A 57,671-nucleotide genomic window follows, 5' to 3' on the forward strand; every position below is an offset into this window, starting at 1 on the left:
TGCTTGGAGTGGTGCAGCTCCATGATCCGCCCGGAGATGTGCGGCTCGAGCGCACCGTAGTCGTAGGACAGCTCGGGCAGGGTGTAGACGGGCATCCGGAGTACCTCCTGGGTCGGGCGCTGGAGTGCGTCCAGCAGCCCCTGTGCGGTGATCTGGCGGTGTCTCGGGTCTCCGTCAGGCGGACGCGACGGCCCGCGCCCGGGAGCCGAGACGACGATGACCCGCGACCCGTCCGCCTCGATGAGGGGACTGGTCGCGGGTCATCGTCCTACTGTGCAGGAACCTCAGGGTCGACGCTCGTCGGCGCCCTTCTCCGGCTCGACGAGGTCACGCCCACCACCGACGGTGGCGGCACCGGCCTCGATCTGCTCGTGGCTCTCGCCCTCGAGCGCGTCGTGCTCGCCGTGGGAGTGCGCGGCCGCGAGCTCGGCGGGCGACACGGGCTCGATCCGGTCCTCGTAGAAGAACCGTGACAGGCGCTGGAGGCGCTTGTCCTTCTTGTAGCCCTTGCGCCGGACACCGCGGGAGTCCGTCGCCGGCTCGATCTCGAGCGGCTCGTGAGCCTGGTAGTTGACCCGGAGCCAGCGCTCCTGCTCGTCGAGCGGGCGGTGGACCTCGATGTACTCGCCGTGCGCGAACCGCACGATCCGGCCCGTCTCGTGGCCGTGGAGCACGAGCTCGCGATCCTTGCGCTGCAGGCCGAGGCAGATGCGCTTGGTGATCCAGAACGCGAACCAGGGCCCGACGAAGAAGAGGACGCGGAACGCCCACGTGATCGTGTTGATCGACATGTGGAAGTGCGTCGCGATGAGGTCGTTCGACCCGGCGAGCGCCAGGATGATGAACGCCGTGAGGAACGCGACGCCCAGGCCGGTGCGGACCGGCACGTTGCGCGGGCGGTCGAGGACGTGGTGCTCGCGCTTGTCCTTCGTCACCGCGGCCTCGAGGAACGGGTAGACGAAGAGGAACGTGAACAGCAGACCGGGTACCACCACTGCCGGGATCAGGACGTTGAGGGGCACGGTGTAGTCGCCCCACGTCACGAACTCCGCCTGGCCGGGCATCAGTCGTAGCGAGCCCTCGAGGAACAGCATGTACCAGTCGGGCTGGGCTCCCGCGGACACCGGTGACGGGTCGAACGGGCCGTAGTTCCACACGTTGTTGATCGCCATCGTGCCGCCCATGAGGGCGAGGATGCCGAACACGACGAAGAAGAAGCCGCCGGCCTTGGCCACGTACACCGGGAACAGCGGGTAGCCGACCACGTTCTTGTCCGTGCGACCGCCACCGGGGTACTGCGTGTGCTTGTGCAGCACGACGAAGAACAGGTGGAGCGCGACGAGCGCGAGGATCAGGCCCGGCACGAGCAGGATGTGCACCGTGAAGAGTCTCGGGATGATGTGCTCGCCCGGGAACTCGCCGCCGAAGATGAAGTACGAGAGGTACGACCCGATGAGCGGGATCGACTTCACGACGCCGTCGGTGATGCGCAGGCCGTTGCCGGAGAGGACGTCGTCCGGCAGGGAGTAGCCGGAGAAGCCGGCGGCGAGGCCCATGATCATGAGCAGCATGCCGACGAGCCAGTTGATCTCGCGCGGCTTGCGGAACGCGCCGGTGAAGAACACGCGCATCATGTGCGTGACGATCGCCGCGAGGAAGATCAGCGCCGCCCAGTGGTGGATCTGCCGCATGAGCAGACCGCCACGGACCTCGAACGACATGTGCAACGTCGACGCGAACGCGTCGGACATCAGCACGCCGTTCATCGACGCGGGCTCGCCGTGGTACGTGACGAGCGACATGCTCGGCACGAAGAACATCGTCAGGAAGATGCCCGTGAGGATCAGGACGACGAACGAGTACAGCGCGATCTCGCCGAGCAGGAACGACCAGTGGTCGGGGAAGACCTTGCGCGCGAACTCCTTGACGGCGACGCCGATGCCCGTGCGCTGGTCCAGGTAGTCGGCGGCCTTGCCGGCGGGGGTCGTCGGCGCGGCTGCCTTCGGTGCGGCCGCCTTGGGTGCGGCGGTTCCGGTGCTGGTGGTCACTTCAGACGCTCCCAGAAGCTCGGGCCGATGGGCTCGTGGAAGTCGCTCTGGGCGACCAGGTAGCCCTCGTCATCAACGGTGATCGGCAGCTGCGGCAGGGGCCGCTTCGCGGGCCCGAAGACCACCTTGGCACTGTCGGCCACGTCGAACGTCGACTGGTGGCACGGGCACAGCAGGTGGTGCGTCTGCTGCTCGTAGAGCGCCACGGGGCAGCCGACGTGCGTGCAGATCTTGGAGAACGCGACGATGCCGTCGTACGACCAGGTCTCACCCTCGGGGGACTGGTCGGAGACGATGTCGCGCGGGTCGAGACGGACCAGCAGGACGACGGCCTTGGCCTTCTCCGTGATCCACTCGTGGGACTGCATCTCCTCCTGGGAGGCCTCCGGGATGATGTGCACGACCGAGCCGATCGTCACGTCCGCCGCCTTGATGGGCCGACCGGAGGGGTCGATCGCGAGGCGCGTCCCGGGCTTCCAGAGCGTGTGCTTGAACTTCGAGACGTTCCAGTCGCCGCCGACGCTCCCGACGAGCGGGACCGCGATGGTGAGCGGGAACAGCGCGAGCGCGGAGATCACCGCGCCCTTGAGGACGCCGCGGCGGGCGATGCCCGAGTCCTTGGCGCCGGCCTCGAGCTCGGCGATCGCGCCGACGCGGGTCTCCGCGTCGCTCGCGATCGGGTGACGCTCGTCGACCTTCTCGTGGTCGGACATGAGCACCTTCGCCCAGTGCACCGCGCCGAGGCCGATGCCGAGCAGCGCGAAGGCGATGGCCACGCCGAGCGAGAGCGTCGACAGGCGCACGCCCGCCGTGGTCCCGTCCGGCGGGATGACGAAGTAGACGACGAGCGCGGCGATCGTGCCGATCACCGAGATGCCGAAGAGCGTCGCGACCTGGCGCTCGCCCCGCTTCGACGCCTTCGGGTCGCGGTCGGCCATGCGGCTCTTGTGCTCCGGCAGACCGGGGTCCGGGAACGTGTCGAGGGTGCCGTGCTCCTCGCGGTGCCCGACCTCGCGGTGCGAGGACTCGGGCGACCGGGGGTTCTGGTAGTCGCTCACGAGGACTTCGCTCCGATCCACACTGCGGCCCCGATAAGGAGGCCCATTCCGACGATCCAGGCCCACAGGCCCTCGCTGACCGGGCCGAGCGAGCCGAGCGACAGGCCACCGGCCGAGCCCTCGCGCTGGAACTCGAGGAACGCGATGACGTCGCGCTTCTCCTCCGGCGTGATGGTCGCGTCGTTGAAGACCGGCATCGACTGCGGGCCCGTCAGCATCGCCTGGTAGATGTTGCGCTCCGACGTCTCCCACAGCGGGGGAGCGAACTTGCCCTCGGAGAGCGCGCCGCCCGCCCCGACGGCGTTGTGGCACATCGCGCAGTTGGTGCGGAAGATCGCGGCGCCGTTCGCGACGTCGCCGAGCGAGGCGTCGACCTGCTCGTCCGTCGGGATCGCCGGGCCGGCACCGAGCGAGGCGACGTAGGCGGCGAGCTGCGCCGTCTGCTCCTCGTTGAACTGGCGAGGCTTCTGGATGGCCTGCGGACCGTCCATCTGCATGGGCATGCGACCGGTGGACACCTGGAAGTCGACCGACGCGGCTCCGACGCCGACGAGCGACGGAGCCGTGTCCGTGCCCTCGGCGTTCGGGCCGTGGCACGTGGCGCAGTTGGCCTGGAACAGCTTCTGGCCGGTCTCGATGTCCTCGGTGCTGGCGGTCTCGGCGTTGGCCGGAGTCGGTGCAAAGGCGGCGTAGACGCCACCGGTGACCAGCAGCGCCAGCAGCAGCAGCACGACCGGCGCGAAGCGGTGGTGTCTGCGGGCGGCGAGTGCCTTCACGAAATGATCCTCGTCTCGCAGGTGGGGGAGCAGGGGGCGGGTGGGCGGGCCGGGGCGGACCCCGGGAGCGTCGTCAGCGCAAGATGTAGATCACGAAGAACAGCGCGATCCACACGACGTCGACGAAGTGCCAGTAGTAGGACGTCACGATGGCCGTCGTGGCCTCGTGGTGCCCGAAGTTCTTGGCCGAGAACGAGCGGCCGAGAAGGAACAGGAAGGCGATCAGGCCACCGACGACGTGGAGTCCGTGGAAGCCGGTCGTGATGTAGAAGACGGAGCCGTAGGGCGTCGAGGAGATCGAGACCCCGTGCTCGACGAGCTCGGCGTACTCGAAGATCTGACCACCGATGAAGAACGCGCCCATGAGGAACGTGAGCGTCATCCACTCGTTCATCCCCCAGCGGTTCACCTGGAAGATCGAGCCGGTGCGCACGGGCTGGAAGCGCTCGGCGGCCCACACGCCCATCTGGCACGTCACCGACGACAGCACCAGGACGGTCGTGTTGATCGCCGCGAAGGTCAGGTTGAGCTTGTCCGCCTGCAGGGCCCACTCGTCGGCGGGCATCACGGCGCGGACCGTGAAGTACATAGCGAAGAGGCCGGCGAAGAACATGAGCTCGCTGGCCAGCCACACGATCGTCCCGACCGAGACGGGGTTCGGTCGGTTGACGCTCACGTGCTGATGGGCGTGGGGGGCAGCCGTTGCGGTCGACACAGAAGCCATTATGGCCGACGAACGGCCCGTTCGCGGCACGCAGACTGCCGCCCGGAGGCGGTGAATCTCACAATGTCTCCAGATCTTCCCACGGAGACCTGCACTTGGTGACGGATCGCTGCTGAGTGCCATGAAACCGGCACGCTCACGGGGCCGGCCAGGGCCCTTGGTCCCGGGTCCCGTGCCGGTCGGCGCGGGCACCGCGCGAGGGGGTGCTGCGATCGGCTCCGACGTGCCAAGATGCCATTCGGGACGCGCGTGCCGCAGCTGCTGGGGCGCGCCCCCGGGACCACCCGAGAGAACCACGAAGGCGACGGTGACGACGATGACGACGACCGTGACGACGACGCACGGGGACACGACCGTGACCCCGTGCGCGCCGCGCATCCTCCTGTATAGCGACGACGTGACGGTGCGCGAGCAGGTGCGCCTCGCCGTCGGGCGGCGGCTGGGTGCGGGTCAGCCGGACATCGAGTGGCTCGAGGTCGCGACCCCGGCGGCCGTCGTGACCTCCGCGGACGCAGGCGGCTGGGACCTGCTCGTCCTCGACGGCGAGGCCGACAAGGCCGGCGGCATGGGTCTGTGCCGCCAGCTCAAGAACGAGGTCTACCGCTGCCCGCCCGTCCTGGTCCTCACCGGCAGGCCGCAGGACGGTTGGCTAGCATCGTGGTCGCTCGCCGACGACGCGGTGCCCCGGCCGTTCGACGCGGTCGCGCTCCAGCGCGCCGTCGCCGACCTGCTGCGTGCCTCCGGCACGCGGTAGCCGACAGGAGACCGACCAGCCGAAGGGCCACCCGTGACCGCCACCCCGCACCCCGCCGCCTCGACCACGAGCGACTCGACGGGCACGGGGCTCTCGTGGCCCGGCCTGCTGACCGAGCTCGTCGCGGGGCACGACCTCGACACCGACTCCACCGCGTGGGCGATGGACCAGGTGATGTCGGGCGAGGTGTCGCCCGTGCGGCTCGCGAGCTTCCTCGTGGCCCTGCGCGCCAAGGGCGAGACCGTCGCCGAGCTGACCGGCCTCGCCGACGCGATGCTGGCCCACGCGAGCCGGTTCACCGTGGACGGTCCGGCGGTCGACATCGTCGGCACGGGCGGGGACCGCGCGCACACGGTCAACATCTCGACGATGGCCTCGCTCGTCATCGCGGGCGCGGGCGTGCGGGTCGTCAAGCACGGCAACCGGGCCGCGACCTCGTCGTCGGGCGCGGCGGACGTGCTCGAGGAGCTGGGCATCCGGCTCGACCACGGCCCCGAGCGGGTGGCGCGCATCGTGCAGGAGGCGGGGATCACCTTCTGCTTCGCCATGGTCTTCCACCCGTCCATGCGCCACGCGGGCGTCGCGCGCAAGGAGCTCGGCATCCCGACGGCGTTCAACGTCCTCGGCCCGCTGACGAACCCCGCGCAGCCGCGTGCGGCCGCGATCGGCGTCGCGGACGCGCGCATGGCGCCGCTCATCGCCGGGGTGCTCGCGGGGCGCGGGACCTCGGCGCTCGTGTTCCGCGGCGACGACGGGCTCGACGAGCTCGCGGCGACGGGCGGGGCGACGGTGTGGGAGGTGCGCGAGGGCGTCGTGACGGAGCACCGCCTCGACCCGGTCGCGGACCTGGGCCTCGCGCCGGTGACGGTCGCCGACCTGCGGGGCGGCGAGGCGGCGCACAACGCCGACGTGGCGCGACGCTTCCTTGCGGGCGAGACCGGTCCCGTGCGCGAGACGGTGCTGCTCAACGCGGCCGCCGGGCTCGTCGCGGACGGCACGCTGCCCGGGACCGCCGCGGGGACGCTCGCCGAGCGGCTCCGCGCCGCCTACGACATCGCCGCGCGCAGCGTGGACACGGGCGCGGCCCGCGACGTCCTCGCGCGCTGGGCCGAGGCCGCCGCGCGGGACTGACCCGCTCGCACGGACGAGCCGTCCGGCGGTGCCGGGCGGCTCGTCAGTCGTCGAGACCGAGCGCGAACGCCTGCTCGAGGTCGACGTTCGAGTAGGCGCGGAACGCGATGAACGTCTCCGTGCGCACGACCCCGGGGACCTTGCTGATGCGGTCCGCGATGACGTCGGCGAGCTGGTCGTGCTCCTGGACCCGGACCATGGCGACCAGGTCCGCCTTGCCCGTGACCGAGTAGACCTCGCTGACGCCCTTGAGGTCCGCGACCTCGGACGCGACCTCGGGGATGCGGGCGGGGTCGGTGTCGATCAGGACGATGGCGGTCAGCATGGTTCCTCCGGGGTCGGGTCGTCGACTGGCGACCACTCTACGGTCACGCCGGGCGCCGCGTGCGTCAGGTCGGGGCCGTCCTCGACGCCTGCACGACGCGCGACGTCCCGGGCCGTGGCGGCAAGGTCCACGTGCGAGCCCGCGGACCGGACCGGGCACGCCCACGGACCGGTGACGTCGACGATCCGCACGCCGGGTTCCTGGAGCCACGACAGCAGGATCTCCGCCTCGTGGGGGTGGCTCGCCGGGGCGGGCGGCACGGGCGGGGCCACGGTCTCCGCCGTCGCGACGAGCGCGTCCACGAGGGGCCACGGGTCCGCGCCGGGGTCGCTCACCCCGGTCGCCGCCAGGCGCGCGTGGCGCACCACGACGATCTCCCACCCGCCCGCGTCCGTCGCGCGGGCTGCCACGAGCTCGGCGCACGCCGCGAGCGGGGCGAGCCGCTGGGCCCGCGCGGCGCCCGTGAGGAAGGCCCGCAGCCGGTGCGTGAGCTCGCCCGCCTGCTCGAACCGCTCGTCGCGCGAGAGCGCGACGATCCGTCGCCCGAGCTCCGCGACGACGTGGGACGGGTCGCCCTCGAACGCTTCGCGCACGCCCACCGCGACGGCCGCGTAGCCGGCGTCGCGCTCGACGGTCGTGCACGGCGCCGAGCACCGCCCCATCTCGGCGAGGACGCACGCCGTGGCCCCCGGTGAGGCGACGACCGGGAGCCGGCGCGTGCACTGGCGCAGCGGGAACGCGTCGTGGAGGGCGTCGACCGCAGCCTGGGCCTGGTGCCTGGACGCGAACGGCCCGATGTGGGCCGCCGGGGCGCGGACGTCCCGCACGACGGACAGGCGCGGGTACGTCTCGTCCGTGAGCCGGACCCAGGTCATGCGCTCGGGGTGGCGCGACCGCCGGTTGTAGCGCGGTGCGTACTCCGCGATGAGGCGCAGCTCGCGCACCTGCGCCTCGAGCGGCGTCGCGCACACGACCGGGGTGACGGCGTGCGCGATGCGCACCATCTCCGTGATGCGGCTGCGCTTCTCCGAGCGGGTGAAGTAGGACCGGACGCGGCGCCGGATCGACGTCGATGTGCCGACGTAGAGCACCTCCTCGCCGGGCCCGCGGAAGAGGTAGACGCCCGGGGCGTCCGGGAGGTCGTCCGCGAGGTGCCGCTTGCGCCGCACGTCCTGCGGGACCGGGTCGGTCGCGCCCGCGAGGTCCTCGAGGTGGGTGACGCCCAGCGGCCCGAGCCGCGCCAGGAGGGCGTGCAGCACGTCCACCGTGGCGCGCGCGTCGGCGAGCGCGCGGTGGTCGGGCGTCACGGTAGCCCGGAACAGTGCGGCGAGGGTCGCGAGCTTGTGGTTCGGGGCCTCGTCGCGCGTCACGACGCGGCGCGCGAGCGGGACCGTGTCGAGCACCTGGTTCCCGGGCCACTCGTAGCCCGCGGCCCGGCACGCGGCCTTGAGGAACGAGATGTCGAACGGCGCGTTGTGCGCGACGAGCACGGCGCCGCGCGCGAACTCCAGGAAGCTCGGCAGCACGGCCTCGATGCGCGGGGCGGTCGCGACCATGGACGAGGTGATCCCCGTCAGCCGGGCCACGAAGGCCGGGACCGGGACTCCGGGGTCCACGAGCGTCTGGAACTCCCCGAGCACCTCGCCGCCGCGCACCTTGACGGCGCCGATCTCCGTGATCCCGGCCCCCGCGGGCGACCCGCCCGTGGTCTCCAGGTCGACGACGACGAACGTCACGTCGCGCAGCGGCGTCCCGAGGTCGTCGAGCGTGGGCTGGACGGGCACGCCGCGAGGCGCGGACCCCTCGCGCGAGGAGGCGAGGAGGGGTCCGGACGACATGGCGGCGAGGTTAGCGACGGCCACCGACACGGCCGGGGCGGGACGCGACGACGTCCTCGGTGCGGCACGGTCACGGCATAGGGTGGTGCCACGGGGAATCGGGACGATCAGGGACGAAATGTCCGGTGGCGCTCCCGACGGCAGACACGCAGGAGGCGCAGGGGATGGTGGCCGAGAGGTCGGACGAGGAGGGGCTCGCCGGCGTCGTCCCGCCTGCGGTGCGCGCGCTGCTCGTCGAGGCGGCGGCAGACGTGCTCGGCTCGCTCGACCCGGTCCTCGTCCCAGTCGCCCTGCAACGGGTCAAGGCCTTCGCGCCCCGCCGGCGCGCGTCGGCCGGTGCGGCGCCGCTGTGGCGTGCCCTGGTCGACGACGCCGGGTTCCGCCACGCCGTCGCCGCCGCCTGGTCTCGCGACCACGAGACCGCGTCGATCGCGCCGCGGGACGTCCCGGTCACCGACGGCCAGGAACCGTCCGACGAACGCGTCGCGGCAGCACGGGAGGAAGCCGCGGCGGGACCGGGCGACGAGGGGACGACCGCTCCCGCGCTCGTCCGTGAGCGCGCCGCCGGCGCCTTCCTGCTGCGCCCGGACGGCTGGGAGACGGCCGTGGAGCGCGCCCGCGCGCTGGACACGACGCTACGGTCCGAACGCTCGGAGCGTGGAGAAGCCGCCCGGCTGCGCCGCGACCGCGACCGGCTGGCCGCGCAGGTCGAGGAGCTGCGGGCGCAGGCGCGGGACGCCGTCGCGCGCGCGGACGCCGCGACGGCGGAGCTCGCGGGCGCGCGCCGCGCCGAGCGTCGGCTGCGGGCGGACGCCGACCGGGCGCGGGCCGAGGCCAGGGCGGCCCTGGAGGCGGCTTCGGCCGAGCGCGCGGAGGCGGACGGGGCGCTGTGCGACGCGCGCGAGGAGCGCCGCGCCGCGGGCGTCGAGCTCGCTCGGGCGCGCGCGGAGCGGGACGAGGCACGTCGGGCGAGGACGTCGGCGGCCGACGTCGCGACGGCACGCGCGCGGCTCCTGCTCGACACGGTGGTCGACGCGGCGGCCGGGCTGCGGCGCGAGCTCGCGCTGGGGCCTGCCACGACGACCCCGGCCGACGACGTCGCCGCCGCTCTGCTGGACACGACCGCACGAGCGAGGCCCGGGTCGCGCGGGCGCGCGGCGGACGATCCCGCGCTGCTCGGCGACCTCCTGTCGGTCCCGCGCACCCACCTCGTCGTCGACGGCTACAACGTGACCAAGACGGGCTTCGGGGAGCTCACGCTCGCCGAGCAGCGCGACCGGCTCCTCAGCGGGCTCCTGCGCGTCGCGGCGGGAGGCACGGAGGTCACAGTGTGCTTCGACGGGGCCGACACCGCCGTCCGCCCCGTGCACGCCCCGCGCGGGGTGCGCGTGCTGTTCTCGTCGGGGGAGATCGCCGACGACCTCATCCGGCGCCTCGTCGCGGCGGAGCCCGCGGGCCGTCCCGTCGTCGTCGTGACGAGCGACCGCGCCGTGTCGGACGACGTGCAGGCGATGGGTGCCGTGAGCGTCCCGGCGCAGGCGCTCCTCGCGCGCCTCGCGCGTCGCTGACGCCCGCACGGCCGACGGCCCTCCCCGGCGGGTGCCGAGGAGGGCCGAAGGGGGCGTCGTCGACGACCGTCGAGCGTCAGCGGACCGGGGCGGGCCCGTCCACGTAGATCGCCTCGACGTCGGCCGCGAAGTCCTTGAGCACCTCGCTGCGCTTCACCTTGAGCGAGGGCGTGAGGTAGCCGTTCTCGACCGTGAAGTCGGTGGTGAGCACGGTGAACTTGCGGATGGACTCGGCGCGCGACACGGCCTGGTTGGCGCGCGTCACGGCGGCGTCGAGGGCGGCGAGGACGTCGGGGTCCTTGGCCGCGTCCTCGATCGACATCGGCTCCTTGCCGTGCATGCTCGCCCAGCCCGGCAGCCCCTCGGGGTCGAGCGTGACGAGCGCGCCGATGAACGGCTTCTGGTCGCCGACGACGACGCACTGGGAGACGAGCGCGTGCGCGCGGATACGGTCCTCGAGGACGGCGGGCGCGACGTTCTTGCCGCCCGCCGTCACGATGATCTCCTTCTTGCGCCCGGTGATGCGCAGGAACCCGTCCTCGTCGAGCGAGCCGAGGTCGCCCGTGCGGAACCACCCGTCGACGAACGCGTCCGCCGTGGCCTGCTCGTTGTTGTGGTAGCCGCGGAAGATGTGGTCGCCCTTGAGCAGGATCTCGCCGTCCTCGGCGATGCGCGCCGCGCAGCCCGGGAGCTGCTCGCCGACCGTCCCGATCTTCGTGGTCGCGGGGCGGTTGACGCTCGTCGGCGCCGTCGACTCGGTGAGCCCGTAGCCCTCGAGGATGCGCACGCCGATGCCGCGGTAGAAGTGCCCCAGCCGCTCGCCGAGCGGCGCGCCGCCGGAGACCGCGTACTTGGCGCGGCCGCCGAGCGCGTGGCGGAGCTTCTTGAACACGAGGGCGTCGGCGACCTTGTGCTGGAGGCGCAGCCCGACGCCGGGGCCGGACGGCTCGTCGAGCGCGCGCGAGTAGGCGATCGCCGTGGCCGCGGCCCAGTGGAAGATCTTCAGCTTGCCGCCCGCGGCGGCCTTCTGCTCGGACGAGTTGTAGACCTTCTCGAACACGCGCGGCACGGACAGGATGTACGTCGGCTTGAAGGTGCCGAGGTCGTCGAGCAGCGTCTTCGTGTCGGGCGTGTGTCCCAGCACCGTGCCGCCGGCGACGACGAGCACGCCGATGAACCGCGCGAACACGTGCGCGAGCGGCATGAACAGCAGCGTGCGACCGCCCGGCTCGCCGAACACCTCGGGCACCGCCTTCACGGCGTTGACCGTCAGCGAGTAGAAGTTCTCGTGCGTGAGCTCCGCGCCCTTGGGGCGCCCGGTCGTCCCCGACGTGTAGATGATCGTCGCGACGTCGTCGAGGTTCGCCAGGCCGCGGCGCCGCGCGATCTCGGCGTCCTCGACGTCCGCACCGTCGGCGGTCAGGGTCGCGATCGCGCCCGAGTCGATCGCGAGGACGTCGGACAGCGCGGGGACCTGGTCGCGCACCTCGCCGACGGTCGCCGCGTGCGCCTCGGTCTCGACGACGAGCAGCCGGACGTCGGCGTCCGACAGGATCCACTGCACCTGCTCCGCGCTGGACGTCTCGTACAGCGGCACCGGCACCGCGCCGGCCGCCCACGTGGCCCAGTCCAGGAGCGTCCACTCGTACCGTGTGCGCGACATGATGCCCACGTGGTCGCCCGGCTGGATCCCGCGCGCGACGAGCCCCTTCGCCACGGCGACGACCTCGGCGTCGAACCCGCGCGCGCTGAGGGCCTGCCACGCGCCGTCGGAGCCGGCGCGGCGCTCGACCATCGGCGCCGCCGGGTCGGCCGCGACACGGCTCGCGAGCAGGTCGTTGAGGTTCTTCGAGGGATCGACTTCGACGATCCGTGGGGCGCTGATCTCGTCCATGCTGGCTCCAGTGGCAGTAGTCGACGGTGGGAGAACCCTACCCAGTGGCGGTGTGTGCCCGGGACCTGTCGATGTCGGTAGGCTTCAGGTGCTGTGCGCTGCTTGCGCAACGTTTCGCGCGGGCGCGGAGTTCCGGCAGGACGACCCGGGCGCGGGGTCGCGAGCCGTCGTCGTGCGTCGCCCGTGCGCGGGCAGCACCCGCAGCGTGAGGCTTCCAGCCAGCGGTTAGTCAGCGGTTACCGAGCGAGTGAGGACGGGACATGCACGCCATCGGTGTGGACATCGGCGGGACGAAGATCGCGGCCGGGGTCGTCGACGAGAAGGGCGAGATCCTCGTCCAGACGCGCCGCGACACCGAGCCCGACGACGTCGCGAGCATCGACCGTGCCATCGCCGACGTGTATGCCGAGCTGACCGCCGAGCACGAGGTCGGCGCGATGGGTCTCGCGGCGGCGGGCTTCGTCAGCCCCGACCGCACCTCGGTGCTCTTCGCGCCGAACATCGCGTGGCGCGAGTACCCGCTCGCGCGCAACGTGCGCGAGCTCATCGGGGACACCGACGTCTCGATCGTCGTCGAGAACGACGCGAACGCGGCGGGCTGGGCGGAGTTCCAGTTCGGCGTCGGTCGCGACGCGACCGACATGCTCATGCTGACGGTCGGGACGGGCCTGGGCGGCGCGATCGTCGTCGACCGCGAGCTCGTGCGCGGCAAGTGGGGCGTCGCGGCCGAGGTGGGGCACATGCGCGTCGTCCCGGGTGGCCACTACTGCGGCTGCGGCCACGAGGGCTGCTGGGAGCAGTACGCGTCCGGCCGCGCCCTGGTGCGCGACGGACAGAACGCGCTCATCGCCCAGCCCGACCGCGCGACGCGCCTCCTGGAGATCTGCGGCGGCGACCCGGACAAGCTCAACGGTCCCCAGATCACGCAGGCCGCGCAGGAGGGCGACGACCTCGCGGTCGAGCTGCTCGCGACCCTCGGCCGCTGGATCGGGGAGGGCGCGGCCTCGGTGACGGCGCTGCTCGACCCGGAGCTCATCGTCATCGGCGGCGGCGTCGGCGCGGCCGGCGACCTGCTGCTCCAGCCCGTGCGCCGCGCGTTCGCGGACCAGCTCTCCGCGCGCGGGCACCGTCCCGAGGCGCGCATCGAGCTCGCCGAGCACGGCAACGAGGCCGGCATCGTCGGCGCGGCGGACCTCGCCCGCCGCTGACCGGCTGCGAGGGGCCGGCCGAGACGGGCAGCACGACCAGGGACGGGCGGGGCCCGGGCGTCAGACGACGGCGCCCGGGCCCTCGTCGTCGTCGTCGCGGCGGTGCGGCATGCGCCAGAGGAGGATCGCGAGCCCGGCGAGGAACGCCCCGCCGCCCACCTGCGCCACGATCACCGGGTACGGGCGCACCACGACGAGCACGACGAGCAGCAGGATCGGCACGCCGACGACGAGCGCCCACGCCATGGTGAGGAGCGGGTCGCGGCCGAGGACGAGCGGCGGGTCCGGCGGCACGAAGTGGCTCTCGGCCTCCTCGAGGTCCTCGACCTCCGGCGTCGTCGGCCAGTCGCGGGGACCGCTGGTGCGGACCCAGGGCGCGACCGGCACGGACCCGAGCACGTCGCGGCCGTCGCGCGGCGTCGGCGCGGGCCCGTCCGGAGCGTCCGCGGGACCGTCCCCGTCCTCGGAGGGGCGCGCGCCGTCGCGGTCGAGGTCGGACAGGTCGGAGAGCTCGGCCACGATGCCGGCCCACTGCGCGTCCACGTCGAGCGCAGGCTCGCGCGGCACGTCGTCCTGCTGGCCACCCTCGTCGTCGGGCTCGGGGCGCTGGGGGCCCCGCGACGCGTCGTCGGGCGTGGGGTCGGGTGCGTCGTCGGGCTGCGGGGAGTCCGGCTGGGCGTTCGGTGCGGCCATAGGAATCACTCTAGAGTCGGATGCACGTCCCGCGCCGGGACCCCGCGAGGAGGAACGTTGTTCTACTGGTTCATGAAGCAGGTGATGGTCGGCCCGATCCTGCGGGTCCTCTACCGTCCCTGGACGCGGGGCGTCGAGCACGTGCCGGACGAGGGGGGTGCGATCCTCGCGAGCAACCACCTCGCGGTCATCGACTCCTTCATCCTTCCGCTCGTCCTCGACCGCAAGGTCCAGTTCCTCGGCAAGTCCGACTACTTCACGGGCACGGGGGTCAAAGGACGCCTGACGGCCGGGTTCATGCGCGGCGTCGGCACGATCCCCGTCGACCGGGCCGGCGGCAAGGCGAGCGAGGCCGCGCTCGAGACCGGGCTGCGCGTCCTGCGCGAGGGCGACCTGTTCGGCATCTACCCCGAGGGCACGCGCAGCCCCGACGGGCGGCTGTACCGCGGCAAGACGGGCGTCGCGCGCCTCGCGCTCGAGTCGGGTGCCCCCGTGGTCCCGGTCGCGATGGTCGGTACGAACATCGCCCAGCCGATCGGGAAGGTCATCCCCAAGCCCATGCGCATCGGGGTCGTCATCGGCGAGCCCCTCGACTTCTCGCGCTACCGGGGCATGGAGAACGACCGCTTCATCCTGCGCGCCGTCGCGGACGAGATCCAGTACGCGATCATGCGGCTGTCGGGCCAGGAGTACGTCGACATCTACGCCGCGACGGCCAAGGCACGCCTCGCCGCGGGGCACACCGAGTCCGAGGAGGCGGGCGGGGCGCCCGGCGGCCGCCCGGCCCCCGACGTCCAGGTCCCGGAACCGCCGCCGGAGCCCGGCGCGACGTCAGTAGACTGAGCGACGGCCGGTCGCGCAGTGCTCGTGGTGCCCCTCGCGGGGCACGTGCCCGCCGCCGTCGCCGCCACCCCGCCGGACCGCGTCCGTCCGGCGCAGGATCCGTCCTACGAGAGGTTCTGAGTTCACATGTCGGTTCGTCGCGTCGCCCTCCTCACCGCGGGCGGTTTCGCCCCGTGCCTGTCCTCCGCCGTCGGGGGTCTCATCGAGCGGTACACGGAGCTCGACCCGGAGATCGAGATCATCGCCTACCAGTACGGCTACCACGGCCTGCTGACGGGCACGAAGATCGTCGTGGACGAGGAGGGCCGCAAGCAGGCCGGCATCCTGCACCGCTTCGGCGGCTCGCCGATCGGCAACTCGCGCGTCAAGCTGACGAACGCGGCCGACTGCGTCAAGCGCGGCCTGGTCCAGGAGGGCCAGGACCCGCTGCAGGTCGCGGCGGAGCAGCTCAAGACGGACGGCGTCGACGTCCTGCACACCATCGGTGGCGACGACACCAACACGACCGCCGCCGACCTCGCGGCGTACCTGCACGACAACGGCTACGAGCTCACGGTCGTGGGCCTGCCCAAGACGATCGACAACGACGTGATCCCGATCCGTCAGTCGCTCGGCGCCTGGACCGCGGCCGAGGAGGCGGCGGGCTTCGCCGCGAACGTCATCGGCGAGCACCGCTCGGGCCCGCGCATGCTCATCGTGCACGAGGTCATGGGCCGCCACTGCGGGTGGCTCACCGCCGCGTCCGCGGCCGAGTACCGCAAGTGGCTCGACGCGCAGGAGTGGGCCCCGGCCCTCGGCCTGTCGCGGGAGCGCTGGGACGTCCACGCCGTCTTCCTGCCGGAGCTCGCGCTCGACATCGACGCCGAGGCCGAGCGCCTCAAGGCGATCATGGACTCCCAGGGCAACGTCAACATCTTCCTGTCCGAGGGCGCCGGCATGCACGAGATCGTCGCCCAGCTCGAGGCTGCGGGCGAGGAGGTCCAGCGCGACCCGTTCGGCCACGTCAAGCTCGACACCGTCAACCCGGGCCAGTGGTTCGCCAAGCAGTTCGCCGACAAGCTGGGCGCCGAGAAGGTCATGGTCCAGAAGTCCGGCTACTTCTCGCGGGCCGCGGCCGCGAACGCCGAGGACCTGCGCCTCATCAAGTCGATGACCGACCTCGCGGTCGAGTGCGCGCTGCGCGGCGAGTCCGGCGTCATCGGGCACGACGAGGAGAACGGCGACCGCCTGCGCGCGATCGAGTTCCCGCGCATCGCCGGCGGCAAGGCGTTCGACGTCACGCAGCAGTGGTTCGGCGAGCTCCTCGAGGGCATCGGCCAGCCGCTCGTCGCCGCGGCTCCCGCCGCGCACTGATCCGGGCAGCGGGATGACCACCACGAGCGAGCCGGGGACCGACGCCGGGCTCGACCACTTCCGCACGCTCGTCGCGCTCCAGCAGCCGACGTGGCCGGACGAGGCGGCGCTCGACGCCGTCCGGGACCGGCTGGCGGCCTCCGCGCCGCTCGTGGTGCCCGCCGCGGCCGACACGCTGCGCTCCCGCCTGGCCGCGGCCGGGCGGGGCGAGGCGTTCCTCCTGCAGGGGGGCGACTGCGCCGAGACGTTCGCCGAGGCGAACGCCGACCGGATCCGCAACAAGATCCGCACCATCCTCCAGATGGCGGTCATCCTCACGCACGGGGCGAGCATGCCCGTCGTGAAGATGGGCCGGATGGCCGGGCAGTACGCGAAGCCGCGCAGCTCCGACGCGGAGACGCGCGACGGCGTGACGCTGCCCGCGTACCGCGGCGACATGATCAACGGGCACGCGTTCACGCCCGAGGCGCGTGTGCCCGACCCCGAGCGCCTCGTCCAGGCGTACCAGATCTCGTCGGCGACCTGGAACGTCGTGCGGGCGTTCACGACCGGGGGGTTCGCCGACCTGCGCCAGGTCCACGAGTGGAACCGCGGCTTCATGCGCAACCCGGCGTACGCGCGCTACGAGCAGACGGCGTCGGAGATCGACCGCGCCATCCGTTTCATGGACGCGTGCGGCGCCGACTTCGACGCCCTGCGCACGGTCGAGTTCTTCGTCAGCCACGAGGCGCTCGTGCTGGACTACGAGCGCGCGCTCACGCGCCGCGACACGCGCACGGGCGACGCGTACGACACGTCGGCCCACTTCCTGTGGATCGGCGAGCGCACGCGCCAGCTCGACGGCGCGCACGTCGACTTCCTGTCGCGCGTCGCCAACCCGATCGGCGTCAAGCTCGGGCCGACCACGACGCCCGAGGTCGCGCTCGAGCTCGCGCGCCGGCTCAACCCGGACGACGTCGAGGGTCGCCTGACGTTCGTCACGCGCATGGGCGCGGGGAACGTGCGCGACGCGCTGCCGCCGCTCGTCGAGGCCGTCGCCCGCGCGGGCGTGCCCGTCACGTGGGTCACCGACCCGATGCACGGGAACACCATCACGTCCGCGAGCGGGTACAAGACGCGGCGCTTCGACGACGTGCTCGACGAGGTCCGCGGGTTCTTCGAGGTGCACCGTGCGGCGGGCACCGTCCCGGGCGGCCTGCACGTCGAGCTCACGGGTGACGACGTCACCGAGGTGCTCGGGGGCAGCGAGGAGATCGACGACGCCGGCCTGGCCCTGCGCTACGAGACCCTGGTCGACCCGCGGCTCAACCACCAGCAGTCGCTGGAGATGGCGTTCCAGGTCGCGGAGATGCTCCGCCGCTGAAAGGCACGGCGTTCCCGCCGAGCATGTGGCTGTGGCCCGTCCCGACGTCGGGGCGGGCCACAGCCACATGCTCGGGTGTCGGTGTCAGAAGACGTTGATGACGATCGTCGAGCCCTTGGGAGCGGTGCGGCCGTCGCCGCCCGGGGGGTCCTGGGCGTAGACGATGTTGAGCGGGCTGATGCCCTGCGGGTGCCGGACCTCGACCGTGAACCCCGCGTCGGTGAGCGCCTTCTCGGCGGCCTTGACGTTCATCGAGTAGGTGTTGGGTACCTCGACGAGCGGAGGGCCGAGCGACACCACGACGTTCACCGTGTCCGTCCGGTGCGCGTCGGTGCCCTGCTCGGGGTCCTGCCGGATCACGAGGCCCGGGGCGACGGACTCGGAGTACTCCTCGGTCACGGCGGCGACGAGGCCCTGGTCCTCCAGCGCCTGGACCGCGGCGTCCTTCTGGGAGCCCGTGACCTGCGGGACCACGACGGGCGCCGGGCCGGAGGAGACCGTGAGCACGACGGGGACGTCGTGCCGGATCGTGGCGCCCTCCTCGATCGGGTTGCCGTCGGCGTCCGTGACGGCCATGACCTGGCCCGCGGGAATCTCGTCGTGAGCCTGCGCGACCGGCTCGCCGACCGTCAGGTCGGCGCCCTCGAGCGCGGACGTGGCCTCCACCTGCGTGGCACCCACGAGACCGGTCGGCACCGTGAGCATCCGCACGCCCTGCGAGACGACGAGCTGGACGCTCCCGTCCTTGCGCACCGGTTCGCCGGACGGAGGGTCGGTCTCGACGACGGCCCCCTCGGGCACGGCGTCGTCGTAGCGCTCCTCCACCGTGTGCTCGAGGCCCGCGCCGTCGAGGATCGCTGCGGCCTCGGCCCGGGACACCTCGACGAGGCCGTCCGGGACCTGCGTGTATGCGCCCGGCCCGGACGAGAACCACCAGGCCGCGCCGCCGCCGACCCCGGCCAGGACCAGCAGGACGACGAGCGACCACACGACCGCCCGGCCCCGTCCGCGGCGTCGAGCCGTGACCGGGGGAGCAGGAGGTGGCGGCGGGCCCGGCCGCGTCGTCGGGGCGACGACGTGCCCCACGGCGAGCGGTTCCGTGAGGCCGGCGGCCTCGCGGTCCTGCAGGCTGAGCGCGGCGAGGGGTGCGGTCGCCGCGGAACGGTGCACCGCCGTCGGGCCGGGCGCGGCGCCCTCCGACGGGGGGCCGTCGGCGGCCTCGGGAGGGTCGACGCGCCGCTCGAGGTCGACCGGGTCGAGCGCCGCGCGGACCGAGCGCACGAGCGCGAGCGCGGCGCCCGCGTCGGCCGGGCGGTCGGCGGGGTCGCGCGCGGCGAGCGCGCACAGCAGGTCGTCGACCTCCGGCGGGATCCACGGGGCGACGTCCGAGGGCGGCGGCACGTCGTTGTTGACGTGCTGGAACGCGACCTGGATGGGAGTCGTGCCGGTGTGCGGGACCGTGCCCAGCAGCATCTCGTAGGCGAGGATCCCCACGGCGTAGACGTCGGTCCGCGCATCGCACGCGCCCGTCGCGATGAGCTCGGGGGAGAGGTAGGCGACCGTCCCGAGGATGGTGCCGGTCGTCGTCGCGGTGACCTCGTTGACCGCGCGCGCGAGCCCGAAGTCGGTGACCTTGAGCCGGCCCTCGGTGTCGACGAGCACGTTCTCCGGCTTGATGTCGCGGTGCACGAGCCCGGCGCGGTGGGCGGCGGCGAGCGCGTCGAGGACGTCCTCGAGCACGTCGAGCGTGCGACCGAGGGGGAGCGTGCGCTCCGTGAGCATCGCGCGGCGCAGGTTCGAGCCCGCCACGTACTCCATCGTGAGGTAGCTCGTGTCGCCGTCGAGCCCCTGGTCGTACACGGCGACGAGGCCGGGGTGCGTGAGACGGGCCGCCGCGCGCGCCTCGCGACGGAAGCGCGAGACGAAGTCCGCGCCGGACGCGCCCTCGGCGAGGTGGGCGTGCATGACCTTGAGCGCGACCTCGCGCTCGAGCCGACGGTCGACGGCCAGGTACACCGTCGCCATGCCGCCTCGCGCGATGCGCGAGACGACCTCGTACCGCCCGTCGACCAGGCGGCCGACGAGGGGATCGGTCGTCACGGTGGCCACGGGGAGAGTCTAGGTGGCCGGGCGTCGCGATCCGGTGAGCCCGGCGCGCACGGCGTGGGAGTCGTGTGGAGGCACGCCGTAGGCTTGCCCGGTGACCGACCGCGACCCCAGCCCCCGCCCGACCCTCGACGACCTGGTCGGCGAGTGGCTGACCCTCCCCGACGTCGCCGAGGCGCTCGGCACCGACGTCGGCAAGGTGCGCCGCATCGTGCAGGAGCGCCGCGTCGTCGGCGTGAAGCGCGGCGAGCGCACGACGTTCCAGATCCCGGCCCGCTTCCTCGTGCCGCTGCACCTGGTCGACCCGGCGAACGCCGGCCGCCCGGACGAGAGCGGCCGCGTGGGCGTCCTGTCGAGCCTGCAGGGGACGATCGTCGTGCTCACCGACGTCGGCTTCGACGACGCCGAGATCCTCGAGTGGCTCTTCGCGCCGCACGCCGAGCTGGGCGAGCCCCCGTTCGACACGCTCCTGAGCGGCCACAAGGCGCGCGTGCGCCGCGTCGCGCAGTCCGAGCTCTGACCCGGACCCGAGGCGGCCGCGTCAGGCGGTGCGCTCGACGGCGGCCCGCGCGAGCAGCCCGAGCATCGCGGCCCCGGGCTCCGCGAGCCCGGCACCCGCGAGGGCCGAGGTCGCGCGCTCGGTGAGCTCGGCGATGAGCGACTCCACGGCGTCGCGCGCTCCCGTCTCGACGAGCACGGCGCGCAGGTCCTCGACCGTGCCCGCGTCGAGGTCCGGGTCGCCCAGGTGCGTGAGCAGGAGGTCGCGCTGCGCGGGCGTCGCCGCGGCGAGCGCACGCACGACGAGCACCGTGCGCTTGCCCTCGCGCAGGTCGTCGCCCGCGGGCTTGCCCGTGACGCGCGCGTCACCGAACACGCCGAGCACGTCGTCGCGGAGCTGGAACGCCTCGCCCACGGGCAGCCCGAACGAGCTCGTCGCGGCGATCGCAGCGTCGTCGGCCCCGGCGAGCGCCGCGCCGAGCGCGATGGGGTGCTCGACGCTGTAGCGCGCGGACTTCGACCGGATCACGGCCCGCGCGCGCTCCTCGTCGGTCGCGGGATCGTCGCCCCACGGCAGCACCTGCGCCTGCACGTCGAGGTACTGCCCCACGATCACCTCGGTCTGCATGCGGCCGAAGACGACGCGTGACCGCGTCGCGACGTCCGCGGGGAGGGCGTCGAGCGCGTCGCCCAGCTCGCGGTGGCTCGCGATGAGCGCGAGGTCGCCGAGCAGGATCGCCGTGTTCTCGCCGTAGCGGTCGGCGTCGCCCGACCAGCCGAGCTCGCGGTGCCGCGCCCCGAACGCGCGGTGCGCCGTCGGGTGCCCGCGTCGCGTGTCGGAGGCGTCCATGACGTCGTCGTGGAAGAGTGCCGCGGCCTGGAACAGCTCGAGCGCCGCGCCCGCGCGGAGCACGACGTCGCGGTGCGGGCCGTCCGGGTCGCCGCCGTGCGCGCGCCAGGACCAGTAGCAGAAGGCGGCGCGCAGGCGCTTGCCCCCGGCGAGCAGCTCGTCCGTCGCGTCGGCGAGCGGGTCGGCGTCGGGGTGCGTGGAGGAGAGCTCGTCGCGCAGCGCCGCGGTCGAGACGTGCAGGGTCTCGTCGACCCCGGCGCGCACGCCCTCCCGGTCGACGAGCGTGCTCGGGCTCGGGTCGGCGACGCCCGAGGGCGTCCCCGGGCCAGGAGGCGGGGGCGTGGTCGGCAGCGACGGGTTCGGCACGGAGGCAGCCTATGCGGTACGGCACCGGGAGGCGTCGTCCCACGGTCGGACCCGTCAGCCGGCCGCGACCTGCCCGCTGATCGTCACCAGGCGCTCGGTCTCGTCGTCGAACACGCCGACGGCCAGCGACTCGGTGGGGGACTCGGGGGCGGGCGTCCGGACGAACGTCGTGAGGGAGGTGAGCGCGCTCGGGACGCTCGACGGCGAGACCGCGAACCCGGCTGCGCCGAGCGCGTCGGTGTAATAGGCGGTGAGGGCGTCGACGGGCTCGTCCGAGCGCAGGTTGAGGGTGACGTCGACCAGCGTGCCGTCGTCCGACGGCCGGGCGGAGCTCGCGAGCACCTGGGCGCCCGGGGGGACCGTGACGAGCTGCGCCGGGAAGCCCTCCACGAGGTCGCCGACCGCCGACGCCGCGTCGTAGTCGGGCAGCGGCGTCCCCGGGGCGCCGGACGCGTCCTGGGCGGGGGGCTCCTGCGCGTCGCGGGGCCCGGCGGCACCCTGGACGTCGTCCGGGCCGGCCTGGCAGCCCGCGAGCGTCGTGCCGAGCAGCGCCACGACGAGGACGACGGCGGCCGGCCGGGCGGACGGGGCCGCTCGCCGCGCGCGGGCTCGGGTTCGTGGTGGCACGCGCACACCGTAGTCATCGGGGCGCTCGCGGGCCACCACCGGCCCCCGAGGTGGACCACAGGGCCGTCCCGTTCCGGCGCCGGACCCGGCGTGTCCACAGGCACCCGACCGCTCTCCCCGCGGGACCTCGGGACGGGCTGGGATGGGCTCATGACCACCCTGATCCGGGCCCAGGGCCCGCGCGAGCTCCTCTCCTACGTCCCCTACCGGCTCGGCTACCGGCCGCAGGACAGCGTCGTCCTCGTCGGGCTGCGACCGCCTCGCGGGCGGGTCGGCCTCGTCGTCCGTGTCGACGTGGCGGACGTCGCCGACCTCGAGCACGGTCCCCAGCTCGCGCGCTCCGTGGTCGGGCACCTCGCCGCCGACGGCGCGCAGCGGGTCGTCCTCGTCGTCTACACGGACGCGCCGCTGCGGTCCGGCGGCGTGGAGGCCTCCGTCACGAGGGCGGCCGTCGAGCACTGCCGGGACGCCGTCGAGCCGCACCATGGTCCGGCGGACGTCTGGGTCGTGGCGTCGAGCGGCTGGTACGCGCTCGACTGCGCCGAGGACGAGTGCTGCCCGCCGGGCGGACGCCCCCTGCGCGAGCTCGAGTCGAGCGAGGTGGGCGCCCACATGGTCCTCACCGGGGCCGCGCTCGCGGACTCGCGGGAGGAGGCGCTGCGGATCCCGCGCGCGGGCGCCGACGAGCGGCGGCGTGCGGCGCGCGCCGCGCGGCGGGTGCGGGACCGCGCCCGCGCGGGCGGTCCTCTCGACACCTGGGCCGATCCGGACGACACCGCCGTGGGTCGCCGCGTCGAGAGCCTGGCCGAGTGGCGCGCGGCGGTCGCCCGCGTGGCGGTGCACGAGCGTGAGCGCGCGGCGGGCGAGGGCCCCGGCGCGGGGAACGCGGCGGGGCTGCCTCCCGCCACGGTCCTCGGCCGGCTCGCGGCCGGGCTCGAGGCGGTCCCGGTGCGCGACGCCGTGCTCGTCTCGCTCGTGCCCGGGACGGGTGACCTCGCCGACCGCACGGTCCGTGGCGGGGACGTCGACGCCGGGACGGCGCACGCGATCGCGTCGATCGTCGACCCGGCGGCCGGGCTGGCGCCCGACCCGGCCGTCACGGGGCCGGCCCGTTCCGTGCTCGAGGCGGTCGTGGCCCACGCGCCGCGCGGGAGCACCGCCCCGGCGCTCACGCTCCTCGCGCTCCTCGCCTGGTGGCACGGTGACGGTGGGCGGGCGGGGCGCCGGCTCGACGAGGCGCTCGCGGAGGACCCGACGTACCGGCTCGCCCTCCTGCTGTCGAGCGCGCTCGACGCCGGGGTGCCGCCTGGCTGGATCCGCGCCGACGTGTGAGCCGCGGTGCGCGGGTTCGGGTAGGTTCGACCGCAACACGACCGGCGGTCGCCGCCAGCGGCAGGCCGCGCCCACGAGCCGTTCCCGGAGGACACATGAGCGTCGTCGTCGCGCACCTGAGCACGCCCGAGGGTCGCGAGGCTCTCGACAGCGCGGCCACCGAGGCGGTCCGGCGCGGTACCGAGCTCGTGGTCGTGGTCACGGAGGGCTCGACGGCGACGCCCGAGCTCGCCGCCGCGCACGAGGACGACCTGCGCCGGGTCGAGGAGCGGCTCGCGGGGACGGGGACGACGCTGCGGCGCGAGCAGGGGACGTCCGACCTCGCCGACGACCTCGTGAGCGCGGCCGAGCGCGCCTCGGCGGACCTCATCGTCATCGGCCTGCGCCGCCGCAGCCCGGTCGGCAAGCTCATCCTCGGGTCGAACGCGCAGCGCATCCTGCTCGACGCGCCCTGCCCGGTCCTGGCCGTCAAGCCCGAGCGCCCCGCGGGGGCCTGAGCAGGGAATCTTCGCGGGTGCCCGGCCGTTGTACAGGCCAGGACCCGGGTGTCGGACGTCGCCGAGACGTGGTGGGCGGGGCCGCCGAGCGGCGGTCAGGTCCGAGCTCACCCCGTGTCGCGGCGTCCGGTGCACGGATCGCCGGTACAATATAGGTATCCGCTAGAGCCCGACGACTCACCGTGAGAGTCCACGAGAAGCCCGAACTTCACGGTTCACGTCCCCGCTCCGGCGGCCCTACCGCCCCCCATGATTGCCGAAAGGTCGGTTTGTGGCGCCCTCAACCCCGATTTCCGCACTCCCGCGAGAGTTCGAGCACCCCGCCCTGCAGGAGCTCCTGCGGCGCGGCAGCGCGAACGGTCGCGTCGACGCCGAGAGCTTCCGCACCGCGTGCGAGCAGGCCGCCGTCAACGACGCCAAGCGGCTGAAGGCGGTCTTCCGCGCGCTCGCGGGCGCCGGCGTCGAGGTCGACATCCCGACCACGACGAAGGTCGCCGCCGCGGCGTCGCCGCGCAGCACCACGACGGCGCGCACCAAGACCGCCGCGACGAAGTCGACGTCGTCGACGACGCGGCGCACGACGGCCGCCACCACGGTCGCCGAGGGTGACGCGGCCGAGGCCGCGCCGTCCGGCGGCCCGGCGAAGCCCGCCGCCCGCAAGACCGCCGCCAAGGCTCCTGCCAAGGCGAAGGCGACGCCCGCCCGCGCCAAGAAGAAGGACGACGGCGAGGACGACGCCGAGGTCGAGGACCTCGAGATCGACGTGACCGAGGACGAGGAGGCCGCGGACTCGGGCGCGAAGAAGCCCGCCGCGGGTGCCGCGTCCGAGGAGCCCGAGGAGACGGGCTTCGTCGTGTCGGACGCCGACGAGGACGACGCGCCGGTCCAGCAGGTCGTGACCGCGGGTGCGACCGCGGACCCGGTGAAGGACTACCTCAAGCAGATCGGCAAGGTCGCGCTGCTGAACGCGGAGCAGGAGGTCGAGCTCGCCAAGCGGATCGAGGCCGGCCTGTTCGCGGAGGAGAAGCTCGCCGCCGAGGGCGACGACCTGGACCGCAAGCTCAAGCGTGAGCTGCAGTGGATCGCGCACGACGGCAAGCGGGCGAAGAACCACCTGCTGGAGGCGAACCTGCGTCTGGTGGTGTCGCTGGCCAAGCGGTACACGGGCCGCGGGATGCTGTTCCTGGACCTGATCCAGGAGGGCAACCTCGGTCTGATCCGTGCGGTCGAGAAGTTCGACTACACCAAGGGCTACAAGTTCTCGACGTACGCGACGTGGTGGATCCGCCAGGCGATCACGCGCGCGATGGCGGACCAGGCGCGCACCATCCGCATCCCGGTGCACATGGTCGAGGTCATCAACAAGCTCGCGCGCGTGCAGCGGCAGATGCTGCAGGACCTGGGTCGAGAGCCCACGCCCGAGGAGCTCGCCAAGGAGCTCGACATGACGCCGGAGAAGGTCGTCGAGGTCCAGAAGTACGGCCGCGAGCCCATCTCGCTGCACACGCCCCTCGGCGAGGACGGCGACAGCGAGTTCGGCGACCTCATCGAGGACTCCGAGGCGATCGTCCCGGCCGACGCGGTGAGCTTCACGCTCCTGCAGGAGCAGCTCCACCAGGTGCTCGACACCCTCAGCGAGCGCGAGGCGGGCGTCGTCTCGATGCGGTTCGGCCTGTCCGACGGGCAGCCCAAGACGCTCGACGAGATCGGCAAGGTCTACGGCGTGACGCGCGAGCGCATCCGCCAGATCGAGTCGAAGACCATGTCGAAGCTGCGGCACCCGAGCCGCTCGCAGGTGCTGCGCGACTACCTCGACTGACGCCCCGCCGTCGGGCGTCCGGCCGGCTGCGGCCGGGCGGCCCGACGGCGAGCAGCGTCGCGACACGACGAAGGCCCCGAGGAGATCTCCTCGGGGCCTTCGTCGTGTCGTCGGCTGTCGGGCCGCGGGACCGGGCGGTGGAGCCGGTCCTCGTGGCCCGCGCTCCGGCGCGGGTGCGCGCGGCGCGTCAGCGCGCGCCGTGCTCCGCGAGCAGCTTGTCGGTCTCGTCCTGGATGGACGTCGCGAGGTCGGTGTAGGCGTCCGCGTGCGCCCGCGCGTGGTGGCCGCAGAACAGCAGCTCACCGCTCGGCAGGACCACGCGGACGTACGCCTGGGCCCCGCAGCGGTCGCAGCGGTCGGCCGCGGTCAGCGGTTCGGTGGTGGTCGTCGTAGCAGTCACATGAACATCAAACCATCCGCTCCTGAGGATTCGTCCCCCGCGGGTGCCGGGTTCGCTACCCGCGAAGCGCGGCGGGCCCGCACCGAGTCCGTGCCGGGTCCGCGTGGAGGCGGCCCCGGGGCCCCGGCGGGGGAGCGCAACGGTGTGGGCGCGCTCGTCTAGGCTTGCCGCCGTGACGACCACCTCCGCTGAGTCCAGCTACACCGCTCGGCACCTTTCCGTGCTCGAGGGTCTCGAGGCCGTGCGCAAGCGCCCGGGCATGTACATCGGGACGACCGACTCGCGCGGTCTCATGCACTGCCTGTGGGAGATCATCGACAACTCGGTCGACGAGGCGCTCGCCGGGAACTGCTCCAAGATCCTCGTCGTGCTGCACGCCGACTCGTCCGTGACGGTCGAGGACGACGGCCGCGGCATCCCCGTCGACATCGAGCCCAAGACCGGCCTGTCCGGCGTCGAGGTCGTCTTCACCAAGCTGCACGCGGGCGGCAAGTTCGGCGGCGGCTCGTACACCGCGTCGGGCGGCCTGCACGGCGTCGGGGCCTCCGTCGTCAACGCGCTGTCCTCGCGCCTGGACGTCGAGGTCGACCGGGGCGGCAAGACGCACCGCATGACCTTCCACCGCGGCGAGCCAGGTACCTTCACCGACCCGAAGTCGGGCCCGACGCCGGACGCGCCGTTCGAGCCGTTCGTCTCCGGTTCGGAGCTCGCCGTCGTCGGGAAGACGAAGCGCGGCGTCACCGGCACACGCGTGCGCTACTGGGCGGACCGCCAGATCTTCCTCAAGACCGCCGTCTTCTCCTACGACGAGCTCGTCACGCGCGTGCGCCAGACGACGTTCCTCGTCCCCGGGCTCGAGATCACCGTGCGCGACGAGCGCGGCGTGCCGGGGACGCCCGGGGAGGCGGGGCCACACGAGGAGACCTTCGTGCACACCGGCGGGTCGGTCGACTTCGTCGACTTCCTCGCGCCGGACACGCCCGTCACGGCGACGTGGCACCTCACCGGCTCGGGGTCGTTCACCGAGACGGTCCCGGTGCTCGACGACCGCGGGCACATGACCCCGCAGGCCGTGCAGCGCGACTGCGAGGTCGACGTCGCGCTCCGCTGGGGCACGGGGTACGAGACGGAGGTCCGGAGCTTCGTCAACATCATCGCCACGCCCAAGGGTGGTTCCCACCTCGGCGGGTTCGAGCAGGGCCTGCTCAAGGTGCTGCGCAAGTCCGTCGAGACGAACGCGCGCCGCCTCAAGGTCTCGACCAAGGACGCGTCCGAGCGCATCGAGAAGGACGACGTCCTGGCGGGCCTGACCGCCGTCGTGACCGTCCGCCTCGCGGAGCCGCAGTTCGAGGGCCAGACCAAGGAGGTCCTCGGCACCGCGCCCGTGCGCGGCATCGTGTCGCGCGTGGTGGAGAAGGAGCTCAACGCTCTTCTCACGTCGACCAAGCGCGACGAGAAGACGCAGGCCGCGCTGCTGCTCGACAAGGTCGTGGCGGAGATGCGGGCACGCATCACCGCGCGCAAGCAGAAGGAGATCTCGCGCCGCAAGAACGCGCTCGAGACGTCCTCCCTGCCGGCCAAGCTCGTCGACTGCCGCAGCGACGACGTCGAGCGCAGCGAGCTGTTCATCGTCGAGGGCGACAGCGCGCTCGGCACCGCGCGTCTCGCCCGCAGCTCGGACTTCCAGGCGCTCCTGCCCATCCGCGGCAAGATCCTCAACGTGCAGAAGGCGTCCGTGAGCGACATGCTCCGCAACGCCGAGTGCACCGCGATCATCCAGGTGCTCGGCGCCGGCTCCGGACGGTCGTTCGACCTGGAGGCAGCGCGCTACGGCAAGATCGTGCTCATGACGGACGCCGACGTCGACGGCGCCCACATCCGCACGCTGCTGCTCACGCTCTTCTACCGGTACATGAAGCCGCTCGTCGAGGCGGGCCGCGTGTTCGCGGCCGTGCCGCCGCTGCACCGCATCGAGGTCATCGGCGCCGGCCGCCGCAAGAGCGAGTACATCTACACGTACTCCGAGGCTGAGCTCGCCGCGACCCTCAAGAAGCTCGACAAGGCCGGGCGCCGCTACAAGGACGACATCCAGCGGTACAAGGGCCTGGGCGAGATGGACGCCGACCAGCTGGCCGAGACGACGATGGACCCGCGCCACCGCACGCTGCGCCGCGTCACGGCCGAGCACGCCGAGGCGGCGGAGCGCGTGTTCGAGCTGCTCATGGGCAGCGACGTCGCGCCGCGCAAGGAGTTCATCGTCGCGGGGGCCGCCGAGCTGGATCACGCACGCATCGACGTCTGACGGTGACCACCGGCCAGGGCGCCCGCCGGCCCGACGAGGCCGACGTCGCGCGCCGCCTGCGTCGCGTCGTGCTGGTGGTCGCGGCGCTCAACCTCGCGTACTTCGTCGTCGAGCTGACCGTCGCGCTCGCGGCGGGGTCGGTGTCGCTGCTCGCCGACAGCGTGGACTTCCTCGAGGACACGGCGATCAACCTGCTCATCGCCGTCGCGCTGGGCTTCCCCCTCGCGCGGCGCGCCGTGCTGGGCAAGGTCATGGCGCTGCTCATCCTCGGCCCCGCCCTCTTCGCGGCCTGGGAGGCGGTGCAGCGCTTCGGTGACCCGCCGGCGCCCCAGGTCGTGCCGCTCGTCCTCGCCTCGCTCGGGGCGATCGTCGTCAACGGTGCGTGCGCGTGGCTCCTGGTCCGCGTCCGGCACCACGGCGGGTCGCTCAGCCGGGCGGCGTTCCTCTCGGCGCGCAACGACGTCCTCGTGAACGTCGCCATCATCGCGATGGGCCTCGTGACCGCTTGGACCGGGTCGGGCTGGCCGGACCTCGTGCTCGGGTGCGGGATCATCCTCCTCGCCTTCCACTCCGCCTACGAGGTCTGGGAGGTCAGCGAGGAGGAACGGCTCGCCGCCAAGGCCGTCGCAGGGGAGGAGATCGGATGACGGTGCGTCGTCCGACTGGCGGGCGCTCGGGCGCGTGTCGGCGCGCGCTCCGTACGCTGGGGTCGTGACCCTCCGAACGCTCCGCGACGCCTCCGCGCGCCCGCTCACCGCACTGACCGCCGTCCTGCTCACCGCGGGCCTGCTGGCCGGGTGCTCGTCCACCGACGAGCCCGCGACCGACGCCACGACGTCGACCGCGAGCGAGGAGACGAGCGCGCCCGCCGACGACGCGACGGACGAGGTGCCCGACGACGAGTCGGGCGACACCGACGACGCTCCGGAGTTCTCCTACGAGGGCCGCGCCGGCACGACCGCGCTCGACCTGCTCCTCGAGGCAGACCCGTCCGCCCAGGTCACCGGCGAGGGCGAGAACGCGTTCGTCACGGCGATCGACGGCGTCGTGGCCGACCCGGACAGCGAGTTCTGGGCGCTGTACGTCAACGGCGAGATGGCTACCGTGGGAGCAGGTTCGCTCGAGACGAAGGACGGGGACGAGGTTACGTGGAAGCTCGAGACGTTCACCTCGTGACGGGTTCGCAGACCTCGCCCGCGACCCGCTGGTGGCGCCCGGCGCTCGTCGTGGCGCTCGCAGCGCTCGCCGTGGTGTGGCGGCTCGTGCGCGCCGACCTCGGTGCGCCGCCGAACCTCGAGCTCGTCACCGCCGCCACGTTCGCGGCGACGCTCCTGCTGCGCTCGCGCTGGGCGTTCGTCGTGCCGCTGGCCGTGACGGTCGTGTCCGACGTCGTCCTCGGCAACACCGCGATCGCGCTCTTCACGTGGAGCGCCTGGCTCGTCGTCGGGCTGGGCTCGCTGCTCGCGCGGGACACGACCGGATGGCGCCGCGTGGGCGCGGGCGCCGCGTTCGGCGTCGCGGGCTCGCTGTGGTTCTTCGTCTGGACCAACTTCGGCGTCTGGCTCCAGGGCCGCGGCGTCTGGTACCCGGCGGGTGTCGACGGGCTGGTCGCGAGCTACGTCGCGGGCCTGCCGTTCCTGCGCACCATGCTGCTGGGAAACCTCGTGCTCGTGCCGCTCGTCGCCGCGGGCACGCTGCTCGTGGACCGGCTCGAGGCGTCGCACGGGATGGTCGCAGCCCGACCCGCCTGACCCGCGCGGTAGCGTGGTCGTGCCGGCCGGCCGCACGGGCTGAACCGGCGACCGGCTCGGCCGGGCAGGAGGAGGACACCCATGGCGGGACACCGGATCTTCGGGATGAGCTTCGCGAGCATCTACCCGCTCTACGCGACCAAGGTGGAGCGCAAGGGGCACTCGACGGACGAGCTCGACCAGGTCATCGGCTGGCTCACCGGTTACGACGGCGCCGGCCTGGCGCAGGCGATCGCGGACGAGGTCACGCTCGAGGAGTTCTTCGACCGGGCGCCCGCGTGGAACCCGAACGCCGCGCTCATCACCGGGGTGATCTGCGGCGTCCGCGTCGAGGACATCGAGGACCCGCTGATGCAGAAGATCCGCTACCTCGACAAGCTCGTCGACGAGGTCGCGCGCGGCAAGAAGATGACGTCGATCCTGCGCGGGGAGACCGCGGCCGCCTCGTAGCCGGGAGTCAGCCGAGCTGCTGCGCGATCCCGACGATGACGCCACCTGGCCCGCGCAGATAGCAGAGCCGGTAGACGTCCTCGTACTGGACGATCTCTCCCATCACCTCCCCGCCGTGAGGCCCGAGGCGCCGCACCGTGTCGTCGACGTCGTCGACGGCGAACATCACCCGGTGCAGGCCCAGCACGTTGGGCGGGGCGGTGCCCAGGCCCAGGTCGAGCGACGACGGCGCGTGGTACCGGGTGAGCTCGAGCCGCCCGTGGCCTCCGGGCACGCGCATCATCGCAATCTCCGAGCGCAGACCGTCGAGGCCGACGACGCGCTCGGCCCACCGGCCCTCGATCGTCATCCGGTTCTCGAGCTCCATCCCGAGCTCGGCGAAGAACGCGACGGCCGCGTCGAGGTCGTCGACCACGACGGCCACGTTGTCGAGCCGCTGGATCGTCATGTGCGGTGCCTCCTGGGTCTGGGGACGGTGTGGTCCGGTTCCAGGGTCACCCGTCCTGGTCGACGCCGCGGCCCGGCTCGCTCATGTCGCCCGTCCCGGGGGTGCCGTCCGCGAGGCCGTAGCGCAGGAGGACGGTGCCCGTCGGGCTGGGTGCCGGTGGTTCGAGGAGGCTGAGGTTGGTGGGGACGGCGCCGCCGTCGAACACAGTCTTGCCCGTGCCGAGCACGATGGGGTGCACCCACAGGTCGAGGCGGTCGAACAGCCTCTCGTGCAGCAGCGTCTGCACCAGGTCGAGGCTGCCGACGACCTTGACGTGCTCGTGCCGGTCGCGCGCCTCGCGCACCGCCGCGGGCAGGTCCGGGCCGAGCAGCGTCGACCCGGCCCACGAGAGGTCGGGCGTGCCGCGAGACGCCACGTACTTGGGGATGCGGTTGAACAGTGCGGCGAAGTCGTCGTCCTGCCCGCCCTCCTGGAACGGCCAGTACGACGCGAAGATGTCGTACGTGCGCCGCCCGAGCAGCAGCGCGTCCGTGCCCTCGTACGCCGCGGCGATCTGCGCGCCCGCGACGTCGTCGAGCAACGGCGCCTGCCAGCCACCGAACGCGAACCCGCCCTCCGGGTCCTCCTCCGGCCCGCCGGGTGCCTGCCCGACGAGGTCGAGGGTCGTGAACAGCTCGATCTCGATGGATCCCATGAGTCCGCTCCGTGGTGATCGCGTGGTTCTGTCGAGGAGTAGACCTCGCGCTCAGCGAGAAGTCATCGCGGAGGCGACCCTCGGTGCAGAAGCCCCGTGCGACCGGTCGGACGGCACCCGAGGCCGACGTGGCGTCACGCACCGGTCCGTGACGCCACGAGCGCACCGAGCCCGCCCGCCCACGCGTGCAGGTCGCGAGCCTGCGCGGCAGCGTCGTGCGTGTCGGAGGCCCACGGCTCCTTGAAGAAGAAGCCGAGCTCGGGCACCGGGCCCGCGAGCCCCGCGGCGTGCGCGAGGGCGAGGAGGCGGGCAAGGTCGAGCACGTAGGGCGCGGCGAGCATCGAGTCGAACGCGCTCCACGTCGTCTGCAGCGTCAGGCGGGTGCCGAGGAAGCCCTCGACGTGCACGTGGTCCCACGCGACCTTGAGGTCGCCGAGGTCGGGCACGTTGTCGATGTGCAGGGGGGTGACGTCGGAGCCGGTGAGGTCACGGAGTCCGCGCGACTTCGTCGCGAGCTTGCTGCGGACGTTCTGCGGGTCGGCCAGGGTGGCTCCGTCGCCACCACCGAGCAGGTTGGACCCGGCCCACGAGAGCACCCGCAGGCCGCGGGCAGCGAACGCAGGTGCCAGGACGGTCCGCAGCCAGGTCTGACCCGTCTTGCCGTCCTGGCCGGCGACCGGCAGGCCGGCCTGCGTGGCCAGCCGGGTCAGCGCCGGGATCGTCATCCCTGCGGACGGTGTGAAGGCGGCGTACGGCGTGCCCGCGAGCACGGCGGCGTACGCGGTCACGGACGACGGTGGCAGGACCGCCTGGGCGGGATCGGCGAGCGCCGTGAGCAGGGCGGCGACGTCGTCGTGCTCAGGTCGCGGCTCGACCGGCGGCTCCGTCGACGCCAGGTCGACGACCACGACCCGGGCCAGGGCGTGCCGGTCGCGGAAGGCGACGATGTCCGCCGCGAGCCGTTCGGCCGCCTCGAGCTGGGAACCGTCGTGCCCACGCGGGTCGTAGCCGGGCCTGACCTCGGCATCCGCGGCCTCCAGGCCGTTCCGTGCCGCGGACAGCAGGCGGGGAGCGATCATCCCGGCCTCGACCAAGGCCTCCGCCCGCTTGACCATCGGGCCGGGGGAGAGGTCGTGCCCGCCGACGACGAGGTCGTCGAACCGGGGCAGCGGTACGGCATCGAACTCCGGCTGCGCGGTCACGCACCCGGTCGGGGCCGCGTGACCTGGGGCCAGCACGGCCAGCCCGAGCGTCGCCGTCGTCGCGACCGAACCACGGGCGCCCACGAGCCACAGCCCCGTCCGCTCCGTCGGTGCGGCGTGCCCGGGGCTCCCGGTGGACGGCGTGAGGTCGCGAGCAGCGTGATGGCGCATCGGCGCGCCCGGTGAGGTGAACGGCTGGGCAGTGGTCACGTCAGGATTCGACCTCGGCGCTCGGTGCGCGGGCAAGGAGTTGCCGTCGGTTGCCGAGTTGCCGTCAGTTGCCGCGCGGGTCGCGGCAACACCGCGGTTCCGGGGCTCAGGGGCAACAAGTGGCAACTCGTTGTTGCCGTCTCGGGGGCGACCTAGCGTCGGGGTCACGCGCACTGCGCAGCCACGGGACGCACGTCCTGAGCAGGCATTCCTCAACGGAGAGGCAGACTGATGGCACTCGCAACATCCCCTCGCGCCGGTAGACGCTGGAGCCGGCGAGCTCGGCTCGTCGCCGCCGCGACCGGAGCGCTCATGCTCCCGCTCATCTCGTCGGGCGCGTATGCGGCGACGGAGTCGGACGCGTGCACGTACGGCTACTCGCCGGACTCGAGCGTGTTCTTCGGAGACGGCGCTGCGGCGTCCGGGGTCGCGAACGTCGATCGTGGCGACGGGTGCACGCTGATGGACGTCTTCATGGCGGAGGCGCCGTTCGCCAACCACGGCCAGTTCGTCAGCAGGATCGGACGCATCGCCACCGGGCAGGTACGCGACGGCGTCATCTCCGACGCCGAGCGTGCCGCGATCGTCTCGGCAGCGGCTGCGTCCGAGGTCGGGAAACCCCATCCCGTGACCGGGACACGCTCCGTCGACCTGAGCCGGATCGGTCTCGTCGGCTACACCGTCCGTGCGACGATGCCGTCGGACGCCGAGGGGACCCTGGCGGCCCTAGCCGAGTGCGGCTTCCAGAACATGGAACCGTCTGGCGCCGTCGGCGGCTTCTACGGCTACACGGCCGCCCAGCTCGCGCCGCTCACCGAGTCCGCGGGCATCGCGGTGCCGTCGCTCGGTATCAGTCAGGCGAACCTCGAGAACGACATCGACGGCGTGATCGCCGAAGCGCGGGCCATCGGCGCCGAGTACGTGCGCATCTCCGGCTCGGGTCGGTGGACCCTCGCCGACTACTCCCGGACCGCGGCCGTGCTGAACGAGGCCGGCGCGCAGCTCAAGGAGGCCGGCATCACGGTCGCCTACCACAACCACGGTTTCGAGTTCCAGACCGAGGAGAACGGGGTGACCGGGTACGACGTCCTGGTCCGCGAGACCGACCCCGAGCTCGTGACCATGGAGCTCGACGTCTACTGGGCGGCCAGCGTCGGGGTCGACACGGTCGGCCTCTTCGAGACCTACCCCGGCCGGTTCGGGCTGCTCCACCTCAAGGACATCGCTCCTGACGGCTCCTTCGCCGACGTCGGGTCGGGCAGCATCGACTTCGCCGAGATCTTCGCGAACGCGTCCCTGGCCGGCGTCGAGTACTCGTTTACCGAGAACGACCAGCCACGCCCTGACGGCGTGACGTCGGCGTGCACGAGCCATGCATACCTGAGCGACCTCCGGTACTGACCCGACCGCTGCCGGCCCGTTCCGTGGGCCGGCAGCGCGCATCCCGGCGCCGCACGGCGCCGAGGATCCATCGCCAGAACCCACGACGAACGATGGGGCGGTCCGTCCGGGACCGACCCGTGACGAACGTGTGCCCTGCGCGATCGCCGCAGGTCGCGCCAGGGCACCTGACAGCACAAGGGAGTGTTGATGATGTCTGCGAGACGCAGCAGAGCGTTGAGCGCGACGGTCGGGGTGACCGTCGCGATCGGCGCGGTCGCTCTTGTCCCCGTCGCTCACGCGCACGAGGACGCGCACCCCTCCGCCGAGGTCGCGGAGGACGTCTTCGACAAGGTGCCACTGGTCACCGAGGGCCTCGCCGATCCGTTCGAGCTCGACGTCGCCGAGGACGGCCGCGTGGTCTACATCCAGCGGACGGGACAGGTGAAGGTGCTGGAGCAGGACACGCTCCGCCAGTTCACCGCGCTCGACCTCGACTACGGCCTCGACCTGCTCACGCAGTCCGACGGTCTGCTCGGCCTGACGCTCGACGGCGACTTCGCCGAGAACGGCTGGCTCTACCTCCTCTGGAGCGACCCGGACGTGGCGAAGATGAACCTGTCGAGGTTCACCATGGGGCCCGACAACAGGATCGACCGGGACTCCGAGAAACGCCTCCTCGACTTCACGATCTGGCGCGGTGAAGGTCGCGCCAACTCGCACATGGCCGGCTCGCTCGCCATGGGTCCCGACGGGAACCTCTACGTCGCCACCGGTGACAACACCGACCCTTTCAACCAGCAGGGGTACACCCCGATCGACGAACGACCGGGTCGCCGCGCGTACGACGCCCAGGCGACCTCGGCGAACACGAACGACCTGCGCGGCAAGGTCCTCCGGATCACGCCGGAGGACGACGGGACGTACACCATCCCCGAGGGGAACCTCTTCGCGCCCGGGACGGAGGGAACGAGACCGGAGATCTACGGCATGGGCTTCCGCAACCCGTTCCGCATCACCGTCGACCCGGCGACCGACGCCGTCCTGGTGGGCGACTACGGGCCTGACGCCCGGGTGGCGAACCCGCTGCGAGGGCCGGAGGGGCTGGTCGAGCTCGTCCGGATGACCGGACCCGGGAACCACGGTTGGCCGTACTGCCACGGGGACAACCAGCCGTACGTCGACTACGACTACGCCACCGGGGTGTCCGGCGAGACGTTCGACTGCGCCCACCCGGTGAACGACTCGCCCAACAACTCCGGCCTGCGGGAGCTGCCGCCGGCCCAGGAACCCCTGGTCTGGTACGGCTACGGGGTCTCGGAGCAGTTTCCCGAGCTCGGCTCGGGAGGCGCCGCGCCGATGGCCGGCCCGGTCTACCGCTATGACGCCGAGCTCGACGTCAAGACGAAGTTCCCGGAGTCGTACGACGGGCGGTGGTTCGTCTCGGAGTACGCGCGGCACTACTACAAGGTGCTCTCGCTGGACGAGACGACGGGCGAGCTGCTCTCGATCGACCCGTTCTTGCCCGGCGAGAGGTTCGTCGCACCGTTCGAGGCGGAGTTCGGGCCGGACGGCTCGCTGTACGTCATCGACTTCGGGCGGGGCAGCGGAGCGGGGCGGGGCAGCACGAACACGGACGCCGGCATCTACCGCATCGACTACGCCGCCGACGGCCGACGCCCGGTGTCCCAGTTCACGTCCGACGTCGACTCCGGCACCGCGCCGCTGACCGTCGCGTTCGACGGCAGCGCGAGCGAGAGTCCGGACGGGCTCGACATCACCTACGAGTGGGACTTCGAGAACGACGGGACCGTCGACTCGACGGAACGTGACCCCGTCCACACCTATGAGGAGAACGGGCAGCACACCGCGCGCCTGACGGTCACCGACGCCGACGGTCTCAGCGGCGTCTCCGTCCAGAAGATCACGGTCGGGAACACGCGTCCCGAGGTCTCCTTCGCGCGGCCGCTCGCCGGCGGCTTCGCGGAGCTCGGCGACACGGTGCCGTACGCGGTCGACGTCGTGGACGCCGAGGACGGCTCGACGGCCGACGGGACGATCGACTGCAGCCTCGTCACGGTCGCGACCCAGCTGGGGCACGACGACCACGCGCATCCTCTCGACAACTACGAGGGATGCTCCGGCGAGGTCTTCCTCGACCCTGCCGACCACGGAGTGGGTCAGAACGTGTACGCGGTGCTGGGCGCCGGATACCAGGACCTCGGTGCACCGGGTGTTCCGGAGCTCGCTGCGCAGGAGATCATCCGCCTGCAGGTCCGCGACAAGGAGGCCGAGTTCTTCAGCAGGGGATCCGGGGTCCAGATCGTCGACGACGACGCCGCCCGGGGTGGACGGTGGGTCGATGGTTTCGACGACGGCGACTGGATCGCCTTCGATCGTGTGGACCTGACGGGCATCTCGGGCCTGACCGTCGGAGCCGTGCGTGGCGCCGCCGAGACCACGCTCGAGGTGCGCACAGGCAGCCCGACCGGGCCCAAGCTGGGGCAGGTCAAGATCGCCCCGGCGACCGCACCGGGCCAGGTGGTGTCGCCCACCATCGAGATCGACGCCGAGGGCGGGGAGACGTCCCTGTACGTGGTCGCCTCCAGCAGGGGCAGGGCCGACGCCGAGGCGGGCGTCGTGGCGCTCGACTGGCTGGTCTTCCACGGGCGCGGCGTCGCCGACGCGACGGCCCCGGTCGTCGAGGCGCAGGCGAGCCGCGGAGGCGGCCCCGCCGGCATCGCGGTCACGCTCAGCGGCTCCGCGGTCGCTCCGGAGGGTCGCACCATCGGGTCCTACGTCTGGGACTTCGGGGACGGGACGACGGCGGAGGGCGCCGAGGCGACCCACGTCTACACCCAGCCGGGCAGGTACACCGCCCGTCTGATCGCGACCGACAGCGCCGGCACCCGCGACTGGACGACGGTGGGGATCAACGTCGCGGCCACGTCGAAGTGACGCGGTAGCACCCACGACCGGCCCGCTGGCACATCGCCGGCGGGCCGGTCGGCACGCGCCCGAGACCTCGCAGCGCGGTCAGACGCTGAAGTACTTCGCCTCGGGGTGGTGGAACACGAACGCGTCGGTCGACTGCTCCGGGTGGAGCTGGAGCTCCGCCGAGAGCTCGACACCCACGCGCTCGGGGCGCAGGAGCTCGACGACCTTGGTGCGGTCCTCCATGTCGGGGCAGGCGGGGTAGCCGAGCGAGAAGCGGGCGCCGCGGTACTCGAGCTTGAACATGCCCTCGACCTCGGTCGGGTCCTCGTCGGCGAACCCGAGCTCGGCGCGCACGCGCGAGTGCCACATCTCGGCCAGCGCCTCGGTGAGCTGCACGGACAGGCCGTGGAGCTCCATGTACTCGCGGTAGTGGTTCCCGGCGAACAGCTTCGCGGTGTGCTGGTCGACGGAGGCGCCCATGGTGACGAGCTGGACGGGCAGCACGTCGTACCGGCCGGTCTCCTCGACCCACGACCGGGGCTTGACGAAGTCGGCGAGGCACAGGTGCCGGTCGCGGCGCTGGCGCGGGAAGGTGAAGCGCAGGCGTTCCTCGCCCAGAGGCCCGCCCGACCCGCCGTCCGGCGCGCCGATCCCGGCCAGCCCGGCACCGTGGTGCGCGACGACCACGTCGTCGCCCTCCGACCACACCGGGAAGTAGCCGTAGACGACCGACGGGTCCACGACGCCCTCGGTGCGGATCCGGTCGTACCACGCGTTGAGCCGCGGGCGGCCCTCGGTCTCGACGAGCTCCTCGTACGACGCCCCGTCGTCACCCCGGCCCGGCTTCAGGCCCCACTGGCCCATGAACGTCGCGCGCTCGTCGAGGAACGCCGCGTACTCGGCGAGCTGGACGCCCTTGACGAGGCGCGTGCCCCAGAACGGGGGAGCGGGCACCGGGTTGTCGGCCGCGACGTCGGACCGCGCGGGCAGGTCCTCGACGGGCGTCTCGGTCACGGTGACCACAGCGTGCCGACGCTTCTTGAGCGCGGGCAGCCCGACGGCGTCGGGCGACTCGCCGCGAGCGACACGCACGAGCGGCTCCATGAGGCGCAGGCCCTCGAACGCGTCGCGTGCGTACCGGACCACGCCGGGGAACTGGCCGGCGAGGTCGTCCTCGACGTACGTGCGCGTGAGCGCCGCGCCGCCGAGCAGCACGGGCCAGCGGCCGGCGAGCCCGCGCGACGTGAGCTCCGCGAGGTTCTCCTTCATCACGACGGTGGACTTCACGAGCAGGCCGGACATGCCGATGACGTCGGCGCCGTGCTCCTCGGCGGCCTCGATCATCGCGGAGATCGGCTGCTTGATGCCGATGTTCACGACCGTGTAGCCGTTGTTCGTGAGGATGATGTCGACGAGGTTCTTGCCGATGTCGTGCACGTCGCCGCGCACGGTCGCGAGCACGATCGTGCCCTTGGACCCGGTCGAGCCCTCGATCTTCTCCATGTGCGGCTCGAGGTAGGCGACCGCGGTCTTCATGACCTCGGCGGACTGCAGCACGAACGGGAGCTGCATCTCGCCGCGCCCGAACAGGTCGCCCACGACCTTCATGCCCTCGAGCAGGTGCTGGTTGACGATGTCGAGGGCCGCGATGCCGGACGCCATCGCGGCGTCGAGGTCCTCTTCGAGACCCTTGCGCGCGCCGTCCACGATCCGCCGCTCGAGCCGCTCGCCGACGGGAAGCGCCGCCAGCTCCGCCGCCCGCTGGTCCTTGAGCGCCGCCGAGTCGACGCCCTCGAACAGGTCGAGCAGCCGGGCGAGCGGGTCGCGCGTGAGGTTTCCCTCGTCGTCGTACACCCGCCGGTCCCACACGAGGTCGAGCGCGGCCTCGCGCTGCTCGTCGGGGATCTGCGCGAGGGGCAGGATCTTCGCGGCGTGCACGATCGCGGAGTCCAGCCCGGCCTCGACGGCCTCGTGGAGGAACACCGAGTTGAGCACCGTCCGCGCCGCGGGGTTGAGGCCGAACGACACGTTCGACACCCCGAGCGTCGTGTGGATGCCGGGGTAGCGGCGGGTGATCTCGCGGATCGCCTCGATCGTCTCGATCGCGTCGCGACGCGTCTCCTCCTGGCCCGTGGCGATGGGGAACGTCAGGGCGTCGACGATGATGTCGTCCACGCGCAGGCCCCAGTCGCGCGTGAGCGTCTCGACGAGCCGGGTCGCGATCGCGACCTTCGTCTCCGCGGTGCGCGCCTGGCCCTCCTCGTCGATCGTCAGCGCGACGACGGCCGCCCCGTGCTCGACGACGTGCGGCATGATCCGCGCGAACCGCGACGTCGGCCCGTCGCCGTCCTCGAAGTTCACCGAGTTCACGACCGCGCGCCCGCCCACGAGCTCGAGGCCCGCCGCGATGACCTCGGGCTCGGTCGAGTCGATGACGAGCGGCAGCGTCGACGCGCTCGCGAGGCGGGAGACGACCTGCTTCACGTCCGCAACGCCGTCGCGCCCCACGTAGTCGATGCACACGTCGAGCAGGTGCGCGCCGTCGCGGGTCTGGGCGCGCGCGATCTCGACGCACTCGTCCCAGTTCTCCGCGAGCATCGCCTCGCGGAACGCTTTGGACCCGTTGGCGTTGGTGCGCTCGCCGATCGCGAGGAACGACGCGTCCTGGTGCAGGTCCGTGTGCGAGTACAGGCTCGCGACGCCGTTCTCCCGCTCCGGGTGGCGCTCGACGACCGGCCGGGCACGCACCGCCTCGACGACGCGGCGCAGGTGCTCGGGCGTCGTGCCGCAGCAGCCGCCCACGAGGCCCAGGCCGAACTCGGTGACGAACTGCGTGTGCGCGGCCGCGAGCTCGTCCGGCGTCAGTGGGTACGACGCGCCGTTCGGGCCCAGCACCGGCAGTCCCGCGTTAGGCATGCACGTCACAGGGATCTCCGCGTGCCGCGACAGGTGCCGCAGGTGCTCGCTCATCTCGGCCGGGCCGGTCGCGCAGTTGAGGCCGATCGCGTCGACGTCGAGCGCCTGGAGCGTCGTGAGCGCGGCCCCGATCTCCGAGCCCATGAGCATGGTCCCGGTGGTCTCGACCGTGACCTGGACGATGACGGGGACCTCGCGCCCGACGTCGCGCATCGCGTTCCGCGAGCCCGTCACGGCGGCCTTCGCCTGGAGCAGGTCCTGGCTCGTCTCGACCAGGATCGCGTCGACCCCGCCCTCCAGGAGTCCCGCGGCCTGCTCGGCGAACGTGTCGCGCAGGTGCGCGTACGTGGTGTGGCCGAGGCTCGGCAGCTTGGTGCCCGGCCCCATCGAGCCGAGCACCCAGCGGGGCTGCTCGGGCGTCGCGAACGCGTCGGCTCGCTCGCGCGCGATCCGCGCCCCCGCGGCGGCGAGCTCGCGGATGCGGTCGTCGATGTCGTAGTCCGACAGGTTGGACCAGTTCGCCCCGAACGTGTTCGTCTCGATCGCGTCGACCCCGACCTCGAGGTACGCGTCGTGCACCGCCGCGATGATGTCGGGCCGCGAGACGTTGAGGATCTCGTTGCAGCCCTCGAGCCCCTGGTAGTCCTCGAGCGTCGGGTCCTGCTCCTGGATCATCGTGCCCATCGCGCCGTCCGCGACGACGACGCGCGTGCGCAGCGCGTCGGCGAGGGCCCGGGAACGGGCGTCGGCGAGGTCCTGGGGTACGACGATCGGCATGCTCGCAGCGTAGATCGCCCGCGCCCGGTCGCGGGATGCCGTCTCAGCGGGACCCGCTCGCCGCCGAGCGACGCGTCTCGGGGCGAGCGATGCGTCCACGAACGCATCGCTCGAGCACGGACGCATCTCTCGGCGTCCGGGGCGGGCAGAAAAATGCGCGTGCCCGACGGCGCGGGCGCACCTACCGTGGTCGGCATGTCCTCTCCCGCGACCGACCAGGTCGAGAACCCGGCCCCCGCGACGCTCGCCCCGATCGCCGAGCGCGCCGCCGCGCCGTCGACCCTCCCGGCCGTCACGGCGGGCGACCTGACCTGGCGGCATGCCGTGCCGGCCGACGCGCCCGCGCTGCTGGCGCTGCGCAACGGCATCGCCGAGGCGGACCAGGAGCCGTACCGCGAGACGATCGGCGAGATCGAGGAGCTGTTCACCGCGCCGTGGCGCGACCTCGCGACCGACTCGCTCGTCGGGGTCGACGCCGACGGCACGCTGCGCGCGTACGCGCTGGTCGACACCAACCCGGGCGACGCGAACACCGTGCGCGCGTTCCTCTGGGGCGGCGTCCACCCCACGCACCGCGGCCGCGGCGTCGGGCGCGAGCTGTTCGCCTGGGAGATCGCGCGGGGGCGTCAGCTCCTCGCGGCGAGCGGCAAGGAGCTGCCCGGGCGCCTGCTCACCTACGGGGAGGACACCGACCCGCCCGCGAAGGCGCGGCTCTACGCGCGCTTCGGGCTCGAGACCCGGCGCTTCTACTCCGACCTGCGCCGCGACCTGTCCGCGCCCCTCCCCGACGTGCCGCTCGACGGGTCGCTGCGCCTCGTGCCGTGGTCGGACGAGCTCGACGAGGCGACCCGGCTCGCGCACAACGACGCGTTCCGCGACCACTGGGGGAGCGAGCCCCGCACCTCCGAGGCATGGACGCACGGGCGCAGCGAGTTCGCGCCGCAGTGGTCGTTCCTCGTGGTCGACGACGCGCCCGACATCGACGCGCTCCTCGCCGACCCGACGACGGACGCCGAGACCGCCGCGGCCCTGCGCGCCGGCGAGCCGCTCGTCGTCGGCTACGAGATGGCGGGCCGCTACGACGAGGACTTCCCCGTGCGGGGCTACACCTTCGGCTACACCGAGATCCTCGGCGTGCGCGGCGCGTACCGGGGGCGTCGGGTCGCCGTCGCGGCGCTCGCGGCCGGGATGCGCGCGTTCGCCGCGGACGGCATGCAGTACGCCGCGCTCGACGTCGACACCGAGAACCCGTCCGGCGCGCACGGCCTCTACGCGAGCCTGGGCTACGAGAAGGTGACAGGCTCGCGCATGTACTCGATCGAGCTCTAGAGCCCCTGCCGGGGGTCCGGGACCGGCGTGCGACGCCGGGAGAGGTGGCGACCATGCCCGAGGTGATCGTGGAGACGCTCGTGCCGCTCGGCCCCGACGGGGCGTGGGAGGCCTGGACGCGGCCCGACCGGCTCGCGACCTGGTGGTGGCCCATGTTCCCGGACACGGTCTACGACCTCGACGCCCGCCCAGGCGGGAGGTACCGCTTCGAGACGGCGACCGGCGGGTTCGGCGCTCGCGGCGACGTCGTCGTCGCCGACCGCCCGGACCGCCTCGTGCTCACCTGGACGTGGCTCGACCACGGCGCCGACGACGGCGGACCCGACCCCGTCACCGTGACGTTCGCGCCGTCCGGCGCGGAGACGCTCGTGCGCGTCGTCCACGAGACGGCGGAGGAGAACCGGGACCCCTACGCCGAAGGGTGGCGCGACTGCTTCGCACGGCTCGGGACGCTCGTCGGCTGACGGGCGTCCCGGGTCAGAGGGTCGACGCCGAGAGGGCGTTGCAGTCCTGGAGGGTGCCGCCGTTGTAGCCGATGGTGAACCAGCGCTGGCGCTGCTCGCTCGAGCCGTGGGTCCAGCCCTCGGGGTTCACCTGGCCGGTGGCGGCCTCCTGGATGCGGTCGTCGCCGACGGCGGACGCGGCGGACAGCGCGTCGTTCAGCTCCTGCTCGGTGATGGGGGCGAGGAACGTCACGCCGGTGTCGGGGTCGACGGTGCTCGCGGCGTGGCCGGCCCACATGCCGGCGAGGCAGTCGGCCATGAGCTCGATGCGGACGGAGTCGGACTCGGGGCCCGTGCCCTGGCGGTCGGCCGCGTCCATGGCTCCGACGAGCTGCTCGATGTGGTGCCCGAACTCGTGCGCGACGACGTACATCTCCGCGAGGCCGCCGTCGTTCGCGCCGAACCGGGTCGTGAGGTCGTCGTAGAAGCCGAGGTCGATGTAGACGGTCTGGTCGGGCGGGCAGTAGAACGGCCCGACGGCGCTGGTCGCCGCGCCGCAGCCCGTCGAGACCTGCCCGGTGAAGCTCACGACCTGGGGCAGGTCGTACGTGACGCCCGCCTGCTCGGGGAGCGCGTCGGTCCAGTACGCGTCGAGCGACTGGACGGTGCCGTTGAGGCGGCACTCGCGCGTCGTGTTCGCCTCCTCGGCCGTGCACGTGTCGATGTACTCCTGCTGGCCGTCGCCGTAAGCGCCCGAGTCCGACCCGTCGCCGCCCGTGAGCGCGCTGAGGTCGACACCGGTCTGGTTGCCCACGAACGCGATGAGCAGCGCGACGAGCACGGCCCCGATCCCGCCGCCCGCGATCATCGTGCCGCGCCGACCGCCGCCCTTGCGGACCCGTCCGCCCTCGAACGAGCCACCCTCCTGGAAAGTCACAGGTCAACGCTACCGCCGGGCCACGCACGAGGCGTCCTGGTACGGGGGCGCCCGGCGGCCGAGCACGCTCCCGACGCGCGCGACCGACCTCACGCGCGCCGTCGGCGGAATGGGGTGGGACGCGACGCCGGGCCCCCGTAGAATCGACGAGGCCCGGACGCCGGGGCGCACGCGCCCCGGCCCCACGACGAGCCGCCGGCCGACCGGTCGGCCGAGGGCCGTCGTCGGGCACCCGCACCACCCGAGAGGACCCTCCCGTGATCACCGCTCACGGCGTCGAGCTGCGCGTCGGCGCCCGCGTCCTGCTGCACGAGGCGACCTTCCAGATCGCCTCGGGCGACCGGATCGGTCTCGTCGGGCGCAACGGCGCCGGCAAGACGACCCTGACCAAGACGCTCGCGGGGGAGACCCAGCCGACGGCGGGGAAGATCACGCGCGGCAACGACATCGGCTACCTGCCGCAGGACCCGCGCACGGGCGACCTCGACGTCATCGCGATGGACCGCGTGCTCTCGGCCCGCAGCCTCGACAAGATCGTGCGCCAGATGCGCGAGACCGAGGGCGCGATGGCGAGCGCGGACGTCGAGACGCACGAGGCCGCGATGGAGCGGTACCCGAAGCTCGAGGCACGCTTCCTCGCCGCGGGCGGGTACGCGGCCGAGAGCGAGGCGCACCGCATCACGAGCAACCTCGGCCTCGACGACCGTGTGCTCGGCCAGCCGCTGAGCACGCTGTCCGGCGGTCAGCGCCGCCGCATCGAGCTCGCGCGCATCCTGTTCTCCGGGGTCGAGACGCTGCTCCTCGACGAGCCGACGAACCACCTCGACGCGGACTCGATCATCTGGCTGCGCGACTACCTCAAGTCGTACGGCGGCGGGTTCGTCGTGATCTCCCACGACGTCGAGCTGCTGCGTGCGACCGTGAACAAGGTGTTCCACCTCGACGCGAACCGCGGGGAGCTCGACCAGTACAACCTGGGCTGGGACGCGTACCTCGCGCAGCGAGAGTCGGACGAGCGTCGCCGTCGTCGCGAGCGGCAGAACGCCGAGAAGAAGGCGGGCGCGCTGCTCGCCCAGGGCGAGAAGATGCGCGCCAAGGCGACCAAGGCCGTCGCCGCGCAGCAGATGATGCGCCGCGCGGAGAAGATGCTCGCGGGCATCGAGGGCGAGCGGCAGTCCGACAAGGTCGCCAAGCTGCGGTTCCCCAAGCCCGCGCCCTGCGGGCGCACGCCGCTCACTGCGAGCGGGCTGTCCAAGGCGTACGGGTCGCAGGAGGTGTTCGCGGGCGTCGACCTCGCGATCGACCGGGGGAGCCGCGTCGTCGTGCTGGGCCTCAACGGCGCCGGCAAGACGACGCTCCTGCGCATCCTCGGCGGAGTCGAGAAGCCGGACACGGGCGAGGTCCACCCCGGGCACGGCCTGAAGATCGGCTACTACGCCCAGGAGCACGACACGCTCGACATGGACGCGACGGTCGTCGAGAACCTGCGTCATGCCGCGCCGGACCTCACCGACACCCAGGTGCGCTCCGTGCTCGGGTCGTTCCTGTTCTCCGGCGACGACGCGGAGAAGCCGACGAACGTGCTCTCCGGCGGGGAGAAGACGCGCCTCGCGCTCGCGACGCTCGTCGTGTCGGCCGCGAACGTGCTGCTCCTCGACGAGCCGACGAACAACCTCGACCCCGCGTCGCGCGCCGAGATCCTCGGGGCGCTGAAGACGTACGAGGGCGCCGTCGTCATGGTCACGCACGACGACGGCGCGGTCGAGGCGCTCGAGCCCGAGCGCGTCCTGCTGCTGCCGGACGGCGACGAGGACCTGTGGAGCGACGACTACGCGGAGCTCGTCTCGCTCGCCTGAGCGGGCCGTCGGTCCGGCGCGGCCTCACGCCCTGCGCCGAGCTGGGCGTCGATGAGGGCGTCCTCCTCGTCCTCGGCGCTCGGGCGGCGGGACCGCGGCTCGCGACGCGCCCGGGCGGCATCCGGGTCCTGGGCGGCGAGCAGGTCGCCGGCGGTGAGCGTCGTCTCCTCGCCGCGCGCGTCGCGCCGGTCGCGGCGGACCAGGAGCCAGAAGCCGGCGAGCGCCCCGATCGCGAACACGCCCCACTGGAACGCGTACGACAGGTGCGACCCGGGGTCCGTGTCGGGCTTGGGCAGCGCCTCCAGCGCCTCGGCCGCGGGCGGCACCTCAATGCGGAGCTGGCCGTACGCGCCGACGGTCCGGCCCTCGGCCCACGCGGTGCCGTCGGGTCCGGCGGCGAGCACCTGGTCGGTCGCGATCGCCTGGACCTGCCCGTCGGGAGCGTCCCGGCCCGACGGCGGCTCGTCGCCCCGCAGCGTGACGGTCGCCTCGACCTCGCCCTCCGGGGGCGCCGGGACGTCCCCCGGCGTGACGGCGTCCGTGCCGAGCGGGACGAACCCGCGGTCCACGACCACGACGAGCCCGTCGGGCGCGGCGGCCGTGGGATTCGTCACGAACGGGACCAGCACGTGGAACCCGGGGCTGCCACCGACGGGGCGGTTGCGCAGGAGGACGGTCGCGTCGGTCTCGTAGCGGCCGACGAGCGTCACGGGGCGCCAGAGGTCGGCCTCATCCAGCGTGGCGCCCGGTCCGTCGAGGACGGCGTCGACCGGCACGGGCTCGGACGCGTAGTTCGTCTCGATGCGCTCGATCTCCGCCTCGCGCGCGACGTAGCGGTTCCACTGCCAGCGCCCCGCCACGAGGCACAGCGCGACGAGGACGACGACCCCGACCGCGAGGGTCACCCACTGCCGCGGCGTGCGGGGCTGGTGGGCGTCCGCGGTGGCGCGCTCCGGCGTCGGGCCCCCGGGGGAGACCTGTGCCGGGCCGGGTGGTGCGGCCTGCGTCACGGGGCCGCCCTGCGCTCGAGCTCGTCGACGGGCACGGTCGAGCGCCAGAACGAGCGGGCGCCGAGGAACGTCTCCAGGTGCTCGCGGTGCGCGTCGCACGCGAGCCAGACCTTGCGCCGCTCGGGCGTGTGGATCTTGGGGTTGTTCCACAGCAGGCCCCAGACGGCCTCCTCGCGGCAGCCCTTGGCGCTGCACACCAGCTCCTCCTCGCCGACGGGGTCGGCGAGGCCCAGGACGTCGGTCACCGGTGGTCCTCCTCGTGGTCCTGCGCGTCGCGCGACTCTCCGCCGGCGATCCCGTGGGATCCCGGCACCCCGGCCGCGGGCAGCGCGCGGTGCTCCATCGGCGAGGTGTCGTACTGGGCCTGGTCACGCCCGGCGTTGGCGATGAGCACCGCGCTGTACGGCAGGACGATCGCGCCGACGGCGAGGACCCAGGTCAGCCAGCTGCCCTGGGCGAGGATGGCGCCGAAGATGCACACCAGACGGATGCCCATCTGGATGAGGTACTTGCGCTCACGCCGCGCCTGGTCCGCGGCCAGGGGCTCCGGGGCTGACGTGATGCTCGGGACCGCCTCGGCCGACCTCCGGGCCGTGCGTCGTGTGCTCACACGGCCAGTCTACGTTTGTCGGGACCCCACAAAGTGTGGGGGAGCGCTGTGACCGTGCCGCACCGCGCACGGCGGCGCCAGGGCACGGTACGGTCGGTGCGGCGCGTTCGCGCGGGCCTGTCACGAGCCCGCGCCAGGCCCACCCGGCACCGGCCGTGCGGGACCCGTCCCCGGCCGCCGACCCACCCGACCGTCCCGAGGAGCCGCACCGTGTCCGAAGCCACCGCACCCGCCCCGCGCACCGTCGTCGTCACCGGCGCGAACCGGGGGATCGGCCGCGCCATCGCCGAGCGGTTCGTGGCGAACGGCGACCGCGTCGCGACCGTCTACCGCGGCGGCGACCTGCCCGAGGGCGTGTTCGGCGCCGTGGCGGACATCACCGACACCGCCGCCGTCGACGCGGCGTTCACCGAGATCGAGAAGGAGCTCGGGCCGGTCGAGGTGCTCGTCGCGAACGCGGGCGTCACGCACGACCAGCTCCTGCTGCGCATGACCGACGAGGACTTCGAGTCCGTGATCGACGTCAACCTCACCGGCACGTTCCGCTGCGTGCGACGCGTGAGCAAGGGCATGATCCGCCTGCGCCGCGGTCGTATCGTGCTCGTGTCGTCCGTGATCGGCCTCTACGGCGGCGCCGGTCAGGTCAACTACGCGTCGTCCAAGGCGGCGCTCGTCGGCATGGCTCGCTCGATCACGCGCGAGCTCGGGTCGCGCAACATCACGGCGAACGTCGTGGCGCCCGGCTTCATCGACACCGCGATGACGGCCGAGCTGCCGGAGGAGCGCCAGGCCGCCTACAAGGCCGCGATCCCCGCCGGGCGTTTCGCCCAGGCCGACGAGGTCGCGGGGGTCGTGCAGTTCCTCGCGTCCGACGACGCCGCGTACGTCTCCGGGGCCGTCATCCCCGTCGACGGCGGCCTCGGCATGGGCCACTGACCCGACCGTGACCGGCCCCACCCGTGGAGCCGGTCACGACGGCGGTCACCGGCGCGCCCGCGCCCCCTCTCTTTCAGTACGCTCAGCCTCAGCGCGCCCGCACGGCGGGTGCACGACGGAAGGAAACCGATGGGTCTGCTCGACGGCAAGAAGCTCCTCATCACGGGAGTGCTCACCGACTCCTCGATCGCGTTCCACGCGGCGCGCCTCGCGCAGGAGGAGGGGGCCGAGGTCGTGCTCTCCTCGTTCGGCCGCCAGATGAAGCTCACGCAGGCCTTCGCCAAGCGCCTGCCCGTCGAGGCGCCCGTCGTCCAGCTCGACGTGACGAACGACGACGACCTCGCCGGGCTCGCCGACGCCCTCCGCGAGCACACCGACCGCCTCGACGGCGTGGTGCACTCGATCGGCTTCGCCCCGCAGAGCGTCATGGGCGGCAACTTCCTCGCCGCGACGTGGGAGGACGTGGCCACCGCGCTCCAGGTCTCCACGTTCTCGTACAAGTCGCTCGCGGTCGCCGCGAAGCCGCTCATGACGGACGGCGGCGCCGTGGTGGGCCTCACGTTCGACGCGCAGTTCGCCTGGCCGGTGTACGACTGGATGGGCGTCGCAAAGGCCGGCCTCGAGTCCGCGAACCGCTACCTCGCGCGCGACCTCGGCCCCGACGGCATCCGTGCCAACCTCGTCTCCGCGGGCCCGATCCGCACGACGGCCGCCAAGTCCATCCCCGGCTTCGAGCAGATGGAGGACGGCTGGCCCCGGCGCGCGCCCCTCGGCTGGGACCAGACGACGGCGGAGCCCGCCGCGCGCGCGGTCGTGGCGCTCCTGTCCGACTGGTTCCCGGCGACGACCGGTGAGATCGTGCACGTCGACGGCGGCGTGCACGCCATGGGGCAGTGACCCAGGAGGAGAGCATGGGCGCGGAGACCACCGACGGCGGCGTGCGCCGCCTCGTCCTCCTGCGCCACGCGAAGGCGGAGCCCGGCGGCGGGAGCGTCGACGACGTGCTGCGCCCCCTCGCCCTCAACGGGCGGCGGCAGGCGGTCCGGGTCGGCGGCGCGCTGCGCGAGACGGGGCTCGTCCCCGAGCGCGTGCTGTGCTCGTCGGCGCTGCGCACGCGCCAGACCTGGGAGCTGCTCGCCGCCCACCTGGGCGACGTGGACCCGGAGGTCCTGGTGAGCGACGACCTCTACGCGGCGGACGTGACCGACGTGCTGGACCTCGTCCGGACGACGGACTCGCGCGTGCGCACGCTGCTCGTCGTCGGGCACGAGCCCACGATGGCGGCGACGGCGTCGCACCTGGCCGACCCCGCCTCCGACGGCGGGGCGCTCGCCCAGGTGCGCGTCGGCGTGCCGACCGCGACGTACTCCGTGCTGGAGTCGGCGACGGCCTGGGACGCCTGGGTGCCCCGCGGGGCGCTGCTCACCTACGTGGGTCGCCCGTCCTGACCGTGGCGTCCCGCGCGTGCGGGGCGCGGCTCAGCGCGCGGCGTCCACCCGGTCCACGACGTCGAGGACGGCGTCGATGCGGGGGCCGTCGACGCCGTACGGGGCCTGGGCGCGCACGACCGGCTTCGCGGCGAACGCGACGCCGATCCCCGCGGCGCCGATCATGTCGAGGTCGTTCGCACCGTCGCCCACGGCGATCGTCGCGCTCATCGGCAGGCCGAGCTCGGCCGCGAACTCGCGCAGCGCGACCTCCTTCGCGGCGCGGTCCACGACCGGGCCGGTCGTGCGACCGGTGAGCCGGCCGTCGGCGACCTCGAGCCGGTTCGCGCGGAAGCGCGTGATCCCCAGCTCCGCGGCGAGGTCGGCCACGACCTCCTCGAAGCCGCCCGACACGAGCCCGACCTCCCAGCCGCGGCGGTGCGCCTCGGCGACGAGCTCGCGCACGCCCGGCGTGAACGTCGCACGGGCGCGGACGTCGGTGAACGCCTCGACGGGGACCCCGGCGAGGGTCGCGACCCGCTCGCGCAGCGACGCGCCGAAGTCGATCTCGCCGCGCATCGCGCGCTCGGTCACCTCGGTGACCTCCGCGCGCGTGCCCGCGTGGTCGGCGAGGAGCTCGATGACCTCCTGCTCGATGAGCGTCGAGTCGACGTCCATGACGAGGAGCCGGACGGGACCGCTCGGGGGTTCGGGGGTCACGCGGGGGCTCCTCGCGGTGGTGGTCTCGTCGGCGGGCAGCACGGTGCGCACGGCGTCGGGCACGACGCCGGCGGGGGAGGGCGTCACTCGACGACCGTCCCCTTGGGCACGACCGTGATGCCGGACTCGGTGACGGTGAACCCGCGGGCGCGGTCCTGCTCGGGGTCGAGCCCGATGCGGGCCTGCTCGCCCACCACGACGTTCTTGTCGATGATCGCGCGGTGGACCTGCGCGTGCCGGTGCACCTGCACCCCGTCCATGAGCACGGAGTCCGACACGGACGACCAGGAGTGCAGGTAGGTGCCGGGGGAGAGGACCGAGCCGACCGCCGTCGCGCCCGAGATGATCACGCCGGGCGAGACGAGCGAGTCCGCGGCGTGCCCGAGGCGCCCGCGGCCCGCGTGCACGAACTTCGCGGGCGGCAGGCCCGTGTAGCCCGTGTGCAGCGGCCACTCCTCGTTGTAGAGGTTGAAGACCGGCGTGACGGCGATGAGGTCCTTGTTCGCGTCGTAGTACGAGTCGATCGTCCCCACGTCGCGCCAGTAGTCGCGGTCGCGGTCGGTCGAGCCCGGGACGTCGTTGCGGATGAAGTCGTAGACCGCCGCCGTGCCCTTCTCGACGAACGCGGGCACGATGTCGCCGCCCATGTCGTGGCGCGAGTCCGCGTTCGCGGCGTCCGACGTCACGGCCTCGACGAGCGCGTCCGTGTCGATCACGTAGTTGCCCATCGACGCGAGCACCTCGTCGGGCGAGTCCGCGAGGCCGACCGGGTCCTGGGGCTTCTCGCGGAAGGCCGCGATCTTCGTCGGGTCCTTCGGGTCGGTCTCGATGACGCCGAACTGGTCGGCCATGGAGATCGGCTGGCGGATGCCCGCGACGGTGAGCTGTGCGCCCGACTCGACGTGCGCGTCGACCATCTGGGAGAAGTCCATGCGGTACACGTGGTCCGCGCCGACCACGACGACGATGTCCGGCCGTTCGTCGTCGATGATGTTGAGGCACTGGTAGATCGCGTCCGCGCTACCGAGGTACCAGTGCTTGCCGACGCGCTGCTGCGCGGGCACCGGCGCCACGTAGTTGCCCAGGAGCGACGACATGCGCCACGTCTTGGTGATGTGCCGGTCCAGGCTGTGGGACTTGTACTGCGTGAGCACGACGATGCGCAGGTAGTGCGAGTTCACGAGGTTGGACAGCGCGAAGTCCACGAGGCGGTAGATGCCCCCGAACGGCACCGCGGGCTTGGCCCGGGAGGCGGTGAGCGGCATGAGGCGCTTGCCCTCGCCCCCGGCGAGGACGATGGCGAGGACTCGTGGTGCGGCGGCCATGCCCAGACGGTAGCGCCTCGGGGTGGCACCACGCAGCAGGGACCCGCATCCTGGGCGCGGCGCGTCCGGGGCACCCCGCGTCGGCGGTCATCACGGGACCGCGACGGGGGACTCGGCTACGGTGTGGCGCGTGAGAGTGGACCTGCTGACCCGTGAGTACCCGCCGCACGTCTACGGCGGCGCCGGCGTGCACGTCGCCGAGTTGTCCGCCGTCCTGCGCCGTCACGTCGACGTGCGCGTGCGCTGCTTCGACGGCCCGCGCGGCGAGGACGGCGTGACGGGCTACTCGGTGCCGGGCGTCCTGTCCGGGGCGAACGCCGCGCTCGGCACGTTCGGCGTCGACCTGCAGATGGCCGACGACGTCGCAGGTGCGGACCTCGTGCACTCCCACACCTGGTACGCGAACCTCGGCGGCCACCTGGCGGGCCTGCTGCACGGCGTCCCGCACGTGCTGTCCGCGCACTCGCTCGAGCCGCTGCGCCCGTGGAAGGCCGAGCAGCTCGGCGGGGGGTACGCGCTGTCGTCCTGGGCCGAGCGCACCGCGTACGAGGGCGCGGCGGGGATCATCGCCGTGTCCGGCGGGATGCGCGACGACATCCTGCGCGTGTACCCGCAGGTCGACCCGGCCCGGGTACACGTGGTGCACAACGGCATCGACCTCGACGGCTGGCGGCGCCCGGGGTCCGAGACGCAGCGTGGTGGCGCCGACGGCGTCGTCCGCGGCCTCGGCATCGACCCCGACCGTCCGGCCGTCGTGTTCGTCGGCCGGATCACGCGGCAGAAGGGCCTGCCCTACCTGCTGCGCGCCGCGCGCTCGCTGCCCGACGACGTCCAGCTCGTGCTGTGCGCCGGCGCGCCCGACACCCCGGAGATCGCCGCGGAGGTGAGCGGCGCCGTCGCCGAGCTGCAGAAGGAGCGCAGCGGTGTCGTCTGGATCGAGCAGATGCTCCCGCGCGCCGAGCTCGTCGCGGTGCTCGCCGCGTCCACCGTGTTCGTGTGCCCGTCCGTGTACGAGCCGCTCGGCATCGTCAACCTCGAGGCCATGGCCGTGGGGCTGCCCGTCGTCGGGACCGCCACGGGCGGCATCCCCGAGGTCGTGGACGACGGCGTCACGGGCCTGCTCGTCCCCATCGACCAGGCCGACGACGGCACCGGCACGCCGCTCGACCCCGACCGGTTCGTCGCGGACCTCGCCGCCGCGCTGACCCAGGTCGTGAGCGACCCCGAGCGCGCCGCCGCGATGGGCCGTGCCGCCCGGCAGCGGGTCGAGGACCACTTCGCGTGGGACGCGATCGGCGAGCGCACGCTCGACGTCTACCGGACGGTGCTGGGGCAGTCGTGACCACCGCGGGAGCCGGCCGGGTCGACGAGGCGTCACGACTCGTCGCCGCCGCGCCCCGCGACGTCTACCGCGCGCTCGTCGACCAGGACGCGCTCGCCGCGTGGCTGCCCCCCGACGGCATGACGGGCCGCTTCGAGCACTTCGACCTGCGCCCCGGGGGCGGATACCGCATGGTCCTCGCCTACGACGACCCGCGGGTCGACCCCGGCAAGACCGGCGAGGGGACCGACGTCGTCGACGTCGCGATCGTCGACCTCGTCCCGGACCGGAAGGTCGTGCAGCAGGTCGACTTCGCGTCCGACGACCCGGCGTTCGCCGGGACCATGACGATGACCTGGACCGTCGAGCCCGCCGACGACGGGGCCCGGGTCACCGTGCGGGCCACGGGCGTGCCGCCGGGGATCTCCCCGGAGGACCACGCCGCCGGGATGGCGTCCTCGCTCGCGCACCTCGACGCGCACCTGACGTCGCGCACCTGACGGCGGGTTCGCGCGGGGCGTCACGGGCCGGCAGTCGGCGAGTCGTGAGAAGTGGCCCTCCGGGTCGCCCCACGGGGCCACGTCTCGCTTCTCACCCCCGCGACCGAGGAGACGTCGCCCGGGACCTACCGGTCCGCGGGTCCGCGACGCCCATCTGCGGGGGAGCGGGCCGACGCGCCCTCGTCGTCCACAGGGCGGGACGTGCGGTTCCGTCGGCCGGGCGACTTCGCTAGGTTGCTGGGCAGCCCGCACGCCTCGTCGAAGTGACGTGCCGGGTGGTTCGCATCGATCAGCAGGGGGTCTCGTGCGTCGTTCTCGTGTGCTGTCCCGTGCCCGACGGCGGTCGCTCGCCGTGGGCGTCGTCGTCGCGGTCGGGTGGGTGGTCGCCGGGTGCACCGGTGGCGACGACCCCGGTCCGTCGCCATCGGTCGACGAGCCGGTCGTGCCGTCGCCGTCAGAGTCGGAATCGGAGTCGCCCGAACCGTCGCCGACCGAGACCGGACCGGTGAAGCCGGAACGTCCCGCGGCGGTGGACCGCGACGACGCGGAGGGTGCCGCCGCGGCGGCGGAGTACTTCCTGTCGTTGTACGGGTACGTCCTCGCGACGGGTGACACCGCCGAGTGGGACGCGATGACCTGGACCGAGACGTGCGAGTTCTGCGCGAGGGTCAAGTCCGATGCCGAGGAGATCGCCGCCTCAGGTGATACCTACGAGGGTGCCGAGATCACTGTTTCAAATCCGGACGTCGAGTTCGACGACTTCGGCGGTGGCTTTCCGGTTCTTTTCGACTTTCAACAGACTCCTCATCTCCGCACTGCCCCTGACGGATCGGTCGTATCCGAAGACCGCGGCGGCAGCGGACGGCTGCAGATCGACGTGTCGGTGGCCACCGGTGACTGGCTCGTCCTCGCTGTGACGAGCGTCGAATGAACTGGCGATCTTCTCTTTTGGGCGCCCTGATTGCAGGACTGCTGACCTCGTTGTGCGCTCCGGCGCACGCCGGAGAAGGAAATACTGCTCTCGATTCGCACTTCCAGGATGACCGTGCCTATATCCACGGGGAGAATGCTCCGGACGGCGGCACAGAGTACGTGCCCGCGGCGGCGGGCGGTGGTCCGGCGTCGGAGGCGTTCCGGCGGGGGCCGGCGTACCGGTGCTACGACGGTGACCACGCCACGACGTTCCCCGGCCTCGTCGCGGCGTGCCCGGACGGGCAGAACGCGGCGGGGTTCGACCCCGGGTGCACCCCGGACCAGGTCGCGATGGAACCGTTGTTCCGCCAGACCTGGACCAACACCGACGAGGGCACCCGCACCGCGGTCTCGGCCTGGGAGCTCGTCGCCGACGCGTCCTGCGTCGGCGCGGCCGACCTGGCCGGCGAGGCCGAGGCCGCGTTCCGCACCCTGACCATCTCCCCGTCCCCGATCGTCGTGCAGCCCCCGGACGGGTGGACCCTGGTCAACGTCCCCACCATCACCTACACCCAGCCCGGCGAGCAGACCCTCGACACGACCCTGCTCGGCATCCCCGTACAGATCCGCGCCACCCCACGCACGTACGCGTGGGACTACGGCGACGGCACCACCCCGCTGTCCACGACCGACCCCGGTGCCGCCTACCCCCACGACACCGTCGCGCACACCTACGACCAACCCGCCGAGCAGGTCCAGATCACGCTCACCACGACCTGGTCCGGGCAGTTCCGCATCACCGGCACCACCACCTGGACCGACGTCACCGGCACCGCCACCACCACCAGCACCGCCGACCCCCTGCGCGTCTACGAAGCCCGCTCCCGCCTCGTCACCGACAACCTGCCCGACTGACGCGGCCACCCACCCGGCCGCACCCACTGCAGAGGCCCGGACGGCCGATCGACGTCGGCGCCAGCAGCAGGTCCGCTACCGCGACCGGGACGTCGTCGAGCGCTACGTCAACAAGCTCAAGGGGTGGCCCGGCACGCGACGCGAACCGACGCCCGCAACCGCCGCGCCGCCACCTCGACCTGGCGACGCACCATCTCACTGTGACGCCCCTCAGAGCAGGTCGTTCTCCGCCTCTTCGATGAGGCCGCTCCACCATGAGTCCGGCCCGGTCGCGGTGCGATCGATCGCGTGCAGCCGCTTTCGGAGCTTCCTCAGCCGTGCGCGGTGAGAGAGCCCATTGCCTGCTGGGAGGACGCGAGGACGAACCCGCCCCTCCCGGAAAGCACGAAGACGCTCCGCGGCCTGTTCAGCCGTCATTGTCACCGGTGCCGGGGCAGGCGGTCCGGAGCTCAGATACTCCGCGAAGGCCTCCAGGAAGCCCTCGGTGGCCCTCCGGTCGCGGTTGAGCGGGGAACACTCGCCTGTCGCAACATCGCACACAGATGTCGTCCCGTCGCTGTCCTCCATGACCAGAAACTCTCCGTCGTGGACACTGCCGATCTCGCGAGTCCCGGAAACGACGTCCGTTCTCACCGTCGCCGGGTAGAGGTGGATACCGAACAGATGCTCCTCGCGCACGCCCTCAATTCTATCGGGATGGACCGCAACGACTTTCAGCCCCGCAGCACCACATCGATCAACGCACCCTGGGCCTGCGCGCACCGTCGTCCTCTCTGCTGCCATCGCCGCCCACCTCCCGCACCCCGATCTCACGTCCGCCCGGGGCGCCCCGGGAACCAGGACGCGGGACGTCGTCGTGCCCGGGCGCCGCACCCTCGCGAGATCGACCCCAACGTTCGAGATCGACCCTCTGGGGTCGATCTCACGACGCACGGGTCGATCTCGCGGAGCGTCAGGAGGCGATCCAGAGGGTGGCGGCGCCGACGGCGTGACGGGACGCGCGGTCGACCTCGCGGAGGGCCGTCGAGCGCTGGTCGGCCTGCCAGAGGTTGACGGACCCGCCGTCGTCGGCGGTGGCCAGGTCGACGATGGCGCGCAGGCGCACGGCCTGGGTGAGGACCTGGACGGCGCGCGGTGGGACGGACGGGGGGAGCTGCCAGGCGGGGGCGCCGCCGGCGCGCAGGTCGGCGAGGGCGCCGGCGGCGTCGTCGCGCCAGCGCGCGACGTCGAGCTCGTCGAGGGCGCGGGTCGCGAGGAGCAGCGCGGTGCGCAGGTCGCGCTCGGCCTCCGCGAGCGAGCCGAGCGCGCCGAGGACGCGCGTGCTCCACGGGCCGACCGACGTCACGTGCCACGTCACGAGGTGGCCGGGCTCGAGGTCGCTGCCGAACTCGGTGACCTCCGGCACGAGCGCCCAGGACCCGGACGACGTGGTGACCACGACGCACTCTCCGGCGTCGGTCGCGCGGGCGGCGGTCTCCGGCGGGACGCCGGCGACGTCGCCGGGGACCGGGGCCAGCGCGACGACCTCGCGCGCGTCGCCGGCCCAGGCACCGGCCAGGTCCTCCAGGCGGAGGTCGCCCAGAGCCCCGGACACGACGTGCGGCTCGTCGTCGCGCTGCACCGCGCGGAGCAGGCGGGCCAGACCGTCGTCGTCGCCGAGGCGCACCGCGCGCAGCCAGAGCGCGAGGAGCGCGCTGCGGGGGAGGGCGCCCGCGCTCGAGGCAGAGCCGGGTCCGGGACCGGGACCGGAGGCGTCGTGCGGACCCTCGGACGAGTGTGAGACCACGACGGCCAACCTATAGGGTCGGTGACCATGAGCGCGGTTCTCGACCTGAAGGGCGTCACCGTCCGACGTCACCCCAAGACCATCCTCGACGCGGTGGACTGGCAGGTGAACGAGGGCGAGCGGTGGGTCGTGCTGGGCCGCAACGGTGCCGGCAAGACGACGCTCCTCCAGGTCGCGTCCGCGCGGATGCACCCCACTGCGGGCACCGCCGACATCCTGGGCGAGCGGATGGGCCGCGTCGACGTCTTCGAGCTCCGGCCGCGCATCGGGCTCGCGTCCGCGGCCCTCGCGGAGCAGATCCCCGGGGACGAGACGGTGCGCGACGTCGTGCTCACGGCCGCCTATGGCGTCACCGGGCGCTGGCGCGAGGAGTACGAGGAGTTCGACGCGGAGCGTGCGGGCGACCTGCTCGCCGCGTTCGGCGTGGACCACCTCGCGGACCGCCTGTTCGGCACCCTTTCCGAAGGCGAGCGCAAGCGCACCCAGATCGCGCGGTCGCTCATGAC

General features: G+C 72.9%; 53 protein-coding genes and 1 pseudogene (1 of these 54 running past the window's edge). 29 read left to right on the top strand and 25 right to left on the bottom strand.

Features of this window, described 5'->3' with window-relative positions; all coding sequences use genetic code 11:
• From NF338_RS06650 to NF338_RS06670, 5 genes and pseudogenes are all read right to left on the bottom strand, one after another.
• Positions 1-95, bottom strand: a pseudogene (locus tag NF338_RS06650) (superoxide dismutase); the annotation flags it as partial.
• Positions 96-284: 189 nt separating this feature from the next.
• Positions 285-2,048 (bottom strand): cytochrome b, encoded by a 1,764-nt coding sequence (locus NF338_RS06655; protein ID WP_087472317.1) that lies wholly within the window; start codon positions 2,046-2,048, stop codon positions 285-287.
• A complete protein-coding gene (locus NF338_RS06660) occupies positions 2,045-3,106 on the bottom strand; it encodes a Rieske 2Fe-2S domain-containing protein (protein ID WP_412846270.1) in 1,062 nt (353 codons plus the stop codon). The genes NF338_RS06655 and NF338_RS06660 overlap by 4 nt, the downstream gene beginning before the upstream one ends.
• Positions 3,103-3,882 carry a c-type cytochrome gene (locus tag NF338_RS06665; protein WP_264030061.1) on the bottom strand — a complete coding sequence of 260 codons (780 nt, stop codon included), beginning with the start codon at positions 3,880-3,882 and terminating at the stop codon, positions 3,103-3,105. Before NF338_RS06665 ends, NF338_RS06660 begins: the two co-directional genes overlap by 4 nt.
• Before the next feature lie 73 nt (positions 3,883-3,955).
• Complete coding sequence (locus NF338_RS06670; protein WP_082141561.1) at positions 3,956-4,606, bottom strand: heme-copper oxidase subunit III; 651 nt, start codon at positions 4,604-4,606, stop codon at positions 3,956-3,958.
• A 316-nt stretch (positions 4,607-4,922) separates the two neighbouring features.
• Between NF338_RS06670 and NF338_RS06675 the strand changes: the two genes are divergently transcribed.
• Together NF338_RS06675 and trpD are read left to right on the top strand one after the other, a co-directional pair.
• Entirely contained in the window at positions 4,923-5,360 is a 438-nt protein-coding gene (locus tag NF338_RS06675) for a hypothetical protein (RefSeq protein WP_264030062.1), read from the top strand.
• A gap of 33 nt (positions 5,361-5,393) precedes the next feature.
• Entirely contained in the window at positions 5,394-6,491 is a 1,098-nt protein-coding gene (gene trpD, locus NF338_RS06680; RefSeq protein WP_412846273.1) for an anthranilate phosphoribosyltransferase, read from the top strand.
• A 43-nt stretch (positions 6,492-6,534) separates the two neighbouring features.
• On the opposite strand, the gene NF338_RS06685 is transcribed toward trpD, so the two are convergent.
• Positions 6,535-6,816: an Lrp/AsnC family transcriptional regulator gene (locus tag NF338_RS06685; protein ID WP_024840033.1), complete on the bottom strand. Its 282-nt coding sequence runs from the start codon at positions 6,814-6,816 to the stop codon at positions 6,535-6,537.
• Complete coding sequence (locus NF338_RS06690; RefSeq protein WP_264030063.1) at positions 6,810-8,654, bottom strand: DEDD exonuclease domain-containing protein; 1,845 nt, start codon at positions 8,652-8,654, stop codon at positions 6,810-6,812. The genes NF338_RS06685 and NF338_RS06690 overlap by 7 nt, the downstream gene beginning before the upstream one ends.
• 125 nt (positions 8,655-8,779) lie before the next feature.
• On the opposite strand from NF338_RS06690, the gene NF338_RS06695 reads away from it, so the two are divergent.
• Complete coding sequence (locus NF338_RS06695; protein ID WP_264030064.1) at positions 8,780-10,222, top strand: NYN domain-containing protein; 1,443 nt, start codon at positions 8,780-8,782, stop codon at positions 10,220-10,222.
• 76 nt (positions 10,223-10,298) lie between these two features.
• On the opposite strand, the gene NF338_RS06700 is transcribed toward NF338_RS06695, so the two are convergent.
• Complete coding sequence (locus tag NF338_RS06700) at positions 10,299-12,116, bottom strand: AMP-dependent synthetase/ligase (RefSeq protein WP_264030065.1); 1,818 nt, start codon at positions 12,114-12,116, stop codon at positions 10,299-10,301.
• A 260-nt stretch (positions 12,117-12,376) separates the two neighbouring features.
• Between NF338_RS06700 and NF338_RS06705 the strand changes: the two genes are divergently transcribed.
• A complete protein-coding gene (locus NF338_RS06705) occupies positions 12,377-13,324 on the top strand; it encodes an ROK family glucokinase (RefSeq protein ID WP_087472309.1) in 948 nt (315 codons plus the stop codon).
• Between the two features lie 60 nt (positions 13,325-13,384).
• On the opposite strand, the gene NF338_RS06710 is transcribed toward NF338_RS06705, so the two are convergent.
• Complete coding sequence (locus NF338_RS06710; protein WP_264030066.1) at positions 13,385-14,017, bottom strand: hypothetical protein; 633 nt, start codon at positions 14,015-14,017, stop codon at positions 13,385-13,387.
• Positions 14,018-14,074: 57 nt separating this feature from the next.
• Between NF338_RS06710 and NF338_RS06715 the strand changes: the two genes are divergently transcribed.
• The 3 genes from NF338_RS06715 (at position 14,075) to NF338_RS06725 (ending at position 17,576) form a co-directional block, all read left to right on the top strand.
• Complete coding sequence (locus NF338_RS06715; RefSeq protein WP_231581824.1) at positions 14,075-14,860, top strand: lysophospholipid acyltransferase family protein; 786 nt, start codon at positions 14,075-14,077, stop codon at positions 14,858-14,860.
• Between the two features lie 126 nt (positions 14,861-14,986).
• Positions 14,987-16,213 (top strand): pyrophosphate--fructose-6-phosphate 1-phosphotransferase, encoded by a 1,227-nt coding sequence (locus NF338_RS06720; protein WP_264030067.1) that lies wholly within the window; start codon positions 14,987-14,989, stop codon positions 16,211-16,213.
• Between the two features lie 13 nt (positions 16,214-16,226).
• Positions 16,227-17,576, top strand: coding sequence for a class II 3-deoxy-7-phosphoheptulonate synthase (locus NF338_RS06725; RefSeq protein WP_264030068.1), 1,350 nt, complete (start codon positions 16,227-16,229; stop codon positions 17,574-17,576).
• Between the two features lie 84 nt (positions 17,577-17,660).
• Here NF338_RS06725 and pknB read toward each other — a convergent pair whose 3' ends face one another.
• The gene (gene pknB, locus NF338_RS06730) at positions 17,661-19,685 is read right to left on the bottom strand and encodes a Stk1 family PASTA domain-containing Ser/Thr kinase (RefSeq protein WP_264030069.1); all 2,025 of its coding nucleotides are present in this window, start codon (positions 19,683-19,685) and stop codon (positions 17,661-17,663) included.
• Between the two features lie 91 nt (positions 19,686-19,776).
• On the opposite strand from pknB, the gene NF338_RS06735 reads away from it, so the two are divergent.
• Complete coding sequence (locus tag NF338_RS06735) at positions 19,777-20,202, top strand: Rv2175c family DNA-binding protein (protein ID WP_264030070.1); 426 nt, start codon at positions 19,777-19,779, stop codon at positions 20,200-20,202.
• A gap of 21 nt (positions 20,203-20,223) precedes the next feature.
• On the opposite strand, the gene NF338_RS06740 is transcribed toward NF338_RS06735, so the two are convergent.
• Positions 20,224-21,396, bottom strand: a complete 1,173-nt coding sequence (locus tag NF338_RS06740; RefSeq protein WP_264030071.1) for a polyprenyl synthetase family protein — start codon at positions 21,394-21,396, stop codon at positions 20,224-20,226.
• 54 nt (positions 21,397-21,450) lie between these two features.
• Positions 21,451-22,023, bottom strand: coding sequence for a hypothetical protein (locus NF338_RS06745; protein ID WP_264030072.1), 573 nt, complete (start codon positions 22,021-22,023; stop codon positions 21,451-21,453).
• Between the two features lie 150 nt (positions 22,024-22,173).
• Here NF338_RS06745 and NF338_RS06750 point away from each other — a divergent pair, with 150 nt between their 5' ends.
• The 3 genes from NF338_RS06750 (at position 22,174) to NF338_RS06760 (ending at position 25,671) form a co-directional block, all read left to right on the top strand.
• The gene (locus NF338_RS06750; protein ID WP_264030073.1) at positions 22,174-23,355 is read left to right on the top strand and encodes a DUF4192 domain-containing protein; all 1,182 of its coding nucleotides are present in this window, start codon (positions 22,174-22,176) and stop codon (positions 23,353-23,355) included.
• Between the two features lie 95 nt (positions 23,356-23,450).
• Positions 23,451-23,852: a universal stress protein gene (locus NF338_RS06755; RefSeq protein WP_087472301.1), complete on the top strand. Its 402-nt coding sequence runs from the start codon at positions 23,451-23,453 to the stop codon at positions 23,850-23,852.
• A 271-nt stretch (positions 23,853-24,123) separates the two neighbouring features.
• Entirely contained in the window at positions 24,124-25,671 is a 1,548-nt protein-coding gene (locus NF338_RS06760) for an RNA polymerase sigma factor (RefSeq protein ID WP_264030074.1), read from the top strand.
• 187 nt (positions 25,672-25,858) lie between these two features.
• Here NF338_RS06760 and NF338_RS06765 read toward each other — a convergent pair whose 3' ends face one another.
• Positions 25,859-26,071 (bottom strand): hypothetical protein, encoded by a 213-nt coding sequence (locus NF338_RS06765; protein WP_021479923.1) that lies wholly within the window; start codon positions 26,069-26,071, stop codon positions 25,859-25,861.
• A gap of 172 nt (positions 26,072-26,243) precedes the next feature.
• Here NF338_RS06765 and NF338_RS06770 point away from each other — a divergent pair, with 172 nt between their 5' ends.
• From NF338_RS06770 to NF338_RS06790, 5 genes are all read left to right on the top strand, one after another.
• Positions 26,244-28,373 carry a DNA gyrase/topoisomerase IV subunit B gene (locus NF338_RS06770; RefSeq protein ID WP_264030075.1) on the top strand — a complete coding sequence of 710 codons (2,130 nt, stop codon included), beginning with the start codon at positions 26,244-26,246 and terminating at the stop codon, positions 28,371-28,373.
• Between the two features lie 2 nt (positions 28,374-28,375).
• On the top strand, positions 28,376-29,020 hold the full coding sequence (locus NF338_RS06775; RefSeq protein WP_264030076.1) for a cation transporter: 645 nt from the start codon (positions 28,376-28,378) through the stop codon (positions 29,018-29,020).
• Between the two features lie 64 nt (positions 29,021-29,084).
• Entirely contained in the window at positions 29,085-29,549 is a 465-nt protein-coding gene (locus NF338_RS06780) for a DUF4430 domain-containing protein (protein WP_264030077.1), read from the top strand.
• On the top strand, positions 29,546-30,124 hold the full coding sequence (locus NF338_RS06785) for a DUF6580 family putative transport protein (protein WP_264030078.1): 579 nt from the start codon (positions 29,546-29,548) through the stop codon (positions 30,122-30,124). Before NF338_RS06780 ends, NF338_RS06785 begins: the two co-directional genes overlap by 4 nt.
• 81 nt (positions 30,125-30,205) lie before the next feature.
• Positions 30,206-30,574 (top strand): DUF2200 domain-containing protein, encoded by a 369-nt coding sequence (locus NF338_RS06790; protein ID WP_264030079.1) that lies wholly within the window; start codon positions 30,206-30,208, stop codon positions 30,572-30,574.
• A 7-nt stretch (positions 30,575-30,581) separates the two neighbouring features.
• Here the strand turns inward: NF338_RS06790 and NF338_RS06795 are convergent, their stop codons facing one another.
• From NF338_RS06795 to NF338_RS06805, 3 genes are all read right to left on the bottom strand, one after another.
• Entirely contained in the window at positions 30,582-31,022 is a 441-nt protein-coding gene (locus NF338_RS06795; protein ID WP_264030080.1) for a VOC family protein, read from the bottom strand.
• A gap of 46 nt (positions 31,023-31,068) precedes the next feature.
• On the bottom strand, positions 31,069-31,716 hold the full coding sequence (locus NF338_RS06800; protein ID WP_264030081.1) for a dihydrofolate reductase family protein: 648 nt from the start codon (positions 31,714-31,716) through the stop codon (positions 31,069-31,071).
• Positions 31,717-31,850: 134 nt separating this feature from the next.
• Complete coding sequence (locus tag NF338_RS06805) at positions 31,851-33,128, bottom strand: inositol-3-phosphate synthase (RefSeq protein ID WP_264030082.1); 1,278 nt, start codon at positions 33,126-33,128, stop codon at positions 31,851-31,853.
• A 312-nt stretch (positions 33,129-33,440) separates the two neighbouring features.
• On the opposite strand from NF338_RS06805, the gene NF338_RS06810 reads away from it, so the two are divergent.
• Both NF338_RS06810 and NF338_RS06815 read left to right on the top strand, forming a co-directional pair.
• Positions 33,441-34,529 carry a sugar phosphate isomerase/epimerase family protein gene (locus tag NF338_RS06810; protein ID WP_264030083.1) on the top strand — a complete coding sequence of 363 codons (1,089 nt, stop codon included), beginning with the start codon at positions 33,441-33,443 and terminating at the stop codon, positions 34,527-34,529.
• 234 nt (positions 34,530-34,763) lie between these two features.
• Complete coding sequence (locus NF338_RS06815) at positions 34,764-37,466, top strand: PKD domain-containing protein (protein WP_264030084.1); 2,703 nt, start codon at positions 34,764-34,766, stop codon at positions 37,464-37,466.
• 78 nt (positions 37,467-37,544) lie between these two features.
• On the opposite strand, the gene metH is transcribed toward NF338_RS06815, so the two are convergent.
• Positions 37,545-41,138, bottom strand: coding sequence for a methionine synthase (gene metH / locus NF338_RS06820; RefSeq protein WP_264030086.1), 3,594 nt, complete (start codon positions 41,136-41,138; stop codon positions 37,545-37,547).
• Positions 41,139-41,333: 195 nt separating this feature from the next.
• Between metH and NF338_RS06825 the strand changes: the two genes are divergently transcribed.
• Together NF338_RS06825 and NF338_RS06830 are read left to right on the top strand one after the other, a co-directional pair.
• The gene (locus NF338_RS06825; RefSeq protein WP_264030087.1) at positions 41,334-42,467 is read left to right on the top strand and encodes a GNAT family N-acetyltransferase; all 1,134 of its coding nucleotides are present in this window, start codon (positions 41,334-41,336) and stop codon (positions 42,465-42,467) included.
• 53 nt (positions 42,468-42,520) lie between these two features.
• Positions 42,521-42,931, top strand: a complete 411-nt coding sequence (locus NF338_RS06830) for an SRPBCC family protein (protein ID WP_264030088.1) — start codon at positions 42,521-42,523, stop codon at positions 42,929-42,931.
• 13 nt (positions 42,932-42,944) lie between these two features.
• Here NF338_RS06830 and NF338_RS06835 read toward each other — a convergent pair whose 3' ends face one another.
• Complete coding sequence (locus NF338_RS06835; RefSeq protein ID WP_264030089.1) at positions 42,945-43,847, bottom strand: neutral zinc metallopeptidase; 903 nt, start codon at positions 43,845-43,847, stop codon at positions 42,945-42,947.
• Between the two features lie 257 nt (positions 43,848-44,104).
• On the opposite strand from NF338_RS06835, the gene NF338_RS06840 reads away from it, so the two are divergent.
• Positions 44,105-45,703: an ABC-F family ATP-binding cassette domain-containing protein gene (locus NF338_RS06840; protein WP_264030090.1), complete on the top strand. Its 1,599-nt coding sequence runs from the start codon at positions 44,105-44,107 to the stop codon at positions 45,701-45,703.
• Here the strand turns inward: NF338_RS06840 and NF338_RS06845 are convergent.
• From NF338_RS06845 to NF338_RS06855, 3 genes are read right to left on the bottom strand one after another with little or no spacing between them, the layout of a single operon-like run.
• Positions 45,676-46,713, bottom strand: coding sequence for an SURF1 family protein (locus tag NF338_RS06845; protein WP_264030091.1), 1,038 nt, complete (start codon positions 46,711-46,713; stop codon positions 45,676-45,678). The two genes, NF338_RS06840 and NF338_RS06845, sit on opposite strands and share 28 nt — an antisense overlap.
• On the bottom strand, positions 46,710-46,958 hold the full coding sequence (locus NF338_RS06850; protein ID WP_087472283.1) for a hypothetical protein: 249 nt from the start codon (positions 46,956-46,958) through the stop codon (positions 46,710-46,712). Before NF338_RS06850 ends, NF338_RS06845 begins: the two co-directional genes overlap by 4 nt.
• Complete coding sequence (locus tag NF338_RS06855; protein WP_264030092.1) at positions 46,955-47,323, bottom strand: DUF3099 domain-containing protein; 369 nt, start codon at positions 47,321-47,323, stop codon at positions 46,955-46,957. The genes NF338_RS06850 and NF338_RS06855 overlap by 4 nt, the downstream gene beginning before the upstream one ends.
• A gap of 210 nt (positions 47,324-47,533) precedes the next feature.
• Between NF338_RS06855 and fabG the strand changes: the two genes are divergently transcribed.
• From fabG to NF338_RS06870, 3 genes are all read left to right on the top strand, one after another.
• Positions 47,534-48,259, top strand: coding sequence for a 3-oxoacyl-ACP reductase FabG (gene fabG / locus NF338_RS06860; RefSeq protein WP_047233142.1), 726 nt, complete (start codon positions 47,534-47,536; stop codon positions 48,257-48,259).
• Positions 48,260-48,388: 129 nt separating this feature from the next.
• Positions 48,389-49,156, top strand: a complete 768-nt coding sequence (gene fabI, locus NF338_RS06865; RefSeq protein ID WP_264030093.1) for an enoyl-ACP reductase FabI — start codon at positions 48,389-48,391, stop codon at positions 49,154-49,156.
• A 14-nt stretch (positions 49,157-49,170) separates the two neighbouring features.
• Positions 49,171-49,707 carry a SixA phosphatase family protein gene (locus NF338_RS06870; RefSeq protein WP_264030094.1) on the top strand — a complete coding sequence of 179 codons (537 nt, stop codon included), beginning with the start codon at positions 49,171-49,173 and terminating at the stop codon, positions 49,705-49,707.
• A 30-nt stretch (positions 49,708-49,737) separates the two neighbouring features.
• Here NF338_RS06870 and serB read toward each other — a convergent pair whose 3' ends face one another.
• Both serB and glgC read right to left on the bottom strand, forming a co-directional pair.
• A complete protein-coding gene (gene serB / locus NF338_RS06875; protein WP_264030290.1) occupies positions 49,738-50,406 on the bottom strand; it encodes a phosphoserine phosphatase SerB in 669 nt (222 codons plus the stop codon).
• A gap of 83 nt (positions 50,407-50,489) precedes the next feature.
• Positions 50,490-51,731: a glucose-1-phosphate adenylyltransferase gene (gene glgC, locus NF338_RS06880; RefSeq protein WP_264030095.1), complete on the bottom strand. Its 1,242-nt coding sequence runs from the start codon at positions 51,729-51,731 to the stop codon at positions 50,490-50,492.
• 130 nt (positions 51,732-51,861) lie between these two features.
• Between glgC and glgA the strand changes: the two genes are divergently transcribed.
• From glgA to NF338_RS06900, 4 genes are all read left to right on the top strand, one after another.
• Positions 51,862-53,073: a glycogen synthase gene (glgA, locus tag NF338_RS06885; RefSeq protein WP_264030096.1), complete on the top strand. Its 1,212-nt coding sequence runs from the start codon at positions 51,862-51,864 to the stop codon at positions 53,071-53,073.
• Positions 53,070-53,552, top strand: a complete 483-nt coding sequence (locus tag NF338_RS06890; protein ID WP_264030097.1) for an SRPBCC family protein — start codon at positions 53,070-53,072, stop codon at positions 53,550-53,552. The genes glgA and NF338_RS06890 overlap by 4 nt, the downstream gene beginning before the upstream one ends.
• Before the next feature lie 352 nt (positions 53,553-53,904).
• The gene (locus tag NF338_RS06895; RefSeq protein WP_264030098.1) at positions 53,905-54,483 is read left to right on the top strand and encodes a DUF6318 family protein; all 579 of its coding nucleotides are present in this window, start codon (positions 53,905-53,907) and stop codon (positions 54,481-54,483) included.
• 161 nt (positions 54,484-54,644) lie between these two features.
• Positions 54,645-55,379, top strand: a complete 735-nt coding sequence (locus tag NF338_RS06900; RefSeq protein ID WP_264030099.1) for a hypothetical protein — start codon at positions 54,645-54,647, stop codon at positions 55,377-55,379.
• A gap of 210 nt (positions 55,380-55,589) precedes the next feature.
• Here the strand turns inward: NF338_RS06900 and NF338_RS06905 are convergent, their stop codons facing one another.
• Complete coding sequence (locus tag NF338_RS06905) at positions 55,590-56,057, bottom strand: hypothetical protein (protein ID WP_264030100.1); 468 nt, start codon at positions 56,055-56,057, stop codon at positions 55,590-55,592.
• Between the two features lie 274 nt (positions 56,058-56,331).
• Positions 56,332-57,165 carry a hypothetical protein gene (locus tag NF338_RS06910; RefSeq protein ID WP_264030101.1) on the bottom strand — a complete coding sequence of 278 codons (834 nt, stop codon included), beginning with the start codon at positions 57,163-57,165 and terminating at the stop codon, positions 56,332-56,334.
• 27 nt (positions 57,166-57,192) lie between these two features.
• On the opposite strand from NF338_RS06910, the gene NF338_RS06915 reads away from it, so the two are divergent.
• On the top strand, positions 57,193-57,671 hold the 5' portion of the coding sequence (locus tag NF338_RS06915; protein ID WP_264030102.1) for an ABC transporter ATP-binding protein. The gene runs 310 nt beyond the window's last position; only the first 479 of its 789 coding nucleotides appear in the window; its start codon is at positions 57,193-57,195; its stop codon lies beyond the right edge, outside the window.

The organism is Cellulosimicrobium sp. SH8 (assembly GCF_025818875.1).
Taxonomy (GTDB): domain Bacteria; phylum Actinomycetota; class Actinomycetes; order Actinomycetales; family Cellulomonadaceae; genus Cellulosimicrobium; species Cellulosimicrobium cellulans_D.

Bases quoted from the DNA above. Each gene is read 5' to 3' on its own strand.
- NF338_RS06670 (WP_082141561.1), bottom strand. From the start codon at position 4,606: ATGGCTTCTGTGTCGACCGCAACGGCTGCCCCCCACGCCCATCAGCAC.
- NF338_RS06675 (WP_264030062.1), top strand. From the start codon at position 4,923: ATGACGACGACCGTGACGACGACGCACGGGGACACGACCGTGACCCCG.
- NF338_RS06685 (WP_024840033.1), bottom strand. From the start codon at position 6,816: ATGCTGACCGCCATCGTCCTGATCGACACCGACCCCGCCCGCATCCCC.
- NF338_RS06690 (WP_264030063.1), bottom strand. From the start codon at position 8,654: ATGTCGTCCGGACCCCTCCTCGCCTCCTCGCGCGAGGGGTCCGCGCCT.
- NF338_RS06700 (WP_264030065.1), bottom strand. From the start codon at position 12,116: ATGGACGAGATCAGCGCCCCACGGATCGTCGAAGTCGATCCCTCGAAG.
- NF338_RS06705 (WP_087472309.1), top strand. From the start codon at position 12,377: ATGCACGCCATCGGTGTGGACATCGGCGGGACGAAGATCGCGGCCGGG.
- NF338_RS06710 (WP_264030066.1), bottom strand. From the start codon at position 14,017: ATGGCCGCACCGAACGCCCAGCCGGACTCCCCGCAGCCCGACGACGCA.
- NF338_RS06720 (WP_264030067.1), top strand. From the start codon at position 14,987: ATGTCGGTTCGTCGCGTCGCCCTCCTCACCGCGGGCGGTTTCGCCCCG.
- NF338_RS06725 (WP_264030068.1), top strand. From the start codon at position 16,227: ATGACCACCACGAGCGAGCCGGGGACCGACGCCGGGCTCGACCACTTC.
- NF338_RS06750 (WP_264030073.1), top strand. From the start codon at position 22,174: ATGACCACCCTGATCCGGGCCCAGGGCCCGCGCGAGCTCCTCTCCTAC.
- NF338_RS06755 (WP_087472301.1), top strand. From the start codon at position 23,451: ATGAGCGTCGTCGTCGCGCACCTGAGCACGCCCGAGGGTCGCGAGGCT.
- NF338_RS06790 (WP_264030079.1), top strand. From the start codon at position 30,206: ATGGCGGGACACCGGATCTTCGGGATGAGCTTCGCGAGCATCTACCCG.
- NF338_RS06795 (WP_264030080.1), bottom strand. From the start codon at position 31,022: ATGACGATCCAGCGGCTCGACAACGTGGCCGTCGTGGTCGACGACCTC.
- NF338_RS06800 (WP_264030081.1), bottom strand. From the start codon at position 31,716: ATGGGATCCATCGAGATCGAGCTGTTCACGACCCTCGACCTCGTCGGG.
- NF338_RS06810 (WP_264030083.1), top strand. From the start codon at position 33,441: ATGCTCCCGCTCATCTCGTCGGGCGCGTATGCGGCGACGGAGTCGGAC.
- metH (WP_264030086.1), bottom strand. From the start codon at position 41,138: ATGCCGATCGTCGTACCCCAGGACCTCGCCGACGCCCGTTCCCGGGCC.
- NF338_RS06825 (WP_264030087.1), top strand. From the start codon at position 41,334: ATGTCCTCTCCCGCGACCGACCAGGTCGAGAACCCGGCCCCCGCGACG.
- NF338_RS06830 (WP_264030088.1), top strand. From the start codon at position 42,521: ATGCCCGAGGTGATCGTGGAGACGCTCGTGCCGCTCGGCCCCGACGGG.
- fabI (WP_264030093.1), top strand. From the start codon at position 48,389: ATGGGTCTGCTCGACGGCAAGAAGCTCCTCATCACGGGAGTGCTCACC.
- NF338_RS06870 (WP_264030094.1), top strand. From the start codon at position 49,171: ATGGGCGCGGAGACCACCGACGGCGGCGTGCGCCGCCTCGTCCTCCTG.
- glgC (WP_264030095.1), bottom strand. From the start codon at position 51,731: ATGGCCGCCGCACCACGAGTCCTCGCCATCGTCCTCGCCGGGGGCGAG.